Origin of the sequence: uncultured Hymenobacter sp., assembly GCF_964242765.1 — a bacterium.
Lineage (GTDB): Bacteria > Bacteroidota > Bacteroidia > Cytophagales > Hymenobacteraceae > Hymenobacter.
In genome coordinates this window covers 1-57,671 of record NZ_CAXTBM010000031.1, presented here as the reverse complement: position 1 = coordinate 57,671, position 57,671 = coordinate 1, and the positions used below count along the sequence as shown (strand labels likewise).

The window sequence follows — 57,671 nt, the reverse complement described above, 5'->3', positions numbered from 1 at the left end:
TGGCCAACCCCGACCTGCGCTGGGAAACCACGGCCCAAGCCGACCTCGGCTTTGACCTCGGCTTGTGGAACAACCGCATCACCCTAACGGCCGATTATTACAACAAAAAGACCACCGACCTGCTCTTGCAGGTGCCTCTGCCCTACATCTCGGGCTACGCGTCGGCCTTGCAAAATCTGGGTAGCATCCGCAACCGAGGCATCGAAATGGGCCTTAATACCAACAACCTGACGGGCAAATTCACTTGGTCGACCTCGTTCAACATCGCCGCCAACCGCAACGAAGTGCTCGACCTGGGCGGCCAGCAGGAATTCGCGTCGGGAGAGGCTAGCGGCCACCTGCAACTTCCTAATTCCGGGTTGGTACGGGTAGGCGAGCAAATCGGGACGTTCTTCGGCTACCAGACCAACGGCATTTTCCAGACCCCGGACGAGGTGGCCGCTTCTGCCCAGCCCACAGCCCGGCCCGGCGACCGCCGCTACGTGGACCAGGATGGCAACAACGTTATCAACGCCAGCGACCGGGTGATTTTGGGCTACGCCCAACCTAAGCTGTTTGGGGGACTAACGAATACGTTTTCCTACAAAGGTTTTGAGCTGAGTATTTTTATGCAAGGCACGTCGGGCAACAGCATCTTCAACATCAACCGCTTTGAACTGGAGTCGCTGACGGGCGTCAGCAACCAGAGCCGCGAGGTGCTCAACCGCTGGACGCCCACCAACCCGACCAACACCATCCCGCGCGCCAATGCCGTGGGCAACGCCTACGTCATCTCCGACCGCCAGATCGAGGACGGCTCTTATCTGCGGGTCCGCAACATCAATCTGGGGTACACGCTGCCCAAGGAGCTAACCAAAAAAGCGCGGATGACCAACGTGCGCGTCTACGTGAGCCTTCAGAACTGGATAACCTTCACCAACTACAGCGGCTACGATCCGGAAGTAAACCGGTTTGGGCAGAGCGCCCTGAGTCAGGGCACCGACTACGGCAGCTACCCCAGCAACAAAACCATGCTGGTAGGCCTCAACATCGGTCTGTAGTTCCACCCATTAAACGCTTCGTGCATCCCAACCATGAAACTAACCCACACGCTGCTGCTTTTCGCCCTGACCCTGGGCGGTGGGGCCTGCTCCTTAGAGGAAGTACCCCCTTCGTCGCTGGCTCCCCAGAACTTTTACACCAACAGCGGTGATGCCGTCGCCGCCGTCAATGCCGTCTACGACGTTGCCAACCAGATCGGCGACCAAAGCCGCAACCTGATTATTATGGGCGACATCCCGTCCGACGACATGGATCTGCTGGCTAACAATGCCGACCGGATTCAGATCTGGAGCTTTCAAACCATCCCGACCAATGGCGTCGTCGCCCAGACCTGGCAGATTCTCTACCAAGGTGTCAACCGGGCCAATGCGGCCATTGAACGCATTCCGGCCATTTCGATGGACGAGGCCCTCAAGACTCGGCTGGTGGGCGAGGCCCGGTTTATGCGGGCCTTCTACTATTTCTACCTGGTACGCTGGTACGGGGGCGTACCGCTGATCGTAACCGAAACCAAGTCGCTGGCCGATGGCCGCAACGCCGCGCGGGCCACGGCCGACGAGGTGTACGCCCAAATCATCGCCGACTTTACGGCGGCCGAAACTGCGCTGCCGGATAGGTTCACGGGCGCCGACGCGGGCCGGGCCACGGCGGGCGCCGCCAAGGCGTTTCTGGCCAAAGTACACCTGACGCGCAAGGAATACGCCCCGGCCCGCGACAAGGCCAAGGAGCTCATCGACAATGCCAGCCGCTACGGCTACGGCCTGTTTGACCGGTACGCCGACGTGTTTGCTGTGGCCAACAAAAACGGCCGCGAATCCGTGTTCGAATTGCAGTTCGTGGGTGGGGGTGTTGGACAGGGCAGTGGCATGATTACGTATTTCGCGCCGGAAAACTCGCTTGTTACCGGCCGGGGCTTCGGGTCGTTTTATCCCACCCCGGAGTTCTACAACAGCTTTCAGAGCGCGGATAAGCGCAAAGAGCTGTTCATTAATTCTTTTGTCAACGCGGCCGGGCAGGTGGTTCCAACCTTTCAGCACTTCAACAAGTACCAAGACCCAGCGGCTCGCGCTTTTGGCGAGGCCAACAACAACTTCCCCATTATCCGGTACGCCGACGTGCTGCTGATGTTCGCGGAGGCCGAAAACGAGCTGAGCGGCCCTACGGTGGCCGTGCTCAGCGCCGCCAACCCCATCCGGCGCCGGGCCTATGGCAATCCGCTGACAGCCGCCTCGCCAGTTGACTTCACGGCCGCGCTCGGGAAAGACGGGTTTCGCCAGCGGCTGTGGGACGAGCGGCGCTGGGAGCTGCACGCCGAAGGGCACCGCTGGTTTGACCTCGTGCGGACCAACCGGCTGGTGAGTGTGCTGCGGCCTAAAGGCAAAACGAACGTGGATGAAAACGATACCCTGTTTCCTATTCCCCAGCGGGAGATAGATCTAAACCCCAGCCTGGTGCAAAACCCTGGGTATTAACCCTTCCGGCTCAAGTTCAACCGGGCTTTACGACACGCGCTTCCCCTCTGTAACTGCTTTATTGTTGCCCTCCTAGTACGTTGTCAAAGCTTCGCAGGCAATATCAAACTGCTAACCTATGAACTGCATGGCTCAGCCAGCCGGTGGTAGTTTCCACCTGGCTGAGCACCAGCAGCACGTCCAGGGGGAGGCACACAAAGAGCAGGGAGGGCGGAAACTTGGTCACGTTGCCAGAGGAAAGCGCCGTGGGGAACAGGTCTTGCGGCTACGCGCCAGGGCGCCGGTCGCCGTACCAGGCGGTGGCCCGACGCACCCCAAACAATAGCAGTAGTCCGACCCCGGCCCAACGTAAGCGCCGGTTTCGCTGCGGCAGCGGCAACTCAAACCACGGCCCTAGCAGGTAGCCAGCCAGCAGCATCCCCAGTCACGGCCCTAGCGAATACGCCACTAGCGCCGGCTGTTCGAGTACCGGCAGCATAAACGGCCCGTTGTGCAGCAGCGCCCGTAACGGCGGCCCCGCCAGCAACCAGCGGGGCCGCCAGAGCAGCCCGGTCCGCAGCCCCAGGCCGGCCCCGATAACTTAAACAACCAACAGCAACGTTAGGTCATGACTCCACATGAGCACGAAGGTGAAGAGCGCCACTTCCGGCAGGATGAGCCACAGCCCGCGAACGAACAGGAAATGACTAACGGCCGCCCGATGTAACGACTTTTGCGCCTACAAGTAGACGCTGCGGCCCGACAAGAACACGAACCTGGGCGCGCAGAAGTGCATGACCCAGCGCGTAAGAAAGAGCAGGGTTGAGACTGGGCGACGTGTTCGGGCCGTACGGGCGTGGGGCTGCAAAATCGCGGCTGTGGTGCAGGGCCACGAGTGCCATCACAAAGCCCCGCACCACGCCCAGGGCCGGCACCCGAGGCGTCACGGGGTGGAACATAGGGAGGCGCAACGAGAAGAAGGGGAGGCATCAGCGGGTTGGAGGTAAGGTACTGGCAAGCGGCAGCGGTGGGCGAGCAGGCGAGCGGTAGGCCAAGAGGGTGAGAGGGTGCGTAATGCCGCCGGAATAGGTGCCGGCCCGCCCCATTCCTGTAGCAGTCGTGCGCAATGCCCCACCCATGCCCGAGAGGAATGCGCGCCAGTGCCCGGACGACAGTCGCTCTGGCATCCGAGAGATTAGAAGGAGGAAAATAGGGAAAGCCTCGGTGACTAGGAAAACGCTGATTCAACTAAACCGGCCCGAGACGAGCGGCTAGCGGTGACCTTCGGCACTATTCCGATATTGGCTGGTACAAACCTGGCTGGCAGTGCGTAGTTTTACTGAAACCGCCTGGCAACGTTTTTCAGCAATAACTAGCCATTGGGCTCCGTTCCTTAAGGGCGGCGAGTGGCACTTTTTCCGAGTACCCGCCTACCTGTTCGCCCACTTACCTGCCCCACTATGCCTGCAGAGCTACCGTATCCTGCCCTGTCCACCACCCGAAATCCCTCCCTGCCTATTTCCGAGCCCGGCCGGCCGGCTAGCGTTAGCAGCTCGTACCCAGTCAGGCGGGCACGACTAACAGCGGGCTGGCTGTTCCTGCTCCTGGCTTTGCTGCTGAGTGGCGCGGCCTCAACAGCCCTTGCGCAAGGGACCCCGCCCCCGGAGTGCAGCCAGGATGAGAAGTTCATCAACACCTGGTATTTCGGCCAGCGGGCGGGGCTAAACTTCAACGTAGCGACAGACTCCATTCCGCCCGCGGTGCTGACCAACAGCCAAATGGTGGCGCCAGCTGGCTCGGGGGTGATGTCGGATGGCACGGGCAACTTGCTTTTCTACACCAACGGTGACACCATCTGGGACCGCAACCACACTATTATGGCCAACGGCACGGGCCTGGGCGGCAACCCCCTCGCCACGGATGGCCCTCTGGCCATTAAAAAGCCGGGCATAGTAATGGCTGGAATGCCGACGCGCTACCTCGTTTTCACGCAGGGCGCGCAAGGTGGTCCTGGCGTAGGCTACTCGGAAATCGAAATTCCCGCCGGTGGGGGATCGGGCACGGTAATCACCAAGAACACGCCTCTCGCTCGCGGCACGGCCGAGAAGATGACGGGCGTGTTTCACAAGAATGGCTGCGATATCTGGATCATCGTCCACGGCTGGGGCAGTGCAACTTCCGGCACCGACAACCGCGGCGACTCTTTCCTGGCGTACCGCGTGACGCCGACGGGCGTGCAGCCCGCGCCGGTGATTTCCACCGTTGGGTCCCTGCACGCCCCGACCGTTGCAACCCAGGGCTACCGCGGCCAAATGAAAGTGTCACCCGACGGCGAACAGTTGGCCGTGGCCCGCTTCAATGATACCCCCGCGGCCGACAGCAGTAGCAGCAGCGTCGAGCTGTTTGCCTTCGATGCCACTACGGGCGTGGTCAGCAACCCCCGAATCATCGACCGCGGGGCGGGCCGTTACTATGGCGTCGAGTTTTCGCCGGGCCGCAGCCGGCTCTATGCTACCGTGCTGAGCCTGCCTCAACTGTTGCAGTTTGATTTGAGCGCCGCCAACGTGCCGGCCAGCAGGCAAGTTATTCCGCTCAATCAAACTACCCCGGTCAACTTGGGCTCTATGCAGGCCGCCCCAGACGGCAAGATTTACGTGGCCCGCGAAAACCAGCCCGCGTTAGGCTTCATTACCTACCCCGACTCGCTGGGGGCGAGCGTGGCTTACGCCGACGATAGCCTACAACTGGGCGGCCGCCGCAGCGGCCTGGGTCTGCCTAACTTCAACCAGAGTTCTTTACTCCGAGTCGGCATTGGCGCGGATATTACGGCGTGCCGGGAAATAACCTTTCAAGCCAGCTTCGCCGTTGAAGCCTCCAACTTGGTGTATGCCTGGACCTTCGGCGACGGCACTACCTCATCAGTGGAGAACCCCGTCCACACCTACGCGACACCCGGCAACTACACCGTTACGCTGCGCATCACCAATGACTGCTTTTGCCGCGAAACCCAGGGCGTTATTCAGGTGCCGGGCCTGCCCGAGCCGGGTAGTATTGCCGGCCCCCCGCCGCTGTGCGCGGGAACAGCGCCGGCTGCTCTTACCAGCACTGTCAATGCCTCGGGCGATGCCGGCCTGCCCCTCGCTTATCAGTGGGAAGTGTCATCGGATAACGTCACTTTCACCGCCATCAACGGGGCAACCGGTGCCAGCTACCAGCCAACTGCGCTGCCGATTGGCACGACCTATTTTCGGCGGCGCGCTCAACTGCTTCTGCCCGACCAATCAGGTCGTCCTTACTGTACTCCCAGCTTCACGGCCTCGGTAGCCATCACCGTCGTCCCGGATTTAGTGGCCGGCAGCATTGCGGCCGATCAAACTCCGTGCGTCGGCGGCCCGGTCGCGCCGCTGACGAGCACTGCCCTAGCTACGGGTGGTACGGGCACGTTTGCGTATCAGTGGGAATCATCGCCGGATAACGTAATCTGGACGCCTGTTGCCGGCGCCAACGGCCCTGACTACGCGCCCGGTCCTCTTACAGTCACTACCTACTACCGGCGCCGGGTGACGTCGGGGCCTTGCGGACCCAAGTACTCGGCCCCCGTCCTCCTGAGGGTGCTTTCCAACCTTGTTGCGGGCGATATTGCGACCAACCAGCCCATTTGCGCGGGTGCCACCCCGAATCCGCTCACCAGCGTCAATGAGGCCAGCGGCACCAGCACGTTTGCCTACCAGTGGGAGGCATCCACGGATAATGGCACCACCTGGACTGCCATACCAGGCGCTACTAGCGCAACTTATGCGCCCGGTGCGCTTACGGCCACGACTTTATTTCGCCGCCAGGCGAGTTCGAGCAGTGCTTGCGCCCCGGTCTTCTCGAATGTCGTTACCATCACTGTAACACCAGCCCTGTCGGCCAGCAGCATTGGTTCCAATCAACCTGTATGCGCCGGCAGTGCCGCCGCGCCACTGACCAGCACTACCCCGGATGCAGGGGGCACCGGCACGTTTACCTATCAGTGGGAATCCTCGACGGATAACGTAATCTGGACCGCCATACCGGGCGCCACCGGACCTACGCTTGCGCCCGGTGCGCTCACGACGACCACTTTATTCCGCCGCCAGGTGAGCTCCGGTGCCTGCTCCACGCTATCCAACGTGGTAACACTAACTGTGGTGCCTGCCCTGGTGGCTGGAAGGATTGCGGACAACCAATCCTTTTGTGCTGGTGGTACTCCTAATGCCCTCACCAGTGAAATCCCGGCCACGGGTGGCACGGGTACCATCGTCTACCAGTGGGAAACATCGACGGATAATGGCATCACCTGGACGCCTGTTGGCGGAGCCACCGGCCCGACTTATGTGCCCGGTGTGCTTACGACGACCACTTTATTCCGCCGCCAAGCGAGTTCAGGCAGTGCTTGTGCCCCGGCTGTCTCCAATGTCGTCACCATTACTGTGATACCAGCCCTGTTGGCCGGCAGCATCGGCTCCAACCAGCCGTTGCTATGCCTGGGGGCAATTCCCGCCCCTCTTACCAGCACGGCTGGCGCCAGCGGCGGCACCAGCAGCTACAGCTACCAGTGGGAATTTTCGCCGAATAATGCCGCTTGGACGCCTGTTGCCGGCGCCACCGGCCCTGATTACGCGCCCGGTCCCCTTACGACCACCACCTACTACCGGCGCCGGGTCACGTCGGGGTCTTGCGGCCCGGAGTATACTGCCTCCGTCCTTCTGACCGTACTGCCGGCCCTGAACGCGGGTAGGATTGCAAATGATCAGCCCATCTGCGCGGGCGCCGCCCCGAATCCGCTCACCAGCACCAGCGAAGCCAACGGCGCCACGGGCACGTTTGCCTACCAGTGGGAGTCATCGGCAGATAACGTAAACTGGGCCGCTGTACCGGGTGCCACCAGCTCCACTTTCGCGCCCGGTCCGCTCACGGCCGATACCTATTACCGCCGGCGGGTGACGTCGGGCACTGGCACTTGCTCCACGGACGTTTCCAACGTCGTGACGATACGGGTGCAGCCCGTCGTGACCACCGGGGTGAGCTTGGCGGCCCCACCCGTGCAGTGCCCCGGCACTGCCCTGACTTTCACGGCTGTGCCTGCCAACGCGGGGGCCGCGCCTACTTTCCGCTGGCTCGTCAACAATGTGGCCGTAGCCAGTGGGGCCACGTTCACCAGCAGTACGTTGGTTTCCGGCGACCAAGTACAGGTCGAGGTGACGCCCACGGCGGGGCTGTGCAGCACGGGTCCGGCCGTGGCCACAGTGACGGTGACGCGCACGCCGACCCTGCTGCCTTCGCTTGGTATTGCCGTGCAGCCAGGCGGTCCGGTTTGCTTGGGCGCGCCGCTTACCTTCAATGTTGCCGGGGTGACAGAAGGCGGCTCAACCCCCGAATATCAGTGGCAGGTCAACGGCACCGATGTGGCCGGTGCCACCGGCCTGGCCTTTACCAGCACAACGCTGCGTGAAGGCCAGATCGTGACGGCGCGCCTGCGCACGACCAATACGTGCGGCCAGCCTGCTACAGCGGTTTCCAACGGCGTGGCCGTGCGGATTCAGTTGCCGGTTGACGTAGATGCCGGCCCGGATATGGAAATTCTGGCCGGTACCTCCGTGACGCTCAATGGCCGCGCCGATGGCACGTACCCCGTGACATGGACACCGACAACGGGACTCGTCTTTCCAACCAGCGACCGGCTACAGCCCAGAGTTTCGCCTACTGTGACGACAACCTACACGCTCTCGGGCGGGGAAGGTGGCTGCGCCGACTCCGACCAGGTGACCGTGACCGTGCGCCCGCCCATCCGCATTCCCAACGCCTTCACGCCTAACGGAGACGGTCGCGACGACACCTGGCAGATCGAGTTCATCGAGCAGTTCCCGGACAATACCGTGAGCGTGTTCAACCGCTGGGGTAACCGCATCTTCTCGGCCAATAACTACAGCCGGGCCAACGAGTGGCGCGGCGATATCAACGGCCAGCCCGCCCCAGTCGGTACCTACTATTACGTCGTCGTCACGAAGGGCCCGCTGGGCAAATCCTACAGCGGGTCGATTACGATTCTGTATTAACAAAACGGCCTGCTGCGACCAACGCAGCAGGCCCATCTTCTTCTTACTTAGATAGCCCATAGGGTCATTCCTGTTATGAAAAGAGCGTTACCTATACTGCTGCTCCCGCTGTTGCTGCTGGCCGCCGCGCCGGTCTTGGCCCAGCAGCAGGCGCAGTACAGCCAGTACATGAACAACAATTACATTCTGAACCCTGGCGCAACGGGCGTGGAGGACTACATCGACGTCAAGTTCAGTTACCGCACGCAATGGGTGGGCCTGGAAGGAGCGCCCAAAACCTACTACGCCAGCATCAGTTCTTCCCTCGGCAAGTGGCGCACCACCAGCAAGCGCACCCTGCGCGACCTGCGCAGGCCGTTTCACGCGTTGGGAGGCCTCGTCTACAACGACGTGACCGGCCCCACAAGCCGGAAAGGTGCCTACGTTTCCTACGCCTACAACTTAGTTTTAGCGCCCGACCTGCGGGCGGCACTGGGCGTGTCGGCGGGCATGCAGCAGTTTGCCGTTGATGGTCAGCAGCTGCAATTCTTCGACCCCACCACTGTCGCCGCCAGCGACGCCTCGCGGGTGTTCGATGCCTCGGTAGGGTTATGGGTGTACAGCTCCAAGTTCTACGTGGGCTTATCGGGCGCGCAGTTGTTGGGCAACAAGCTCGACTTTTCTTATGGGCCCAACCAGCTAGGCGCGGGCGCGGGCAACTACCTAAAGCGGCACTATTTCGCTACGGCCGGGGTGCGGTTGCCACTCAGCGAGGACTGGGCGCTGGTACCGTCGGTGCTGGTGAAGGCCGTGAACCCGGCCCCGCTCTCTCTCGACCTTAACGCTAAGCTTAAGTACCAAGACCTACTGTGGGCTGGCGTATCATGGCGTGCCTTCGACTCGTTCGTGGGGATGGTGGGTTTCAGCTACGAGCAGCTCACACTGGGCTATTCCTATGATGCAGGTCTCTCGGAATTGGCTGGCTACCACAGGAATAGCCATGAGGTGCTACTAGGGTTGCGCCTTAAGAAAAAAGCACAGGCGGTGTGCACCAACCGGTTCTGGTAGGGCTTGTCTTCGATATTTCCACGTCAGGTCTTAATGTGAACAAAATGCGCTAGCGGCTACCCCAGCTAGCGCATTTGTTTGCCTATCGTGCTGCGCCACTACGGAAGTAGGGCAGTTGGGCGGCCCCACCTCATTATCTACGCCGGGTTGTCCTGTGCGGTAAGCACCACGGCCTGCGGGGTCTGCTCGGCGCGCACCAGTACCTGCGCGGGCCAGACTGCGTTATCTGACAGTTATACAACCGAGCGCAGGTTGGCCGGTGAAAAGGACACCACCGCCTCGGGCGCGCCTTCGACCGTGAGGCAGGCATTGATTTCTTTACCAGGGGCACGAGGTCCTGGCGCACGTCTTCCCCTACCGGGGCCAGCGCCACTGGCTCGGCCGGCCCGGCGTGGGCCAGTTCAAGCTGGGCAATGTCAGCACGTACAATCTGAGTGATATAGCCGCTGCGGCAAGGAAGTTGTCGTCGCGGAAGTGGGCGGCAAATGTACCGTGGCGGGCAAGTGGAGACGCAGCATCTACTCATCGCGCGCTAATGCTGGCCTTTTTACGGGCAACGACCAGCCGTAGGAAGCCACTCGGTTTGCCTTTGGTAACGATGGCTACCACTACACAGCCCGGCACGGCAACCAACCAGGCCTTAACTCGGCCGCCATCAGCGAGACGGGCGGCGTGCGCGACTACCTCCTGTGCGGTTAGCGAAAGCACGCCGTATGCCCCGGGCCGGAGCCGCAACCTAGCTGACGCTTCAGTTCGGTTACAAACTTCCGCAATCAGGCTACAGACCGCTGGCAGTCGGACCGGACCTTTGTCTTGTTCACTAACACATTCTCCTGTATGACCTCTCAACCGCACCCCGCCGGGGACACCGGCACGACGCCCGCTACGAGCACTGCCCCCAAAATCTGGTTTATCACGGGCGCTTCTCGCGGCTTTGGCCGCGTCTGGACGGAAGCCGCCTTGCAACGGGGCGATAAGGTCGCCGCTACCGCCCGCCAGCTAGCCAGCCTCGCCGACTTGACGGCGAAATACGGGGCCAACGTGTTGCCGCTGGCCCTGGACGTAACCAACCCCGAGCAAGTAAAAACGGCCGTGGCGCAGGCCCACGCGCACTTCGGGCGGCTCGATATCGTACTCAACAACGCCGGTTATTCTTTAGTCGGCACCATCGAGGAAGCTAGCTTGGACGACATCCGGGCGATGTACGAAACAAATGTGTACGGGGCCGTTTCCGTCATTCAGGCCGCCTTGCCCCTGCTGCGCGCGCAGGGCAGCGGCCACATCCTGGGCACCTCGAGCAACCTGGGCCATGTTACCTTGCCGGTCATCGGCACCTACTGCTCCTCGAAGTGGGCCTTCGAGGCGATTCACGAAAGCCTAGCCGCCGAAGTGGCCCCGTTTGGCATCAAGGTCACTATCATCGAGCCCGGAGCTTATGCCACCGAGTTTGGCAGCCCGGAGTCGTTGCGGTTTGCGGCCGGCCTAGAAGTGTACACCGACTTCAAGAACCACTTTTTCGCGGGCTTACGGAGCATGGAACGAGGCGACCCGGCCGCAACGCCAGCGGCCCTCTTTGCCGTGGTTGATGCCGAGTTGCCGCCTCTGCGGCTGTTCCTGGGCCGCCACAACCTGCCCGCGGTGCGCGCGGCCTACGCCGAGCGGCTGGCAACCTGGGAAGCCTGGGAGGCCGTGGCCAATGCGGCTCAAGGCGCCAACTAAACCATCCTGGGCAGCCGGCAGTTTAGGTGACTGCCGGCTACCCGGGGTACTACGTTAGGAAAATGAAAAAGCCAGAAAACGCGCCGCTACGGTTTGCTACCTTGTCCGAGGCGCACCGAGCCCTCGGCTTACCGAGTCCCCTGCATCCGCTGATTAGCCTCCTCCACGGCGCCCACACACCGGCAGAGAGTGGCGCCCACCAGTCGCATGTGCTAAGCTTTTACAAAATATCCTACCGGCCCAAGCTGAGCAGCAGGCTCCAGTATGGGCAAGGGTATTATGACTTTGAGGAAGGCGGCTTGTTGTTTGCCGCTCCCAACCAGCTTATCGGTGGCACGGAGGAGCACGTGGAGGGAGCGTGCGCCCACTTCACCCTGCTGATTCATCCGGATTTTTTGGCGCATTACCCCCTGGCCAAAAAGATACGGCACTACGGCTTCTTCACGTACTCGGCCAACGAGGCGCTGCACGTGTCGGAACAGGAGAAAGAGCTGCTCCTAGCGCTGTTTAAAACTATGGAAGCGGAACTAGCCAGCCGCCTAGATGAATTCAGCCAGGAGGTGGTCATCGCCCAACTCGAACTGCTGCTCACGTACGCGAACCGCTTTTACAAGCGTCAGTTTCTCACGCGCAAAGCGGTGCACAGCGACTTGCTGCAACGGCTGGAAGAAACGTTGGCGGATTGCTTCCGCCGCGAGAACCTGCTCCGCCGGGGCATCCCCACGGTCCAATACTTGGCGGAGTGCCTGCATGTTTCGCCCAGCTACCTGAGCGACATGCTGCGCACGCTCACCGGCCAAAGCGCCCAGCAGCACATCCACGATAAACTTATCGAGCAAGCCAAAGAACAGCTCGCCACCACGGGCTTGTCGGTGAGCGAGGTGGCCTACACGCTGGGCTTCGAGCATTCGCAGTCCTTCAGTCGGTTTTTCAAAACTAAGACGGCCCTCTCGCCGCTGGCGTTCCGGCGGTCTTTTCACCGCAACTAAAGCGGGTAGCTTGTGCACCTGATACGCTAACGCCAGCAGCTTATAGTGCCCTAACAGAGGCCACCCCTTCTACCACCAGCGTACAAGGTCGTTTTGCTAGCGGGCAGCAATTGTGTAGCCGAAAGCCAAAGCGTTGTTCCTTAGCTTGTAACTCTTTACATCCGGTGGTGGGCGACGGCTCGGTTGGGCTCGTGGCCCCGAGAACCCGTCGTCGAGAAAACAGCACTGGTGGTGTACACTAACTACATGCACCGCTACTTCGCCCTCTTAGGAGAAGGAAGCTGGTGTTCTAGTCCTTATACTGGTAGCGATAGAACAACACCCCCGCTGCGATGACATTGCTGATAATAAGTAGTTCGGTAAAGCCGAATAGCGTGGTGAAGAGAAACACGAGGAAAAGGCCAAACACGACGCGTAGATAACCCGTCAGCCGGTGGCCGAGCCAGTAGAGCAGCGCCCGAAAAAACAAGGTAACGCTGAGCAACAAAGCGGCGCCCAGCAGCCCTTGGCGGAAGTCGCCCACCAGCAAGAACCAACTTATTTCGGGTAGCAACAGCACACTATACAAGGCCGCCTGCTGACCGTATAGCTGCCAAGAAGTGTACGGGAAGTTGCGCACGAAACGCAGATAAAACAACTCGAACTCGCTCGCCTGATAAAGCAGGACCACATGCGTGAGCGCACTGCACAAGCCGATAATCCCGAGTAGCCGAAGGTCGGAATGAGAGTCTGGAAATACGCTAAACAGGAGCGCTATGCTGGCCAGTGATGCAACTTTGGTGATGGCATAAGGAACACGTTTCTTGGCGAGGATTTCGTAGAGAAAGAGGCTGAACAAGGGCTTGGGCCAGTTGCGGAGCCAGGCTACCCCATCCGCTTGTGCCGGCTGGGCAGCCGCGGTGTTGTTGAGCAGGCGCGTATAATACACTGCACTACCGACCAGCAGGGCGAGCAGGTACACGGGGAGTAGGAGCGGGACAAGCCAGTAGCCGAAAGCAAACCCGACGAGCATCGCATACAAGCCGACGATTACCAAGGGCAGGCAGACCACGAACTGCACCAGGGTCTAGGACTGCACTTGGCGCGTCCAACGCAATGCCGTACTGCTGTAATAAAGAAACTGCACATCGACTCCTTGCAACCGGCCGGCCACATACTGCCAACTCTTCCAACTATAAAGCAAGAAAAGGCCGAACAACAGGACCACGCCCAGGGGCTCGCTCACCGAAGAGATGACGAGTTTGAGGGCCGTCTGGAGCAGTTGCTCGCGGGTCAGATGCGTTTGATTCAGAACATTGGTATAGAAGAAGTTAATGAAGACAAGGACAAACAGGGAGAGCAAGAAGCCCGTGTGCTGCCGGTAAAACCCGGTGGCCACGATCTTGATGAGTGCGCGGGTGAGGGGTCTTTTCACGCAATATGGCGTACCGTCTGCTGCTCCACGCGGATTTCCCGAACGGGCGGTAAAAGTCCCCCCTCGAATGCTTGGTGCGACGAGAGTAAAAACAGCGTCTCGTGCTGGTCGTGATGGCGAGTAATCCAGGAATACAGAATAGGCAGGGATTCCGCATCCAGGGTCGTTAAGGGCTCATCTAACAGAATGCAAGTGGGTCGCCCCATAAAGGCGAGCACCAGCGAAAGCTTTTTGAGCATGCCGCTCGAATACGTGCGCACGGGCTCGTTTACATACGAGGTCATCTGCATACTTTCCACGTAAAACTCTTCCTGCTGCTGCGGAGCGTTTTTGGCGGCCTTGAATAAGCGAATGAGTTCGACTCCCGTTAAAAACTCGGGGAACAGCGGCTCCGCTTCGGCAAAATTCACCACGCGCCGATACGCGGCTGCCTGCTTCTTGAGGTTCAACCGGTCATGGAGCATGATATCGCCCTCATAAGAAGTCACTCCCGCAATTGATTTCAGTAAGGTACTTTTCCCCGACCCATTGCTGCCTTGGAGCCAGTAAACACCTGCCGGAATTGTGAACGTCTCGAGTTGAAGAACCACTTGGTGGTGATAGGCTTTCCTGAAATTAGTGAGTTGCAGCATGGAGAGAAAAACAACAAACAAGCAGCCGATTCTTTCTGGGGGCAAGAATAGCAGGTAGTTCCCCGCCCGATCCTTGCCTAGCGGGAAAGTATGTCGGCGGGGGAGACACAGAACGGGATTGGCAGGAAATAATTGCAGTCTGGAAACGAGCCGGTGTTCCAGTGGCGACGAGCTACCGGTTACCCGGTGAAACGCCCCTGCTGGAAAGTAAAAGGTTTGCCCAGAGGCAGGGTTTGGGGCCAGTTCGCGGAATGAGTCCAGTTGCTAGCGTTACTTGAAAATTGCAATTCTGGAAGGGTAGTTTTGAGCGGAAATTTAAACAAAGTGTCCGGGCGGGCAGTAGCGGCCAAAGGAAGCGGCAGGGCTAGCGTAATTCGCTCACCAGGGTGGTAATGGAGCGCGGAGCCAGGTGCAGCACCTGGCCCGCGGGCACCGGTGGGCCGGGTTGCAGGTCGGTGGTGGCTGAGGTGGTGTAGGGCTGGCTGGCTCCTAGTCGCCGGCCGGCCAGTTCCAGTTGTAGAGCAACCGGGGTGGTCGCCTCGTTCACGACCACCGTAATCAGTTGCTGGCCGTTGGCGCTGCGGTAGGCCGATACCAGCAGGGTGCTCGTACCGGCCGCCGCAACAGCAGGCTCGACGGCCAGGCGCACGGCCCCCGGCCGCACAAACCGACTGTAGTTGCCCAGCGCCCAGAGCATCTTGCTAGGGTAGAAGGCCCCGTCGGTTTTGTTTTTGTCGACGTACACCAGGCCATCCTTGTAATTGTAGGGCGAGAGGGCCAGCCACCACTGCCAGGCGGTGGCGTTGGCCACGGTGAGGTCGTGGTGAATGACGCGGGCTAGGTACAGGGCCGGGGCCATGCCCAGCTCGCGCGGGCTGCCGTTGATTTCGCCCGCATTATCGCCCAGGATGCAGTATTCCGACTGCCAGTAGGTCAGCTGCGGCACGGTGGCCACGCGCGAGGCGAGCTGCTGGCGCGTGGCCACGGCCAGCGCGTGGGGCGATGTAGTGAAGTAGCTGTGGCCCGCAATGATACGGGCGACGCGGGGCGTGCCGCCCAGGTACGTGGGCACGGCCGCGTCAGTGAAAAAAGCCCCCAACTGGTCCCCGCGCCCCGGCTTGTCGGCCGTGGTGAAGAGATAGTCGAGCTTGCCGGCCTCGGCAACCAGGATTTGGGTGGGCAGCTTGCGAGCCACCAAGCTCGTGCTGACGGCTTTGGTGAGGCCCGCAATTTCTTCGTTGGAGAAGGGAGTTCCCTCCTGGCCGCCATCACTCCAGTCCCATTGCGGCTCGTTGACGGGGCTAATATAGTCGAAGGTAATGCCAGTGCTTTTGCGCAGTCCTTCTATGATGCGGGCACAATAGTCGCCGAGGGCCGCATAACGGTCGGGGGCCAAGTTGGGTTGTTTGGCGGTGGCATAGGCCTTGCCGTTGCGGGTAAGCGACACCGGCGGGCTATTCAAAAAGCCTAGAAACTGCCGCACGCCCCGTCGCCGGGCGGCCTCCAGAAACCAGCGCTGCCCGGCCAGCCGGGTCCAGTCATAGGTGCCGGCGGGCGTCAGAAAGGATTCGGCCCGCCGCCATTCGTCTTTGATGCCGCTGGCCTCGCCCTGCTCGACACTGCCGGCCCCGAAGTTGAAGCGCCACATCGACAGCCCAATGCCCTTGGGCTGCCCGTTGGCAGTGGCCTCCGTGCTGAAAAGCAGATCGGCAATTGCTTCCTTCTTGGCCGCGGGCCAAGTACCCACGAACTGGCAGGCCCAGGCGTCGGAAGCCGCGAAATTGGCAATGGTTTGGCGAGGCTGGGTGGCGTCGATGCGTACCGTAGTCACGATAGAGGGTACGCTCTGAGCATACCCTAGGCCGGACGCAGCCAGCAGCGCCGCAACGCACCATAACCGCAGGAATGTACTTATGTCAAGCATGTTGATTGCCCTCATTGCTCTTTAGTTATGCCCTTACTGCCTTTCATAATCCGGCTTTTCCAGCTAGTCCGGGTCGAAGTCGGCGTACAGTTCTGCTTGGTTAATGGTAAAAGACGTTCCAATGCCTTGCTGCTCGGCCAACGACTCAAACATCCACAACACGCCCCGCACGAAGCACACCAGGTCCTCGGAAATGGGCGCAAGCGTCAACCAACTTGCTTCCAGCTTATTCAGGTCGAGGAACTGGCTGATCAGGCGCCGCCGCTACGCATTGCGCTGCACCAACTTAGCGTGTTGGCGGATGCTTGGCTCTTGCGACTCGGCCAGAATGTGCTCGGCCGGCCCGAGCAGCAGAGGCCCCTTGTCAAGACCTATTGATTTCGCTTTGGCTCGTAGACTTAATTTTATCGATCCTAGTCCTTAATTCCTAGTCCGAAGAAAGCAATGGTCGTCCTCGCGTTTTGGCAGCGAACTGCCTCGGGCTATGAGGGGGCGGCACAACCCGGCCTCGGCCCGCTCTGCGTGCGAAACAGACACGTGCGGGCCGAGTTAGCCAAACAAAAAAGCGTCTCCAGCCTTAGGCCGGAAACGCGTAAGAGCTAGATAGCGCAGGCATTCGTTAGGGCTGAATGAGTAGGCGCACGGTCTCGCGCTGGCCGTTGACGCGCAACGAGCAGGTGTACAAGCCGGGCGCCAGCTTCTGACTATCCAGCGCCAGTTCGTAATGCTGGCCTTGACGCACGGGCCCCTCGTACAAGGCGGCCACTTGCTGACCCAACTGGTTGTAGACCAATACTTGCGCCGGTCCATCGTGTGCCGGGCAGAAGCGCACAATGGTCGGGCCGCTGGCCGGATTTGGATACACAGTCAGTTCCGGCCCCAATCGGATAGGGGCTGCTGTGGTCAGTGGAGCGCGGCCCGTTCCCATCAAGGTGCTGCTGGCGGCCATCAGTGGTGCACTGCCCGTGCTTTGGCGGTACTGGAGCGTGGCGAAGTCATAACCGGTGCCGGCGCCAAATGAGAAGCCAGTGACATACACATTGTTAGCTTCATCCACGGTCACGGCCGCCGCTTCGTCGTAGCTGTTGCCGGCCCCATTGTAGCGCTGCTCCCACAAGCGCCGGCCCACCCCCGTGGGCGGCCGGGCCGCATACTTGACCGTGGCGTAGTCGTTGCTGCCGTCGGCGTTGTACGATAAGCCCGTGAGATAGGCGTTGCCCGCGGCGTCAACGGCCACGGCCTTAACTTCGTCGTAGCTGGCGGCCGGACCATCGTAGCGGCTGCGCCAGACGAGCGCGCCGCTGCTGCCGGCATAGCGCACGATGCTGTAGTCGGCGCTACGGCCCCCGTAGGAGGTGCCGGCCACCACGACTTCGCCTTGGTTGGTTACTGCCACGTCGGCTACCACATCGTCCCCATTGCCTGGATCGTTGTAGCGGCTGCTCCAGGCCGGCTGGCCGCTCGCCCCCTTGTAAACGAGCGTGGCAAAATCATAGCCCGTACTGGCGCCCCCGTCCGAGGTGCCGGTCACCACGACGTTGCCCGAGGCGGCGATGAGCGTCACTTTGGCGGCCTCATCGTAACCGTTAGTCGCGCCATTGTAGAGCTGTTCCCAGAGCTGTTGACCACTGGGGCCAGCATACTTCAGGGTGGCATAGTCACTGCTGCTGCTGGAGTAGGTGGTGCCCGTCACGTACACGTTGCCGGCCGTATCCACCACAACATCCGCCGCCAAATCGAAGCTGCCCGCAGGCCCGTTGTAGCGCGCTTGCCACACTAGCTGACCGTCCGAGGCGTATTTGAGCGTCGCATAGTCGTAGCTGCCGTTGCTGCCGTTATCAGAGGAGCCGGTCACGTACACGTTGCCGGCGCGGTCCACCTCGACCTTGGCCGCGAGATCGTAGCCGCTGGCGGGCCCGTTGTAGCGCGCCACCCAGAGCTGCTGGCCCGTAGGCGAATACTTAATGGTGGCATAGTCGCTCTCGGTGGCACTGTAGCTCGTGCCCGAGACGTACACGTTGCCTGCCGTATCGACCACCACATTAGTAGGCAAGTCCTCGTTGTCAGCCGGGCCATTGTAGCGCGCTTGCCAGAGTTGCTGCCCAGTGCGAGAGTACTTCGCCGTCGCGTAGTCGTAGTTGCGCCCGTTGTAGGCATAGCCCGTTACGTACACGTTGCCCGCCGCATCACTAACTACATCTTTCCCCACTTCGGCACTGCGGCCCGCCCCCGTGAACCGCACCTGCCAACCTAGCTGCACGCTGTGCTGCTCGTATTTGACGGTGGTGAAAATAGCAACAAAAATGCCGGAGAAGAAGGTGGTGCCCGTGACGTAGACGTTGCCCAACGCATCCAGGGCCAGGTCGGCCATTTGGTCTTCCCGGTCCCGCACTATCGTGGTGGTGTAGCGCCGGTTCCACAGCGGTTGACCCGTGGCTCCCTCGTATTTGAAGGTCAGATAATCCGAGAGGCTGGTCGCCAGGTTCACTGCGTTGCCGCTCACGTACACGTTGCCCGCCGCATCCAAGACCAACCGGCGGGCCGATTCCCGGCCGACTCCCGTCTCCCGCGAGGGTGCGTGCCAGAGCACTTGGCCCCCGGAGCTAATCTTGAGGGTCAGGTAGACGCCGCCCCTACTGGTGGTGAAGGAAGTGCCGGTCACATACAGGTTCCCGGTTGCGTCGACGGCGGCATCTACCACTTCGTCCTGGCCGTTGTCGGCCCCGTCGTAGCGCGTCTCCCACAACAGTTGACCCGTCGCGGCGTCATACTTGCGGGCTGCATAATCCGTGTTGCTAGTAGTGGAACTGACCGTGCCACTCACGTACACCTGGCCGGCCGCGTCCACATCCACCGTCGTGCCGGCGGTGGGTACCTGCCAGAGCGGCTGGCCGCTAGGCGCGTATTTGGTGGTGGTACTGCCCGTCACGTACACGTTACCCGCTGCGTCCACCACCAGATCCGTGCCCCCCATCACGCGCCACAGCAACTGCCCGGTAGGAGAGTACTTGAGGGCAGCGTTGCCCATTACGTAGACGTTACTGGCCGCATCGACTACCACCTTGATTGGTTGAAGGAAAGGGTTGGCCGGCCCCTCGTAGTTGGCCACCCAGAATTGCTGCCCGCTGGGCGAGTACTTCAGGACGGTAAAGGATTCGCCCAGCGGTGAGCTGGTAACACTGCAGCCGCTCACGTAGAAATTGCCGGCCGCATCGACGGCCACGTCTGTTAGGCGATTCGTCCCTCCCCTAGCTGGGTAGCGCGCTTCCCACAGCAACTGGCCACTGGGCGCGTACTTAACCAAAACGTAGTTCGGGCCGGCCCCCGTAGCGCTCTGCTCATAGCCGCTCACGCCGACGTTGCCGGCCGCGTCTACGGCCAAGCCGGAGGCTAAATCAAGCTGATTCTGACTGGGGGGATAGGTGGCCACCCAGGCCTGAAAGACGGTATCCGTAGTTAGCGTCCGCGCGGCGGTCGAGCCTGAGGGAGCCGCAGGCCGGAGGCCAGCCGTTTTTGGGTTGGGGTCCAGGAAGCGGGCTGATTCGCCCCCGGCCCGCGCGTAACAGCCAGCGCGTGCGGCAAGGCTGGCGCGCCGGGGGAGAAATTAGCCGGGCGGCCGAAGCGGTCCGGGGCCGCTCGGCGTGGGTGGGAGCCGGAATGCCGGAAGGTTGAGCGTAGGTTTGTCCAACGGGCTGGGCACAGAGCCAGCCCGTGACCAGCAGCACCAGACAAGTAAATGTATGGTTCATAACGGGTGGGAAAGAAACGAAACGGGTTGGAAAATGAGGGGCGTAGTGGAATGCAGGACGACCAACCTGCTAGCGGCAGTGCGGCAATCCCAGGCGCGGGTTGCGTCAATTGGAAGCCCTTGCTTTGCAGTAACCTAACCTAAAACTAAATAATATAATTATATTAAATAATGTATTAGTATAATTTTCGTCTGCTATTATGCTTCTACAAGCTGGGATTACAGGTAGAGGAAAGGGCGACTGACCGGCCAGCACAGGCGTTAGCTTGCTAGGCGGAGAAAGCAAAATCAGAGTATCCACGAGGAAGGTTCTTGAGCGTAGCTCTGCCAAACAGCGTGCTTCATAAGGTCCGACACCCCTTTGTTACAAGACGCCTTGGCGTAGAGAAGACGAGACACGTGAAGAATAATCCCATCGTGCTTAACAGAGCGGCACCCAGAAGCCACTAACGCTCACCTAGGCGAGCGGCTGCGCAGCAGTTTCGGAATGCTGCGCAGCAAGAGCAAGGCCACCAGCCCGCTTACTGCCACCAGTGGCACCACTGAGGGCCGGATGGGGCGGAAGCGGCTGCGGCCTTCCTTGAGTTCAATGAAGCCTACGGGGGTGAGGATTACCCCGCCCCCGCCCCCATTGCCTGCCCCTTGCTGCGGGCTAGTGCCGCTGCCGCCCCCAAACCCGTAGAGAGCCCGCGCGACGGGCACAATGGTGACGCCCTCACCCGAAATGGGCTCGCCGTACACCACGTGGGCCGTGGCGGAGCTGCTCAGCACTTGCGCCAAGCGTTCGGCCAGTGAAGGGGCCGGGGTTGGCTGGCTGATTGGGGTATTACTTTCGGAAGAAGTTAGCGCAGTTGACATTATGGTAGCAGGAAATGAAAACAGGTAAAAAGGAGGGTAATCCGAGGTTCTTTCAACAAACGAAACGGCCCGTGCAGGATTGCTTACGCTTTCTAGTCCAGTCCAGTCTAGCCTTGCCCTACAAGCCCAGGAACTTGGCGGCATTGACGCGCTTGACGTCGTCGAGGCAGGCATAGTGCTGGATCATGGCGTCGGTCTTCTGCTTGGTCTGGTTCTTAACCGACGGGGTGGGCTACCACCAGGAAAAGGGCTAGCCCATCCGGCAACTGCGCAAGGGCGAGGTGGTGCAGGCCCAGCCCGGCGTGGAGCACCGCTGCGGGATGGGCAACTTCAGCTCAGCCGCCGCGACCTGTTCAAGGTGGTGCTGGTGCTGAAAGGCACCAACGAGCTGCACTATGCCACCCGCAGCTACGTCGTGGACCGGCCCGCGTTGGTGTTCACCAACCGCCTGATTCCCTACGCCTGGGAAGTGCACGAGGGCTTCACAGAGCAGGGGTTCCTGAGCTGCTGGTGACGGAAGCGACACCGACTGGACGGTGGGCGAAATTGCGTACAGCTTAGGCTTCGAGTACCCGACCTACTTCAACAACTTTTTCAAAAAGCACACCGGCATCCCCCCACTCACTTTCCGCCGCACGCACGTACCCACCGCCACGGCAGCTAGCGCGGACTGACGTCGCCCCACGTCGTGAGTCTAGACTTGACTATTTAATTACGTGAACGAATCCTTGTTCGCCTTATTAGCGCGGGGATAAGCAACGCGACCTTTTAAGTCAGCTCAATTATGCAGTTACCACCTGTGGCACGGTACGCTTTAGGTTGTCACTATATTATATATGAATTTTTCAAGTATTTTGCAATAATCATATATAACTTCTGATCTTCGCCCCGAGCAATCTTCCCAGGCCGGAGAAGGTATTAGAGGGGCCACGTCCAGATCTGGGCGTGGCCCCTCGTCTATTATGGGGCGGTTGAGTTTCTCCCGTAACAGGTGCAGTTCGCTAGCAGGCAGGTGCCAAGGAGCACAACTTGTAAAGCAGTAGCTAGGATTAATAATCTTTACTTATCAGCTGTAACCCGAGCTTTTGGGCTGCATCATGTTGGCGCACATTATCGAGGTGCGTGTAGCGCCGAATTATCGCGCTGTTCTTGTGCTTGGTCTGGTTCTATGGTTTTGTCCTCGTTTTCGTTCAAGAGGTTGGTTTTACTCTTCTTTGAAGACGATGAGCAAGCCTTGTCCGCAAAAGCTCACCTGTTCCAGGTGCTAGGACCGCGCCGTGCTCGGGCGTAAAACCTGCTCCTTTCGCCGCTCGCTGACTAGGCACCACGTGCGCAGTTAACTCGTCAGGGACGAGCCTAGTTGCCCGCTAGCCCCAACCTCGTAGCACCTGCTGTTTTATCACTGCCTGAAACCGTAAAAGCGAGTTGCCGCTGCCGAATACTTTCTTCCATTTCACAGGATAAAACTTGTTATTTTACAACAATCTTTACCACTTAACTACTACACATGCGACTAGTTACCCTTTCGCTCTTGGGACTGCTGGTCCTAACTAGTTGCACCTCAAGTACGCTTTCCCGAGGGAATACGGAATGGATCCAGCTCTTCAACGGCCAAGATCTTACGGATTGGGTTGTAAAAATCCAGCACCATGACGTGGGCGAGAATTTTGGGAATACATTCCGAGCCGAAGATGGGATGATCAAGGTGCGCTATGATCAGTATGGGGATTTCAACGACCAATTTGGTCATCTCTATTACAAAGTCCCCTTTTCCGCTTATCACCTCAAATTGGAGTACCGCTTTGTGGGCGCGCTTCAACAAGGGGCCCCAAGCTATACTCTGCGCAATAGTGGCGTCATGTTTCATGCGCAAGATCCGCACACGATGCCCAAAGAACAGGATTGGCCCATTTCGGTCGAGTTTCAGTTTTTAGGCGGTCTGGGGGATGGCAAACCGCGGCCCACCGGCAACATGTGTTCGCCGGGCACCCACATCGTGTACCAGGGCCAGCTCGATGAGCGACACTGCATCGAATCGACCTCGAAAACCTATGATGGGGATCAATGGGTCAAAGCCGAGCTCATTGTGGTGGGCGATTCGCGCATTACCCATATTATCAATGGCGACACCGTTATGCACTATGCGAAGCCTCAGATTGGGGGCGGGGTCGTGAATCGTTTTGATCCAGCGATGAAACAGGATGGCAAACTGTTAGCAAGCGGGTTCATTGCGCTGCAAAGCGAAGGACAGCCGGTTGATTTTAGAAACATAGAACTGAAAGAGTTGTCCAAACAGCGGTAGCGAGCAGACGTCAACCGATGGCGCGGCGCCCTTCGTCCGCACCGCAACAGCAGCAGGCATACGCTGTGCTGGCATCAGCCGACCTTGTGGGGCTTACTGCCCGGGAAGACAGCGCCACAGATAGCCGTGCCAGCGGGGCCGTAGTTGCTACGCAGTTGCCTCTACCGCGCCTCACTGGGGACACGCAACTGCCCGATGCGTCCGTCAGTGAGCGAGAAGTCGACGAGTAACGAAGCCGTACCGACGCCTTAGTTGGCAGTAGTGCAGTAGTGCAGTAGTAAGAGGCCCGTACGCCAACTCGGGTGAGTTCTCGTGGTCTTGGGAGGAGAAGAAAGGAGCCATTAGGTAACGGATTAGGACGGATACCCTCTCCCTATTAGTTGCCATCGCTAGATGACCACCCAACTTCTTCGCACAAGGCCCTCTTGCATGGTAAGTGTGTTTCCGAAGATAGTCGTTAGTCGAAACAGGAGGCGCACACCGACTGGCTCAAGCAAAGTCGGTTGCGTGGCCTGCTCATATACCCAGTGCCAAGCGTGCGGTTAGACGCGCTCCTACGCCCTAATAAGAGGATAAGAAGCGCAAGTGCCAACTTTAGGAAGCTCGTCTGATGAGCAGCCCGAAGATCATTCAAGAGCGGGGATGGAGCATTGAGGTGGTCTAGGCATGACGGACAGAAGAAGGACGTATCTTTCTTTTGTTATGGCAACCAAAACCAACGGGGCGTCGCCCGACAAACGACGCAAATACGACGAGGCGTTCAAGGCCGAGGCGTTGCGCTTGGCTGGCGAGAGCCGCAGCACGCAGGCCGCGGCGCGGCAATTGGGCATCAGCCCCAAGCTGCTTTACCGCTGGCAGCAGGCCCAGCTCGTGGCCGAGGTGGGCAGTGAAGAAGTGGCGCGCGATCCGGAGGTGCGCGCCCTGCGGGCCCGTCTGAAACGGGCCGAGCAAGAGCTCGACATTTTAAAAAAAGCCTTGGTCATCTTCGGCCAGCCGACCCGGTGAGCACTTACCAGCACATCGCCCAGCGAACTGGCCAAGTGCCCGTGCGCCAGCTCTGCCAGGTGCTGCGCGTGGCCCCGGCCGCCTACTACACTTGGTACCAGCAGCGGGACCAGACAGCGCCCGAGCCGGCCTGGCAAGTAGCCGTGCGCGAAGCATTTGTGCACCACAGCCAGCGCTACGGCACCCGTCGGCTGCGGGCGGAAGTGCAGGTCCAGGGCCACGCTGTGGGCCGCTGGCGCATCCGCCGCGTGTTGAAGGCCCACGGCCTGCGGGCGCAGAAGCCCCGTTCCTTCGTGCCCCGCACCACCGATTCCGACCCGGCCGTGCGCGCCGCGCCGAACCGCCTGCTGGGCCAGCCTGCCCCTATGGCCCCCAACCAGATCTGGGTGGGCGACATCACGTACTTACTGCGCCAAGGCGGCGGCTGGCTCTACCTGGCTGTGTGGCTGGACCGCTGTTCGCGCAAGATTGTCGGCTGGGACGTGCGTGACACCATGCCCGAAGATCTGGTCAGTGAGGCCTTGCGCCGAGCGCTCGTGGTGCGCCGGCCCCCGGTCGGGCTCGTCGTGCACTCCGACCAAGGCAGTCAGTACACGGCCACTCGCTTCCAAGATCTGGTGGCTAAACATGGCGCGCTGCAGAGCATGAGCCGGCGCGGCAACTGCTACGATAACGCGCATGTGGAATCTTTCTGGAGCCGTTTCAAGGCCGAGCTACTCGACGGCGGAAGCTTCCCTGGCTTGGCCGAAGCGCGGCTCGAAATCAGCCACCACATCGCCTATTACAACGCGGAACGGCGCCATTCCGCCCTCGGCTACCGCTCACCCAATCACTTCGAAACCCAGCTTCAAACCACGTCCCACTTGTGTCCGGCTTAGCTAGACCACCTCAACAGCCCCTATAGTTGTAGGCATCGATAACTAGCATTAGACCTAAATTCAACCTTAGATTAGTGTGAGTGACACAAAGAAAGCCGAGCTATTTCCAGTTCGGCTTTCTTTATGAAATTAGTTGTATTAAGCCGGACTATTATTTCTTAGCTAAGCTTGGGTTGTTCTACCCGCAAACGTCAGAGGGCGGGCTTCAAACTGTCTTGTCCGGAAATAAGTTGACAGTTATTCACCTGAGGTGGTCTAATGTATTCGGACATGTTAAGGACTTCTTGCAGGCCCAGTTTGTCATAGGTTTTCGGCCCTACTGTTATTGGCAGGTGATTACGCCAACTATGCTCGCCAGCGCGGTCCAACAAAACGGTTCTGAAAAAATTACTGCTTCGCTTTCCGGACCTAACTTTTTGACCCCGCTTTCAAGCAGCGTATCCTAACGGGCCTTGAGTAAAAAATGGGTTGACAAGGTAGACGGAGCAGGTCCTTCTTTTGAAAGTAGCGTCGTCCCGCAATCCCGTGTTCTCCCTTAGCCGTGTAGCCGAATTAGACACAATGTACCCAAAAAGGGGGCCTTCGCGAGTACTACCGTCCCGGTAGGAAAAATAACGGGAGCCTTGTGCAATAAAGATCTCCCGTCAACAATTTGTTCGCCTGACCAAGGTGGAAATAATCTAATAGGGTGCTACTGTTTGCAGGTTGTTGCCCCCGCTAATGGGCCGCTGGGCCGCTGAGCTAACCCGCCAGATGGTGGACGCTTGGGGAGACTGGCCAGTGTGAACGAAAAACTCCTGGACATCGAGCAAGCTGCGGCTGTAGGCGTGGTAGCGAAGGAAGGCGTAGCCATCAAGGTGCGCGTAGATCCGTCCCCTGCCATTTTCAAAGTATACCCGTAGCATCGGGGTGCTGGAACATCAGGTATTAAAATAGGCCAGTAAGTGGTGTCTTGCAATTAGAGTGGTAGCCTTCTCACAAAAAAGCCCCTCCCTCGTCGAAGGGGCTTTTTTGTGAGAAGGCTACTGCCATGGGCCACGCGCGGCGCAATGGCAGAAAGGTCACGCTCAGGCCGCTAGTTAACAGATAAGCAGTGAGGGAAACAGACATTTAAGAGCCACGGTAATCGGCTTTGGCCGGAGAACTTGCCCTGCTTCCTGTTCTCTTCCGAAGCTGCTACATACCACCTCCACTAAGCCTTGTGTTATGCCTGCTCACGTAGGAGCAAACGGCGGACGGCACTGGCATCGAACTGCTTGCCGCGCCGGGTTTGATAGTCGCCTTTTTGCAGCTCTTCAGCAATCTGTTGCAACGTCAGGCCCTGCTGCCGCAACAGCACGGCCAGGCGTGTCGCCTGCCGGTTCTCTTTGTTATCGCGCGCGTTCTGTTGGCGTACAGCCTGGCCGTGGCGAATGGCGTCCGTTGTCAGATTCGCGGGCACGCCTAGGCGCACACCGCGCGCTTTCAAGGCGGCCAGCGCTTCGCGGGTACGCTTGCTGATGAGTTCGCGCTCATGCTGGGCCAGCACGGCAAAGATACCCACGGTGAGCGTGTTAGCATCGGGCATATCGCAGCACACAAAATCAACGCCGCTGTCACGCAAGGCGAAGATGAAGCCGGCATTGCGGGAGAGCCGGTCGAGTTTGGCGATGAGCAGCGTGGCGCCCGCCTGCCGAGCTTGGGCAATGGCAGCGAGTAACTGCGGGCGCTGGTTTTGCTTGCCGCTTTCCACCTCGGTGTAGTGAGCCAACACCTGGGCCGGGGGCCGGACGTACTGGTGGACAGCATACTGTTGAGCTTCCAGACCCAAACCGGAAGTTCCCTGTTTGGTGGTACTCACCCGGTAGTAGGCCACGTATCGCTTCATAGTGGCAATTTACTTCCTGATTTGGCATTATACAAACGGGCGTTTGTAAAACGCCAAATGCTTCCCTCCTCTTCTAAATTCAGGGTACAAATCAAGGCTCCAGCCTACTGAAAGTACATTTTAGTATAAGGCTCGAGATGACACTTATACTAAAATGTACCATTTGGGGAATGGTGAGAAAGTTTCGGTTTATTCGGCACAAACCGACTGCTAATTTTATACTTTATAGTAGGCCTACTTCCAATTGTGAAAACTTTTAGTTCAAGGGCAAAACGAATTACATTTTTCGACTTCTGCGCAGGCAGTTGTACCACGAAAGATGATTCTATCGGTTTGTTTCTATGCGCAGTTCTTTTGTCTTAAACTCACCTTTTCCCTTCCCCTGCTACCAAGTTGACGGCTACTTAAGAAGAGGATAAAGGCTAGGGAATTCAGTCTTGAGCAGGTTGATAGCCACGCCGCCCAGATTGTCAAAAACCTTGTTGCCGGCCTCGAAATCTCGCAACAAAGGATGGCTTACCTTCATCAACCGGGCAATTTTGGTCTCATCATCGCCCATGAAGTTTAGCACATGCTCAATTTGGACTTTGGTCATTTTTAATTTCTGCAAGCGCGTGACAAGGCGCTGCTGTAGCGTCGGCAACTCAGCCTGCAGGGCCAGGCTCATCTGCTTCTCCGCAGGCCGAGGCCGACTCGTGGTCTTGTCGGGCGAGGTGGACAGAGGGGCGTCCTCCGGCTTGAGTCGGGCCAGCGGCTTGGGAATGGAAAAGCGGACGCCTTTAACCTTTTTGCCTTCCTTGACCGGCTCATAGGTGACTGCCCAGCCTAAAGAGTCTAATTCCCGTAATGCCGGCTCAAGCACGTAGCGCTTAAAGTCGTAGAAAAGGGTGTACGTAACATCGTTGTCGTCCCCGAGCACCTGCTTGCGAAGCGTGTCGAATTCCACTTCCCAGAGGCCAACGTCGTCCCAAGACTTAAGCAGCCAGTATAGCCGGTGAGCGTGGGCGGATTTGAGCGTGAGCAGGGTTTCTATTTCGACGTGGGTGTACTGCTCGGCTAGTTGCAGCAGAAAGGGCTTGATTTCGGGAGCAAAATTGCCAGTCAGATAGCCCGTGCCCTCGTTTAGGTCAATGTAACTGATGATGGAATAAGCCGTAAAACGCTTCTTGTTGCCAGTCTGGGACTCGATACTAACGACTTTCGACATCAGGCTTCGACACGCGTCGCGAATCGTTTCGTAGACGCTCCCCCCCTTCTTCTGGGTTATCACCCGGCTCAGGGGAATAGAGATTCCCGGTAACTCGGTTTGATCTTGGTGAATGCAGCCCAGCGCCAGGGCAAAAATACGGGCCTCCACATGGGTCAACTTCAGGGGAGCGCGCACTAGGGCATTGGCCTGATAGGCCCGCGGATAGAGCGTGGGGACGATTTTAGGCACCATAGGAAGGCGAAAGAGCCAGGGAATAGGACGAAGATAAACGGATAAGCGTGAAAACCTAACGACATTCACGCAATAGGCAGCGCAGTGCCATTTTTCACGCAGATACTGTAGTGGAAAATAGGAAAGAGATAATGCCATTTTTCACGCAATTACCGCGGTGTTCTATAGTGCCATTTTTCACGCAGAAGGTTCTCAGTTCTAATAGGGGAGTGCCATTTTTCACGTAGTGGTGCCACTCTTCACGCAGCAGAGTGCCATTCTTCACGTAGATGGTGCCATTCTTCACGCAGCAGAGTGCCACTTTTCACGTAGCAGAGTGCCATTTTTCACGTAGATATCAGTCCTTATCGCCTGAAAGACAGCACGTTGCACCGCCCTGAATATAGAATATAAAAAGAAGAGCTTAAGAAAACAGAAGAGATTCAGTTTTTTTTGAAAAATTTAAAAAAGGTTGGTACCATCAAAAAACACGTTTTAACCCTGAAAAAGGGCTTTCAACGAAATTCTGAGCGCTTTTTTTGCTCACGCTTACGCGAAACGAACTTCGTGATGCTAAGGGTATTATCTCTCCGAGCAACTGCGTGAAAAATGGCACCGCAGTTTTGGGTTATCCAGCCAGTCAAAACATCTGCGTGAAAAATGGCACCATTAGCTTAGGCTTTACTTCCTACCGTATCCCTAGCCCTGTTTACTTTCTGTCGGTAACCTGTTGCGGTAGTCCAAGACAATACTCCGGCTAGAGTCTTAAACAACTGCCATAGCAAAGGCCGAGTTGATGTATAGGCGCTTATGAAGATGCTGAGCCAGATCCGGTTGAGGCCCGTTTGTATTACAAATAGCACGAGCAGCTAGCGCCTGTGCTTGCGCACTTCAACTATGGCAAATGGTAGAGCAGACAAACCAAGAAACTAATGAAAAGTAAAAGCCCCTCCAGGGAGGGGCTTCTAGCACGAGTAGTTACAATACGAGCAAGGAAAGCTAATTACGCTTTTTATACCCTTTAATCTTGCCTTGATTCAGGACTTCGTCGAGAATATCCGGGGGCAAAGATTTGCGGGAACTTTCGAACTGATCGAGGAAGTCACAGATGGCTTGTTCGGTCGCCTTTTTGATTTTTGCTCCGGGTTCCCAATGCAGGTATTGGCGCAGGCGCAGGTAGGTTTCGGTTTTTAGCAGCGTATTGAAAGGAACCTCTTCCGGCAGTTGAGAGAGCAACTGCGCCGTATATGTGGCTCCCTCCCCTCCCCTTTCAGCAGGTGGGACAACTGTAGTGGGTGGCGCAGCGGCTACGAGTGAGCCAGCCGTTGCCGTTTCATCCTCCATCCCGAGTGCGGCGGCAACGGTCGGGCTCACGGGGGCTGCGGGGGAAGAAGCGGGCGTTCCGGTTTTAACGGTAGGCTTGCCGGCCAGACGGGCAGCAGCCAAGCTGGAATTAGACGGACTTTTCGACATTGAGCTCAGCTAATATTTCGTCAGTTAGGGCGGCATAGTCCAGGGCGCCGTTGGACTCGGGAGCAAAGTCAAATAGGGAGGCACCAGCCATTTGCGCGTTGGCGATGGAAACATTTTCCCGAATGGAAGTAGTCAGCACGGGTCCCAACTCGCCGAAGTGACTACTAATAAGCTCGACGACGTCGTGATGAAGCCGGCGGCGATAAACAGGTGAATATTTGGTGAAAAAGATACCTCCAACCCGAAGCCTAGGGTTTAACTTGGCATGCATGCGCGTCACGGCCTGCGCAATATTAGATAAGCCTTCGTAGCCGTACAACTCGGGCTGCACAGGAATAAACAGCAGGTCGCTGGCGATAAGCGCCCATACTACTAGGTTACCTAAGCTCGGCGGAGTGTCGAGAATGCAGTAATCGTAGTCTTCGGCAACTAAGTCAAGAATCTCCTTGATCCAATCGCGGGCTTCAGCGATGTGGCCGATTTGCGGCTCGTACGCGGCAAGTTTGGGATGCGAAGGCAGCAGACTGATCCGCTCTGTGACGGGATGAATCGCGGCCCGCACATCGTCCTGGGTGAACTCACCCTTAAGCATAAGTAAGTCGCCGAGATGTGTTCCTTCCAGGTTCTGTCCGAAGGACTGACTTAAGTTGCGTTGCGGATCACAATCACAAAACAGAACGCGGTATCCGCGGTGCGCCAAGGCATACCCAACATTTAGAGCCGAGGAGGTCTTCCCTACCCCGCCTTTATTATTAGCGAAACAAAGTGTTTTCATAGAGCTGAATTTATCGAGCAGCTAGTATAAGTAAATCCTGGCTTACAAATGTATACTATGCATAAATAATACTGTACGTATTGTACGTATGATACTTGTTTTAGGCACCATGCGTATTTTAAACAGGCTGTGAGTTGCTAGGGAAGAGCTTTATTGGTTTATGTGCAGATAATGTACGATACAGAGTATACATATCATACATATCATACATATTATGTATTATGTACGTACAATACGTATTATACGTATAATTTATGCCATACGTATAATACGTATTGTACGTACATAATACATAATATGTATGATGAACACCAAAAAGCTTCATACTAACTAAATGCCGTACATATATAACGTATTATACGTATAAATACTTTGGTGAGTAGGGGTCTAACAAGCGAGCAGCGGAGCGCAGAAGCATAGAACCACCGGCTAGCCACGCTGCGGCTCGGTCCCAGTTCGCAGGCCTACGAGAGGCGGGTGCAGACAGTAATATATGTATGCAGTCGCCCGCCGTGGTATGGGCTTGCTGACAAGGACTACGGCCTCAATGCCAGTATCGAGTGCGCCGAGGGCATAATTCCCAGCGGAAGCAAAAAACCGACATATGGCCGGCGAATTAACTGGGTACGCTCTCACCCGCGCAATCGAGTCGAGCACTTGTTCATTGGCGTCCAGGTTTTCGCCGTTTGGCCGCCCGCTACCAGAAAAGGCAAAGGTTTTCTTGGGCTCTTGGTAGTTCTTCGCGGCCCTCTGCTGGGGCTTCTAATTGTCTCTAGGCCCTAAGTAGGGTAGGCAGGGAAGTCATATCACCCGAAACCAACACCGTATTTCTTACTCGCGCAGCTGGGTTGCTGGAGGCAAGAAGGTTGGGCAGCAAGCTTACCTAACCTGTAGGGTCAGGGTTTGGGCTGGCTGTTCTTGCTCGGGCAGGCAGGTGTCGAGTAGACGCTGGCAGAGCGGTACCAGCGGGGCAAAGACCAATACGCCGGTCACGTTGAACAGAACGTGGGCATGCGCAATCTGGCGGGCTATGTCGGCGTGGCCGGCTACGCGCAGCACCAAGGCAGTGAAAGGTCCGATCAGCAACAACCCCAGGGTGATAGAAATTACGTTGAAACCAAGGTGAAACAAGCCGGTTTTCAACGCGGCCCGGCCCCGGCCCACCGTGGCCAGCAACGTATCCGAGCACGTTCCTAACTCGGCGCCCAGCATCACAGCAATGCCGGCGGGCAGTGTCAATAGGCCCTTAGAAGCCAGTTTAATAACCATGCCCAGCGTGGCCGACGACGACTGAATCACCAACGTCAGCAAGGCGCCCGCCCCAGCGCCACGCACTGGGTTCTCCAACTTAAGCAGCCACGCCTGCACGCCCCGATAATCTTTGAGCGGGGCCGCCGCTTCCCCAATCAGAAACAAGCTGAAAAACAGCAAGCCAAAGCAAAACAAGGCTCTTCCCGCCGTGCGGCCCTGCCGCTTTTTGCTTAACGACAACAGCAGCAAGCCCGGCAGCATTGCCACTACGGCGTATTGACCTAACTCAAAGGCGAAGAGTTGACTGGAAATTGTCGTGCCGATATTGGCCCCGAGCACCACGCCCAGCGAGTTGCGGAAAGGCAGTGCGCCCGCACTCACCAAGGCAATAGCCAGGATAATGACCACGGACGACGAATCCAGAAGCGTGGTCACGACGGTACCCGTCAGGATGGCCATGGGCACCGTTTTGGTGAAGCGGTCCAGGATGCTTTTCACCCGTTCGCCCGCCACTTGGCGCAAAGCCAGCGCTAAGCGACTTACGGCATATAGAAATAGTACCAGGCCACTGACAGCCAGCAAGATGATCGATAAAACCGAAGAAGCCGAAGAGGTCATGGGGGCCAGTGCACCGGATAAGCCGAGCACCAAGTACCGAACGTATTCGCCGAGCTAGCAGGCATCTGCCGCTCATCAACAAATTGTTACCTGCCCCTTGCTCGTATGGTTGCCTCTGGCCGCTAAAAGTGGGCAGCCACGGCAAACCCGTACAGTTTATGCTATTGTGAAGCTTGTTGCGGGGCCTCGCTTTTACCGCCCCGGAGTGCGTGCTTTGCCTAGCGTACTCTTCTGAAGCAGGAGTCGTGGAGGGGAGTCGCTCGGGGGGAGCGACTCCCCTCGGCTATTAAAGGCACCCTTGCGGCCGTAATTCCCTTTGATTCAGGGGAATACCGACCGCCCAAGCGCCAGCAAGGCTTGCTTAGCTTTTGGGCTGCTCCTTGATAGTTTGCCGTAAACTTTGTAGTTCGTCAGCACCTACTAGCAAGGCCGGATAGCGCAGTAACTCACGCCAAATCGAACGGAGATACTCTGGATTGGCGGTAGGCAGGTTCCAGAACCGGATTTTCTGCCCGTTGCGCATAGCCAACTCGTTCCACTGGCGTAGCTGCGCCGTTTCGGCGGCGGGCATAGCCCTTGGCCCTTCCGCTGAAAATACTGCTGCCAATTGCCGTTCATGGCGGGGATGCGAGCAGCCGAAGACATCAACTTTAAATCAGCCAGGGCCCCATCCAAGAATACCAGCCGCTGCACATCGGCCAGCACCTGTTCCCGGGGGTAACCCCCAGTCAAAATCACCTGCACGCCGCCCAAACGAGGCTGCTGGGGCGTCGATAGAATATCCTGGTAAGTGAGCAGAATGCGCCGCAAACGGACGTAGGTCGCTGGGCCTTCATTTTTGATATCGATGTAAAGCCAGAGCGGCGCGGGCCGGGCGTAAAGCTTTTATTGGGTGCGTAGCAACTGGCGCAAGGGCTCTAAGTACAGCGTTTGCAGCGTTCGGCTTGCTTGAAGCGACTTACGCTCGTGCCCTACCAACAGCGCGCTATCAATTAAAAAGACGTCGGCTTCCACGCTTTGAAAGCCGAGTTGTAGCGCATCGTAGAGCGGATGGGGCCGCCAGTAGTCGTTGTGCGAGTGGCCCTGGTGCAGTGGCCGGGCCAGCGGTAGTTGCGAGCGAGTACACGACCCGGACAGGGTTAGTAGCAACAGGCCAAAGAAAGTGGTTCACATGAATGATTGAAGGTTCACCAGGTTCCATTCCTACTGCTTAAGCAAATTACAAGCGAGGGCGACGTTTATTTTGCGAATTCCGCCCTAAATCGGGGCGTTTTGCGGAGTAGGATGCGCCGCGGGTGCGAAAGTTGGTTTTCCCTACTTTTTAACTTTGTACTGCACCTCAATGGCCACCGGATAATGGTCGGAGGGTGTTTTGCCGCCGCCGTACGTATCGGTAAGGATGCCGTAGCGGGTGGCCGTGAAGGCAGGATCTAAGAAAATGTGGTCGATGCGGGCATCGGTTTTGGCGTTGGTCTTGAAGCCGTTGAACGTGCCGTTGGGGGCGTACACCACCTTAGCCACTTCGTAGGCGTCTTTTAGGCGGCCCGAGGTGTTGAGAAGGACATAACTTTCGTTGCGCTGATCAACGTTGAAATCCCCAGTCAAAATAGCGGGCGTGTTGCCGGCCATTTCCTTAACCTTGGCCAGAATCAGCTTCGCGCTTTCTTTGCGCGCCTCAATTCCTACGTGGTCGAAATGGGTGTTGAACAGGTAGAACGTGAAGCCGGTACCTTGCTCCTGAAACTGCCCCCAGGTGCAAATGCGCGGCAACTGGGCATCCCAACCCTTGCTGGGCGTCGTGCTGGTCGGCGACAGCCAGAACGTGCCTTGCTTGAGCAGCTTGTACTTGTCTTTTTTGTAGAAGATAGCGGAAAACTCGCCGGCCTGCTGGCCATCGTCGCGGCCCACGCCGATGTGCGCGTAACCTGGCAGCTTGCCGGCGAGGTCCTGGAGCTGGTTGTAGAGCACTTCTTGCGTGCCAAACAAATCGAAGTCCTGAAAGCGGATCAGGTTGGCCATGTAGGGCAACCGGTCTTTCCAAGCGTTGGCCGTATCCTGGGCGTTGTCGTAGCGGATGTTGTAGGTGGCCACCTTCATGGTTTGGGCGGGCAGCTTCGCCGAAGCCGCCAACAGCAGTACAAGAAAAAAAAGCTTTCGAAACACAGGCAAGAAAGAAGGGGAGAATACAAGAAATAATTGGGGCAGCTACTCCCAACCAGGGTTTTGCCCGAGCGCAGGGGTAATTAGGCGGTCGTTTTCGGGAATGGGGTAGAGGTAAGACTTCTCGTCCCACTTGCGAGGTACGGTAGTCAGCTGATTTCGCCGGAGGTGCCGTTGGTGAGCCGCTGCGGATTCACGCCACCGCTGGTTGTAGGAGCTACGTTCACGTACGTAACGCCGGCGGGCCGGTTGGCGGGCAGCGTAGTGTAGAACGCCACATCCAGCTTGCCGTCTTCATTCAAATCGAGCGGCTGGTTGAGGGCAGGCACGTAGAAGCCATTCCACAACAAACAACGCGGCCGAGGAGCGCCACGCGCTTGCTTCAGTGCTAATCCGACTTCCTTTAACACGGGGCAGGCAGGAGTAGGTCTGGCACGCAAGGCGATTCAAAGACGCCACCGGGCCATTTGGCGAGGTATGGCTCTTTCCTGGCTCCTGCCTGCCTATCGGGGAAGTAAGGTAAGGTCGGCAATCGTGTTGCCTAGTTCGGTGCCCATGGTCACCGAAATGACCTGGGTAAACGGGTAGTGGAGGCCGGCGTAAACCCGGGAAAAAGCAGCCTCCTCCAGCATGGCCGAAATAGAAGCATACTGCCGGGGAGCGACCCCTCGCCAGGCGTACGCGTTGTCGGTTACCGGAATGTTGCCGCATTCTCGTATTAATACCTGCATCACGGGCGCGGCTATCCCGACCAATCCGGAAGGATACTCGGGGTACGGCGGGCTGGGCAGATACGTTTGCCAAGTAGGATCAATATGGCGTTGAATATACGTAACCGGGCGCAGCAGATTATACTGATACTTGGCTCTAAAGGTGTTGATAGGACCGTCCTTCATGGCAATGCCCGTTTTGGCGTACACTTGCGCCGCCTCGGCCAACTTAACCTGCTTGCGCTCTAGAATGCCAGTTATAATGGACAGCGTATGGTAAGGGGCGGGAACGCCAACGCCACTGCCACCCGCATCCGCCCACCAGTCAGCAATGGCTTTTTGCGCTGGGGTTAAGGCTTTTCCAATAGCATACACTGCGCTTGCTTCTTGATGAAATGGAGACGCTGGGTCTTCTGAATAAGGAAAAGGCAACGGGGGCGCTGTAGTTGTTAAGCTTGCGGTTAGAAAAGGCCTTGAATTTTTTAAAAAAGGCCCTTGCGGGGCGGCAAAAGCCGGTGGGGTTGGCACCCAGGCGCCAGGAAACACGGGCAGCACGTACCCTTGGCTGCCTAAGGTGAAATTATCGGTGGTTGACCAATTGTAGACCGCCGTAGCAATGGCCCGTCCATAAGCTTGCGAGCGGAGAATGACGGCATCGGAGGCCCGTAATTTAAACCGGAGATTGTAGGCGTTTTCCAACGAATCGATCCGGGCTATATCCGCCTCGGTTAGCCCAACTAAAAACTGCTTGTACATACTGGCCAGCGCCGCATTGGCACTAGCCCCCCATACATACTCTTGGTTGCGTTCTGGTGCCGGCATGGTGGGCATCTGATAGAGCTGGGTCGATAAACTCACGGCTCCTTTTCGGCCAGGACGCACCGCTTCGTACAGGCCAACGCCGATGTAGCCAAAGTTTCGGTTGTTGAGAATTATAACCGGTTGCGGGGTTGTACGCAGTTGCGTTCGTGCAATGAGCTTGTACCAGTCGAAGACGACGGTGGCACTTTCCTGTTGGGGGGAGCCCTGATGAATTAGTTGCTCTAGTAGGTCGTCGCAGCCATAAAAGAGCAAACCGGAAAAGAACAGCGCGAACAGATGAGTTACTTTCCGGCGTTTTCTCATAGAAAGGAGTTGCATAGCGAAGGGGTTGCTTGGGAAAGAATCGAGAAAAAGGGACCAGGTGCCACCCGCAGAGGAGGCTTGCTGCGGAGAAAGGCCCTGATTTAACTTGAACAGCGGGGAGAAGCCGTTCGCCGACGAGGAACGGCCCGGTTGGAGGCTTGCGAACCGAGCAGGAAAAGAGCGGAAAGCCGCGGATTGCAGAAAAACTACTCCTGGCTGAGTGAAGAGAGTACACCAGAACCGTCGCTAGGACGGGGCCACGAACCAACGAACCTCCACCGGGAAGAGCGTTACCGGATGCATTTATAGAATAAATATAGTGAATTGTATATATATTTTGAATAGCCTAGTTTGATCTTGCGACGAGTACCTATTATAGCACGCTTAGGATAGCTCGAAAACAGGCGGAGCTAGCTCAAGACAGCCCGGGAAATACACATCCAGGCGTGTCCATCGTCTTTTTGAGATGGTCTAAGTCAGCCGGATAGAAGGCAGACGGCGTGTGGCGCCGGTCTAAGGCCACGTAGCCTTTTATCTCTGCGCGTCTGCTGGCCGGCTCGGCGCGCCGGCACTAGCCGTCTGGGCTACGCCAAACTGTAGGCGCAGGTAGGCTTTATGCCCGTGCGCGTCACGGGCACGACCCGCTGGCCACCAGCTGTTGTTTTCTGGTAGAAGGCCAGCGCCGCGTATTGCGGGTCACGCATTCGAGCGGGTAAGGCAGCGGCAACCATGGAGCGAGGCGGGCGCCACCAAAAGGTGATGCCCAAAGCTAGTGAGCAGCCACACAGCCACAAAGCCCACAAATATCCGGGCGCCGGTCGAGCCCTGGCAGCGTTACGGAGTAGGACTTAGGCGATACTACAGCTTCTGCTGACAACCTTTGCGCGAGGTACTCCCGCGAATTTTACCTATAGCGCCGGGCATTTACCGGTCCATAGAGGACCGTTTTTGGACACTGATAGCACCCACGCAAAAGCCCCCGAAAACAGCGATTTTCGGGGGCTTTTGCGTGGCTTTTCAGACAGTCTTTTTGCTTTTCTACGTCTCCTGCTTGAACAGCCATCAACGGCTTTAAAGCATTCTGGCCGGCCAAGTTAGAACGGCGTGTTTTGCAGCGCCTCCAGGGCAACGGCTTCACGTATATTGAGTCCGTAAGCGGGCAGGGCACTAACTATGGGCTCGCCCCCGAACAGGGTGGGCATGCCGGTTACTTGGGGCCTCACTACAGCCACCCGCACCGGACAGGTTGCCACATTGAACTGTACTGAAGTGTGTACTAAAGCAGCTGGCAGCGCAAAAGAATTTGGAACCAAGTCCGGGTTCTTATTTATAAGTAGATTTTCTACTCTCTACTTCTCGCTAAAATACTCTTATAAGACGCTTTGTATGTCTCCTGCGATTTCCGGATAACTTCTGCCTGAAAAGAGGCATCCGTAAAAAGCCTGTTAAGGCTCGGGTGAGTTTCAACCGAAATTCCTTGCTTGGCATAGGCATCTTTCAAATTAGCAATAGCATCCGCCACAACTTCGTTGCTTAACTCTGCCGGCATATTCTTTACCAATAGTTCATACCGCGTCAGATCCTTTGATTGTGATGGAGCTGCTTTCGCGGGTTCTACAGCCCTGGAAGCTGCTGCCCGTTTCGGAGAAGAGCCTCCTTCGAGCGCAACTAGTCTTTGCTCAAGCGAAGTAAATTGACTTTCCAACCCCTTGATTTTCTTTTCCTGTTCAACTGCAAGGTTTGCCAAGTCGTTGGCATTTAGGCCTATTGCCATATTTACGCTCGCAATTCCTCCTTCCACTAACGATTCGGACCACGCTACGCCAACAATCTGCTTGTACTGCTCCGCTTTAATTTCTTTGGGTGATACTCCGACTCCAGTGCCATCATTCAATCCTGAAGGCAGAATGTAATCACCCGAGAAAACGATGCCGCGGACTTTAACCGGGATTTGACCCATAAAAGCAACCTTTTCGAAAGCGGCTTCTTGGCCTGCTGGGGGCATGTTTCCGAGCACTGCCGGTTTGGTCGAAATAACCATGAACTGCTGCGCACCGTCAGTAAACTTGGATATTTTACCGCCACTAACGGCCACAATATTGCCTGCCGCTATGTTTTCTGATGCATTGCTTCTTTCCAACCATTCTGCATAGTCAGCTGAACCGGACTGGTAGGTGACGCCCAGATTTTCCAAGGCAAACAACTCGAAGTCAGCAAGGTTTGCACTCGACAGGACAAGGTCTGCCGCCGCAGTTGCAAGACAAGGGCCACATGGCCCCGTCGAGGCCCCAAGGCCTCCAACAACGATGGGAATAGCTGCTGCTATGACATTAGCACCGTCTTTTGCCACTTCAGCAGCCAACATACCTTCGTTGAAGATATAGTCTCGGTCACTTTTAGCTTCCGCTGATGTTTCTCCTTCGATACGTCCAACCGCCTTGCCTGAGCCGTCTAAAAATGTAATAAAATTATTGGTATTATTAGGTGTTCCAGCATTCAGCTTAATGGCAATTCCCTGGTTGCTTCCCTGTACCTGAAGTGGATAGGCAGCATAACTTTCTTCGCTACCATTCATAGTCGCCGTAATAGTTACCTGACCATTAGCAGCAAGCCTATTGTTGAGTGTAGTGGTTCCAGCAACTGTTAGGCTGCTTTCCATGGTGGCAGCGCCAGTCACGCCCAAGGTGCTGCGGAGCGTGGTAGCGCCCAGCGTGTTCAGGGAATTGTTTAAGTCAGTTGCCCCGGCCACACGCAAAGTATTGCTTAAAGTAGAGGCCCCAGTTACCCCGAGCGTGCTGCCGAGCAAGGTAGCACCGTCTACGCCTAGCGTGCTGCGCAAAGTAGTGGCGCCCACGGTGTTCAAGGTGCTGCCCAAATTTGTAGCGCCGGTTACGCCCAGCGTGTTGCGCAGGGTGGTGGCACCCACCGTATTCAGCGTGCTGGCTAAGTTGGTGGCGCCGGTTACATCCAAGGTGTTGCGCAGGGTGGTGGCACCCACCGTATTCAGCGTGCTGGCTAAGTTGGTAGCGCCGGTCACGTTTAAAGTGCCCGTGAGAGCGGTAGGGCTAGTTCTGGCCACGGTCAGCGGGCCATTGTTTATAGTAGCACCACCGGTCGTGTTGAGGTTCACGTTGCGGTTCACCGTTAGGTCGTTGCCTACACCCAGGTCGTTGCGAATGGCGACATTGCCCTGGCTCGTGATGGTGAGCCGGTCCAGGTTGTTGGTGATAAGCACGAGGTCGGCCGCATCAGTGGTGCCCAGGCGGTCGGTCAGGGGGTCCACCCGGGAGTTACCAAAAAGAGACCAATTCTGCGAAGGCACCCCCGGGGTATTGCCATTGCTCTTAGCGGACTGCGAATCGGTGGTACCGTCTAGGGTGCTAGCTGAACCAGCGTGAAGGGCATAGGGAACCGAGAGTAGCTCCGAAGTACCCATCAGGCGGTAGTTGGTACCGCCCGTGGGGTCCATCTCTATCCGCAAAAAGTGATTGGAGGTGCCCCACGCAACGCGGGCAAAATCCCCTAGCGAGGCCTTTCCCCGCCCAATAGCCAGCGAAAATGACCCCTGTTCGGTGGTGGTCACGCGGTGGGTTTCGGTGTAGGCCGCCGGGGCATCGGCGCCGCCCGCCAGCACGCTGATGCGCAGGGCCACCGCTTGGCGCTGTAGGGGCTTGCCGTTCAGGTCGCGGGCAATGCCTTGGTAGTTCATGGCCTGCGGCGTGGGAGCCTGCGTTGGCGGCTTCGCGGCGGACTTGGTCTGGGCTTGAACGGCCGTCGTTCCAAGTAGCAAAATAGCCGACGCTACCAGGGGAGCTTGTAGATTTTTAAGCATGAGAATGCGGGCGATGAGTATGAAAAAGGAGGACTACGATTATTCGTTTTTGAGAATGAAGTGCGTGGTGCGCCGGTGGGTAGCTGGGTCGAACACGCTGAGCACGTAGCTGGCTACGGGCAGGTCGGCCAGGTCTAGGCGCACGTGGCCCAGTTCCGGTGTCTGGGTTAGCGTGCGCAATTGCCGGCCCTGCAAGTCGTAGATTTCCAGCTGCACGGCCGGCGTGGTGGCCGGTACGCGCACCCACACCTCTGTTTTAAACGGGTTAGGGTACACGGCTAAGTCCTCGAAAGCCGTAGCTGCCGGCGCCCATGCTCCGCGGTGAAAGCCCTCCAGTACCTGGGCAGTGCCGGCCTGCTGCCAAGCAACTACCGCTCGTTCTCCCACCGTCCAGTCCAAAACCAGGCCGTTGGCCTGGAAAGCTTGCCCAGCCGCGCCGAGCACCGCTGGTGCTGGGGTAGTCTGGCTCCAGGCGCTGAGACTTCCAAGCAGACCAGCGGCGAGTAAGCAATAGGGTCGTAGTTTTTTCATAAGCTTACAGCGCAAAAGAAGAGGGATGAGAAGTGGTGAAACCAACCAGCTGACAGGATTTTATACAAAAGACTAACGCACAGTTAGCCGTTCTGCATCCAATAAAGCAGTCTTGACAGCGTTAGCTTTATCCAATATTTTTTATTCAAATATAGAGAAATATAAACTATATATTAATTTATTATAGTATTCATATATAAACATTACAGGAAAATATACTTTCTAGGAAACGCCGGGCTTTGCAGGTGCTAAAGGCATAAGGCCAGCAGCTTAATAGCTCCGCCAACTTGACGCCAGCGGCGTAGGCACTGGTCTTAGCATTCTGGCTGCAGAACGCGCACCCACGAGGCCAATCGTCAGGCCACGGCCTTGATCCTGGCCCGCTGGGGCAGGAATGGGGGTACAATCAGATTGCCAAGGAGTTGGAAGCTTGAGCTTTCGCACCCACCGTAGATGCCGTTTTACCCGCAAACAAGTTCAGTGCTTAGGGCAAGGCGCGGCAGGGCTAGCACAACGAAGGGCCCGTCCTTCTGAATCGAAGGAAGCGGACTTACGCTTTCGTTACCTGAAAGGTATTGATCGGTTCCGCCGTTTGTTTCTCCACAAAGACGAGAAGATAGTTCAGAGAGCTTCAACCACTACAGACGCCGAGTTGGCATCATAGAAAACCGCGCTAATAGCCGTGCCAGTCGGGGCCGGCTTTGGCTGCTGCGTGTGGCCTTTTTGTAAGTAGTTTGTAATAGTACACTTCGGCCCAAGTCTCTAGCTGTACGGCCAGTTTATCCGGGCTGCGGTTTTCTAAGTGCGTGTTGGTAATCTCGGGTTTTGGGCCTGCTTCAGCTGCCGGTAGCTTGTCGGAGCAGGCCGTTTTGCGTGGCCTTTGGCAAAAGTCACAGACGCTTTTAGTCCCAGATGCCGTTGGCCGCGGTCAGGATTAGGGGGGAGCCGTCGGTGACCACCAGCGTGTGCTCGTGCTGGGCCACGAAGCTGCCATCCTTGGTGGTTAGCGTCCACCCGTCGCTGAGTTGGTGGGTCAGGCTGGCGCGGGTGGAGATGAACGTTTCCACGGCTACCACCGAGTCTTTTTTGAAGCGCTTCAGATTGTAGCGGTCGTAGTAGTTGGGAATTTCTTTGGGCTCCTCGTGCAGGCTGCGGCCGATGCCGTGGCCGACGAGGTTCTTAATAACGCGGAAGCCAGCTTTGCGGGCTTCGGCCTCAATCAGCCCGCCAATGTCGGCGATGCGCACCCCGCCCCGGATGCGACTAATGGCCGTGCGCAGAATCTGGCGGGAGGCATCGACCAAGGGCTGGTGGTGGTGCACGTCGGCGCCGAGCACAAACGAGCCGCCGTTGTCGGCCCAGTAGCCATCCAACTCAGCCGACACGTCGAGGTTGACCAGGTCGCCTTCCCGCAGCACTTTGTGCAGCGCAGGTATGCCGTGGGCCACTTCCTGGTTGACGCTAATGCACGTCCAGCCCGGAAAGCCGTAGGTAAGGCGCGGGGCCGAGCGGGCGCCCAACGAGGCCAGCAGGCGGCCGCCGTATTCGTCTAACTCCTTGGTGCTCATGCCGGGCTGGGCGTATTCGCGCATCTGCTGAAGGGTGGTGGCAACAGCGGCGCTGATTTGCTGGAGGCCGGTTAGATCGGCTTGCGAGGTGATGGACATGGCAAAGGGTTGGTTTCAGTGGATAGGTATCCACGGCGTTTATAACTACAACAAATACAAGAGCATTTCGACAGGATAACGCAGTAGGAGTGCTTGTTAGGCAAAAGTTAACGGGGCAACCTCACTTCTTGTGTTCGGCCTAACTAGACCATCTTATGCAAGTTCCCTCTCGTTTCACCCTCGCTGCTGGGTTTTACTTGTTTAGTGTATACAACTTAATATCAATATTAACTCGCTGAAAGCTGTCGATTGGGGTTGCGCCAAGGCCATACACCACCTTTTCTAATTCCTTAGCGGGGCTAATGCGCGTATCGTAATACCATTTCGGCGTACGAAGGTGCGGGCTTAGGTAATCGCCAATGTTGTTTCTTAAGCTCGGATAGCAGATAACCCAAAGCCGCTTCTTGCCCCGCAAGTCACCGAATTGCTGACGCACTTTCTCGTAATACTCTTGCTTGCTAGCTGTTGAGTGCCTTACGTCATCCTGCCCCAAAGCAGTATAGCGAAGACTATACGCCTCTTTGTAGTACTGATACGCATGATTCATCGTCCAGTAAACATAAACGGCATCTCCCTCCTTGTAGCGTTCATTGGCATATAATAAGGCTTCCCTGTTGTGTTGTCTCTTCATTAGAAAGGTCGGGATTGTAGTAAACCGGATAGCATTCCAAGTGGGCGGAAGGAGCAAGAGAAGAAACAAAAGAGTTGCTACCGGCTTTCGCTTAGTTTGGCCAAAGGCCGCCACCGTAACTTGGGCGCCGTAACTGATAAGCAAAAGGAACAGCGGCGCCAGAAATAAAATAAGCCGCTCATAGAAAGGGTACGCCTGAAAGGCGGAGGCAAGCAGCGTTAACCCTATGGGCCCAAGCAGCAAAAACAGATAATATCTATTCTTTCTTGCCAAAGCAACAATCCCTACCAGCTCTAGGAGAAGCGGTAAGAACGGCATTCTAAAAAAAGTCTGTACCGGCGAGTAATCCCTGATATTTTCGTCGAATATACGGTTGCCGAACTTTGTCAACAGGCCCAAGTTTTGTTCCAGCAACATATAGTGAGTGTGGGCAACCCACAATATATTTCTGGTTATAGAATCCGCCAGAGGCAGATAAGCATCGCATCCGACGGCAAAATAGTCTTTAAGCCAAGCCGAATCCGCATACTCGCGTAAAAAGAAAAAGTACAAAACCGCGAAGCTGCTCAGCCAGATAGTGCACGGAATAAGTTGGAGAAACAGGGCTTTCCATTCTCTTTTGAGCAGCGAATTACTGCTTATCACCAAGCCTATTCCGGCCAGAATGAAGATGGAGCTATTCGAGAACCAAACTAAAAGACCCCCGCTGACTCCCCATAGCAAGAGGGTGAATGGTTTCAGGGAAGAGTGGAATTTTACAAATAAATAGAGCGCCAGAACCGAAGCACACAATTCTGTGCTGTACTGCTTTGCTTCCGTGGCATAATAAACAAAGGGCTCCCCGATTGCTAAAAGACTTACCGCCAGGATAACTGTCCAGGGCCGGAGGAAGAAACGCGCAACCGGGATAAAGAAAAACAGCGAGCCTATCCCGGTTAGTAAGGAAAATAAACGCACGGCCCGTTCTCCTTTACCGAACAGGGTCACCGCGAGTTTTACCATCACTAAATACCCGAGCGGCGCTTTCTGTTGGTAGTCTAGGGGCTTGGTTAGCAAGTCCAGAAAGCCCATTTTTATGATATTTCCATTCAGATAAAGCTCATCTATCCACAAAGACCGATTATCAATGAAAAGGACCAGCCGTAAGAAAACGCCGACAAAGGCAACGGCTAGTGCTATTCTTGCGTGATGCTTACGTAGGTAAGCACCTAGTCTATCCCACTTGGGTACCACAACAATTTCTTTTTCGGGCGCGAACAGCATAGAGTTTTATGAGAATCCAACCAAGTGAGGCAGCATTGGGCCTTCGTCTTGGGTGGAAGTGCTTGTTGTTGGAGGGGAGGTGGGCACTCGTAGTGCAAGGTTGATTGTCGCCAAAACGACGGCCGGATTTTCTTGGGCTACAGGTCAGCAGAACGCGGGAGAAACACGGTTGCTTTGTCCAACCAGCCCGCTCCGCTACCCGGCCGCCGTTGCCGCCGTTAGCACGCGCAGGTAGCGCGCCGACACGAGGGCGGGCTGATGCGCGGCTAAGTGCGCCGTTGCTGCCTGCCGCAACTTTTTCTCCCGGGCGGGATTGTGGAGAATTTCCCAGATCGTGTCCGCCAGCGCCTCGGCATTGCCGCGAGGGAAGACCAACCCGGCGGGTCCGGCCGCATCCGGCAGGCCATCACTGTCGGAGACAATGGGCAAGCACCCGCACGCCAGCCCTTCGAGGACAACATTGCCAAAGGCTTCCCCAAAGAGCGAGGGGACCACGACATAGCGGTAGCGGTTCAATTGCCGGGCCAAGGTTCGGCCCGGCGAAAAGCCCAGGAACTGGACGTGCTGGTGTACGTCCAAAGAAACGGCCAGTGCTTCTAAAGCGGCTCGTTCCGGCCCGTCGCCGATGAGCGTGAATGTTGGCTTGGGCGAACCCGGACGCTGCTCTTGTAGCCGCTTAAGCACCCGCTGGAAAGCCACGATGGCCAGGTTCGCGCCTTTCTGAGACACCAAGCGGCCCACGAACACAAACGCCTCGGTCCGGGCTATTTCGGGCCGGTGTTTGAACTCGCTGGCGCGGTAGGGATTGCCAATCACTGCGGCGGCGGGCCAGCACTTTTGGCGGACGGCTTCGCTGACTGAAATGACTGCCGTGGCCCGCTTCAGCCAGGCGTATTTCGCCCACGCCACGCTCGCGGTTCGGTCGAGCTCCGTATTGAGGGAAATGACGGAAGGACGGCCGAAAAATACGTTGGGCCAAGCCAAGCGCAAACAAGGATTATTCTCGAACACGATATCAGCCCAGGCATGGTGCTGAAAAAGTTGCCGGTTGCTCGGCTGGCGAATGACGGCAAAGGGAAAGGATACCGGGGTGGTTGAGGTGGACCACGTCAACACCCGCACCTGATGCCCGGCAGCGGAAAAAGCCCGCGCATAGATTTCGGAATTCACCTCAATTCCCCCGATGTCGGGAAAGAAATGATGTGATAATAACAGGATTTTTAAAGGCATTGCCGAGCGCGGTCAAGGAGCAGAAAACTAGTGGTAAGCAAAGCAGGCACGGGGCGAATATGCGTATTCGGTATTAAGCTCCTATTAAAACAAAGTATAGTACTACCCTTATGTCCTCGCTAGATGGCAGCTAGCATAAACAACAAAACCTCACGAATGAGGCCCACATAAGCTTCGACCAACAACTTGCCCGTCACCGGAAGCTGTAAAGCCACCAACCCAAAGGAAAGCACGCTTTCGAGCAGGTTGCCGGTGGTTCCTCCCCACACAGTTGCCTCGTTCCCATTCCTACGACGAGTGGCAGCCGTAGAATCCCTGCCACAACCCAGACTGCTTTTGCTTGACCTATCCTGGCACCACTCTGTAGCCGTCGCCAGCCCGGTTAGTTGCGCCCAAAATGGCAGTATTCAAGGCTTGCCTACAACCAGTGGGGGAGTGGCATGAAGTAGGCCAAAGGGTATGGAGGGTTGTGTTCGAGCACTTTTTCGAGTTCCTTAACCCCGGAATCGTTGTATTTTTGCCTAAATAGGGTGTTGTCAAACAATGGCAAAGAAAATAGACCCTCCGAGTTTGTGGTCAACGAGCTTAGCTGCTCATGATAAGGTGCTAACGCATCGTAAGAGCAGCGAATAATGCTCGGATTACACGTCCTGTAAGGCAACCGGAAGGGGCAAGCGAAAACGAACGGCTCCGCTTGCCTCGATTCCTACCTCTTCTCCTTCATATTGTCTAGCAACACGTTAAGCTAAAAGCATACCCTAGATTCGGAGGTGTTGTCTTCTTTGTTCGACAACACTCCAGTAAGATGCTTTGGCACCGGCCTTGTTTCCGGGATATAATTTTTTCAATACAGTAGAACTGCCGATACCTGAATGGCCTAAAGGGTTACATCCAGACCAACAGTGAGCAACTGGGGAGTGCCCACACGGATGCCTTGCGGCCGGCGCGAGGCGATGTAGCGTTCATTTGTAAGGTTTTTGCCCGCTACGCTCAAACTTACATGGTTGCCTGGCAGGCAATAAAGTACGGTCGCGTCAAGCAGCCCATAGCCTGGTAGACGACCCGTGCGGCCATGCGGAGCCGGGGCGCGAGTGTTGAGTTCGTCGGTGTATTGCGAGCCAGCATAGGTGCCGGTCAAGCGCAAATTCAGGCGGGGCAGAGGTTCGGTGCTCAGGCCGCCCGAGAGTAGCACATTCGGCGCGTAGGGTGTTTGGTTGCCTTTGATGTTGCGAGATTCGTTGTTTGGCGTGGTCGCAAAACGATCATCGGTGTACGTGGCCTTCACGTGAGTCGCTTTCATGTCCAACTCGACGGGCCAGGCTAAAGCCAGCAGTTGGGTGAAATCCAGCGTCAGGCTACCTTCCACGCCTAGATGGCGGGTATTACCTCCGTTGAGGAAACCGGCCCCTGCATTCCCCGATGATTGCGACACCGGAATGATTTGATTCGAGAAGTCCATTACGAAGCCGGTCACTTCGGTTTCCAAGCCAGGTAATGGCTGCGCTCGTGTACCCAATTCATAATTCCAACTCAGCTCGGCGTCCAGTTGCAGGGCTACGCCTGCGCCGGAAATAGCATCCTTGATGCGAGGGGGGGCAAAGCCGCGGTGCACCCCTGCAAAAACAGTGGCCCGCTCGTTGAGCGTGTAATTCAGACCTGCTCCCGGAATAAGGACCATAACGTTGCTTGTGGCTACCACCAGCGTGTCGCGGACCTGATTCGAACGGCCGTTCACGGTAAAGAGGCCCCGTCGAATGTCGCGCTCATAAGTAAACGACTCGCCCCGCAAACCTACCGTGGCCGACCATCGATTGGTGAGTTGCAGCTTGTTTTGCGCAAAGGCACTCCAAGCTAGGCCGGTTCGAGTTTCATAGTCGCGCTGGTCGCCACCCCGGGCAGCCGCCTTCTTCCCGACCACGTATTGTTCGTCGGCTCGCTCGTGGAGCACCCGTACGCCCGTAGCTAGCTCGCCGCTGCGGCTGCCCAAGGCGTACTTCACTGCCAGGCGTGGCTCCAGGCCCGCCACTTGAAACTGACGGTTGCGGTGCCCGTTGCTGTTTTGCATGTATACCGCGCCCTCAGGCACTTCTGGGTCGCCCCATACCACGCCCGTCTGGTTGGGTGCCGTGGGCGAGAGGGAAAAATCCTGGCGCTGCCAATTCCGCTGGGTGGTGTAGCCGAAAGCAGTAGTGGTGAGCTGTACTTGGTCGGAGAAGCGGATAGTGTGGCTCGCGCTTACCGAGTAGCGCCGGATGGGTAACTGATCATCGGGAGCCAAGGACTGGTAATCTTCGCCCCCCCGTTCGTATTGGGTTTGCGTAAGCCCCAAATACGTAGCGTTGCTGAATTCGTCGTAGGCGCCCAACTTCAACCGCAAGGCTTGGCGCTCGTCGAGCTTAATGGTGAGCTTGACCGTCAGATCGTGCAGGCGAAACCGTACCGGTCCTAGATTATCGGCGCGTTTGTGCAGGTAGCTCACCAGCAAGCCGGTATTGCCGAAGGTATTGCCGTAGCTGGCGAGGCCCGAGAAGTAACCGCGCCCGCCGCCCCGCACCCGTAGGGTGGTTTGTGTTTCGGTGGGCGCCTCAGCCGTAATGTAGTTGATAACGCCACCAATGGTTTGGGGACCATACTGGATCTGGCCGCTGCCCTTGAGCACTTCCACACCCGTCATCCGATCGATGACGGGCGTGTAATAGAGTTCTGGCTCGCCGTAGGGGGCCAGCGCCACGGGTACGCCATCTTCGAGGACCAATACGGTGCGCGAACGGTCGGGGTCGAGGCCGCGAATGCCGATGTTGGCCCGCAGGCCTATGCCTTCCTCATCAACCACGTTCAAACCCGGCACCCGGCGAAATACTTCGTTGCTGCTTACGGGGGCCAGCAAACGAATTTCCTTGGCTGACACCTTGCTAACCGACCCGGGAATGGATGTGAACAACTCGTTTTGTTGACCGCCCAGGATGGTGACTTCAGGAATACGAACCAAACGGGCCGAGTCGGTGGTAGTTGGGCGCTGCGCTAGAGCGATTGGCGTAACCAGTAGGCTGGCCGCTACAGCCAAGCAGCCGGAATAAAACGACGGTTGTGAATTCATCAGGAAAGAAAATAGCCAGCTCCGCACAAAACTAAAGTGCCCAAGACTTCTTTTCCTGTGATATGGTATGCTTAATATAAATATAACTTAACCTTATTTAACTGCGCGCCACTATCAGCATTGCTCGGTATTAATGAGAGCATGACTAGTGAAATATTTCCACTTGTCTTAGGGTTCTATGCCTTCAAATGTCATTTTATCGAGTTCTATTAATTTAAAAAAATCGAATAGTAATTAACATAAAACTAAATTCGATAATAAAATATTGTGGCGGCACTTATCTACTTATTGAAGTGATTTTGGTGATGATTTCATAATGCATCGGTGCTCTTCTCTTAATAGAGCGCCAATACTTTTGCGGCTGACATAAAAAAGTCCTGCAAATGATACTAAAAATACAGAAACTGATCAGTGTCTTCTCGCTTTTACTGTTCTGCCTTACGCGTACAGTGGTGTTGGCGCAGACTTCGCAAGCCGGCATTAGTGGCACCGTCACCGACGAGAACAAAGAGCCTATTCCGGGGGCTACCATTCAGGTGCGCAACGAGGCAACCGGATTTACCACCGCTACCGGCACCAGCCCCAAGGGCGAGTACACCTTCCGGCAACTGCCGTTGGGCGGACCGTACACCATTACGGTTTCGTTTATTGGGTACGGCACCCAAACCCGCAGCGGCTACACCCTGAATCTAAGTGACATCCTGCGGCTGGACGTGCAAATGCAAACGTCAGCCAACGTACTGGATGCCGTGGTGGTCAACGGGTCGAGCATGCAAAACGACATTCCCAACCTCGGCGCCTCCACGGCGGTTAACGCCCAAAATATCAGTAAACTGCCCGTTCTCGGCCGTAATTTCACGTCTTTGATCAACCTTTCCCCGTTAAGCCGGGGCGGCAGCATTTCCGGGCAACTGGCAACTTCCACCAACTACACCATTGATGGCATGACGGCCAAAAATGCCACGTTTGGCGGCACGGCGGGCACTGGGGCCCCGTATTCCATCTCCATTGAAGCGGTGCGGGAATTCAAGGTGGTGACCAATCAGTACGATGTTACGTACGGCCGGAGCGGCGGGGGCACCATCAACACGGCTACCAAAGCGGGTACCAACACCTTCAGCGGCAGTGCTTTCTCTTTCGTGCGGGCCGACCAGTTGTCTTCGCCCTACGATATTCGGGGCAACGAGCGCAACGTACCGTTCTCCACCTACCAATACGGCTTTTCGCTAGGCGGCCCCATCATCAAAGACAAGGCGCAGTTCTTTGTGGCCTACGACCACCAGCGCGACGCCAGGCCCTTGCAGATTGCCGATATCCAGGGGGCAGCGGACGAGCAACGGTTGAACGTTACGCAAACCACGCTAGACCGGTATTTAACTATTGCCCGTACTAATTATGGAGTGGCTAGTTCTCCGCAGTTTGGCTCGTTTGATAAAAAGGAAAACACCGACGCAATTTTTGCGCGATTAGATTTTCAAATCAACGACAAGAATTTGTTAACGATCAGCAATAATTATATCTACGACAAAAACAATCAAAATATCGGAGATAATACAGCCATTAGTTTATACGAAGTATACGGTACCAGCCGCAATAAAAGCAATAGTACGTTAGCTTCATTGCGCTCCACTATAAGCCCGCGCATTACCAATGAATTAAAGCTGCAACAATTATCGGCTTCGGTGGAAAGTATATCGGGCAGCCAGTTGCCGACGGGTTTTGCTACTATTCCGCGGGCCATTGTGGACCGGGTGCAGTCATCGGTTGCGGACCGCAATGTTTTCACTTCTATTCAGCTCGGCGGGCAGCGCTACGCTCCGGAATACTTTTTCAGTGACGTATCGCAGCTTACCAACAACCTTTACTACAACACCGACAAGATCAACTGCACTTTCGGGACGGATTTGATGTATTCCCGCCTGGATTCGAGGTACGGCAGCGAGGTGAACGGCCGCTTCTTTTATACCGGCCTCGACAACTTCGAAAAGCTGGCCCCGTACCGCTATGCCCGCGAAATCCCGCTGGTGGAGGATCCCAGCGTGCAGCAGCACTTCCTCAACGCCGGCCTCTACGCCCAGATGCAAACCAGTCTTGCGCCCGGCCTCGACGTAATGGCTGGCATCCGCGCCGACTACACCACCTACCTCGACAAGCCCAACTTCAACCAAGTGGTGTTCGAGGATTTGGGCTTGAAAACCGACCATGCCCTGAACACCTTCCAGCTTCAGCCCCGGGCCCAATTCACGTGGGACGTGGGAGAGCGGAAAAAAGACATCGTGCGCCTGGGGGGCGGCATTTTCGGGTCGGACATCCTCAACTATACCATGATCAACAACATGGTGTTCGACGGCACCAAGCTGGCCTCGGTGGACATCACTAACTCTGTGGCGCGGCCCAACCTGGTGCCGGTTCCCAACTTCCCCGGCTACCGCAACGACCCGTCCACGACGCCCGGCGCCGAGCTGTTCGACATACCCGGCGTGCAGCGCCTGTCCACCATCAACCTGAACCGGGAAGATGTGCGGATACCGGTGGTGTACAAAGCCAACTTCTCGTATAACCGTTTCCTGACCGAGCGTTTGCGGGTAGGAGTTAGCGCCTACATGAGCCTGGCCCGCAACAACTACATGTACACCGACGCCAACATGGTGGACCAGCCGTATTTCCGGCTGGCCAACGAAGACAACCGCGGGGTGTACGTGCCAGCCACTACCATCAGTACCGTTAACGGGGCCGCCGACTGGACCCTGGGCCGCAAAACCCAGCGGGTAGGCCGCGTGCTAGCCTTGAACAGCGACGGTAAGGTGAACCAGTATGCCCTTGTGCTGGACGGTACGTTTCGCTACTTCAAGGACGGTGAACTGTCGTTTAGCTACACCTACAACGACACGCAGGACAACACCTCCTACAACGGTAACGTGGCCAACACCGCGACCCTGGCTTTGCCGGTCCGGGATGATCCGCGCGACCTACGCAACATCACGGCTTCCGACAACCAGTTCCGCAGCAAAGTGGTGGTGTACGGCACCTTGCCTACCTTCTACGGCGTGAGCGTGGGACTGCGCTATTCCGGCATCGGGGGCACCCGCTACTCCCTGCTGGTGGGTGGCAACGTGAACGGCGACTTTGTGGCTTCCAACGACTTGGCCTACGTGTTCGACCCCAACGACCCGAGCGTGCCAGAAGCTGTGCGCACCGGCATCCAGGGCATCCTGGACAATCCGAATGCCAGTTCTAGCTTGAAAGACTACGTGCGCCGCAGCATCGGCAAAGTGGCGGAAAGAAACGGCGGCGTCAACGACTTCTATGGTCAGTTCGACATTCGGGTGGCCAAGCGCTTCAAGACCTTCGGCAACAAGCAGTACGTGGAGTTTTCCGGGGATTTGTTTAACGCCGCCAATTTCTTGAGCAAGAAAAACGGGGTGATTGAAACGCTGGGCAGCCAAAGTATTTACTCTATTGCCAGCTTCAACCAAACCACCAACACGTATAATTACAATGTGAACCCCAACACCGGCGTAGTGGCGCCCTCCGGCAATCCGTACCAGTTCCAGCTAGGCCTGCGCTACGGGTTCTAGGCTTGAAGTTGAAACTTGTAACCTGAAGCGCTTTTATGAGTAGTACCCGCCGCGTATGTCTTGGCTTGTTGCTAGTGGCCCAGGCCTTGGCCGCTAGTGCCCAGCAGCCCACCAACAACCCCAAAGCCAGCCAGATTTTGCTGCCCAACGGCTGGTCGCTGACGCCGGCCGGCACTTCTTTGGCCCTAGGCGACTTGCCTCTGAACATGCAGCTGTCCCGCTCGGGGCAGCTGCTGGCCGTTACCAACAACGGGCAAAGCAAGCAAAGTATTCAGCTTATCGACCCCAAAGCCGGCACCTTGCTCGACGAGCAAACGATCAAGAAATCCTGGTACGGGCTGCAATTCAGCGCCGACGGCAAAAAGCTGTACGCTTCGGGTGGCAACGACAACCTTGTCGTCGCCTACTCCATCGTCAACCGGAAGCTAGCTTCCGCCGACACGCTGCGCCTGGGGCAAGCCTGGCCGAAAGAGAAAATCAGCCCCACGGGTATTGCCCTCGACGACGCCCGGCAGCTGCTCTACACCGTCACCAAGGAAGACAACTCGCTCTACATAATTGACTTAAAAACCAAAGCGACCATTAAGAAGGTGGCGCTCGGGCACGAGGCGTACAGCTGCGTGCTGGCACCCGACCGCCGGACGCTGTATATCTCGCTGTGGGGCGGCGACAAAATTGTCCTCTATGACACGCAAAGCGGGCAGCTAACCGGGGAAATAGCCACCGAGAGCCACCCCAACGAAATCATCCTGACTGGCAACGGCAAAATCTTGTTTGTGGCCAATGCCAACGACAACTCGGTATCGGTGATTGACACCAAAACCCGGAAAGTGCTGGAAGTAATGGCAACGGCCATGTACCCCACCAAGCTCACGGGCTCGACCACCAACGCGTTGGCACTTTCGCCCGACGAGAAAACCTTGTACATTGCCAACGCCGACAACAACTGCCTGGCCGTGTTCAATGTAGCGGTGCCCGGCAAAAGCTCGTCCAAGGGCTTTATTCCCACGGGCTGGTACCCAACCAACGTGAAAACGCTCGGCAAGAAAGTGCTGGTAGCCAACGGCAAAGGGTTTTCCTCGCTAGCCAACCCGGCCGGGCCGCAGCCAGTAAAGAAAACCGATAACAGCGGCTCGCACACCGGCGTGGCCGGCGCGCCGGAAGTGCAGTACATCGGTGGCCTGTTCAAGGGCATGCTCTCGTTTATCGACCAGCCAAAGGATGACCAGCTGAAAGCGTACTCGGCGCAGGTATACGCCAACTCGCCGTTCACCAAGCAGCTCGAAGAGCAGGCCAAAGGCGAGGCGGGCAACCCGGTGCCACGACGTGTCGGCGAGAAGTCGCCCATCAAGTACGTGTTCTATATTATCAAGGAAAACCGTACCTACGACCAAGTGCTAGGCGACATGAAAGAAGGCAACGGCGATACCACGCTGTGCCTTTTTCCCGAGAAAGTTACGCCCAATCACCACGCGCTGGCTCGCGAGTTTGTGTTGCTCGACAACTTCTACGTGAATGCCGAAGTCAGCGCCGACGGCCACAACTGGAGCATGGCCGCCTACGCCACCGACTACACCGAGAAAACCTGGCCCACCTCCTACGGCGGCCGCGGCGGCACCTACGACTACGAAGGCAGCCGCAAAATTGCCTACCCTCGCGACGGCTACATTTGGGACTACTGCCAGCGCGCCGGTTTAAGCTACCGCAGCTACGGCGAGTTTGCTGGCGACGGCAAAGCCACGCTCAAGTCGCTGGAAGGCCACATTGCCCTAAAGTCGCCGGGCTTCGACATGGACATTAAGGATGTGGAGCGGACGCGCATCTGGCAGCAAGACTTCGACTCGCTGCTAGCGCTAGGCGCTGTGCCGCGCTTCAACACCATTCGGCTCGGCAACGACCACACCAGTGGGCAGCGCAAAGGCAAGTTCACGCCCACCGCCGCTGTAGCCGACAACGATCTGGCGCTGGGGCAGTTCGTGGAGCACCTCACCAAAAGCAGCATCTGGAAAGAGTCGGTGATTTTTGTGCTGGAAGACGATGCCCAGAACGGGCCCGACCACGTAGACGCGCACCGCTCACCGGCCTTCGTCATTAGTCCCTACACCCGGCGCGGCGCCGTCGACCACACCATGTATTCCACCTCGGGCGTGCTACGGACTATGGAGTTGATTTTGGGCTTGCCACCCATGAGCCAGTACGATGCCGCCGCCTTGCCGCTCTACAACTGTTTCCAGGCCACGCCCAACCTGGCGCCCTACCAGGTGAAAGCCGCCCGCGTAAATCTGGAAGCCCGCAACACTGCCTGGAACAAAAGCGCCGAGCGCTCCGAGCATTTCAACTTCGCCTCCGAAGACGCCGCCCCCGATCTGGATTTAACCGAGGTAGTGTGGAAAGCCATCAAAGGCGAGAATTCCGTGGTGCCGGCGCCCCGCCGCGGCGCCTTCCTAAAGCTGGAACAAAGGCGCCGCGACGACGATGACGACTGAGCTAGAAATTGCCTAATGCAGAGCCTGCTAGCATCTGGCCTTGGATTGGGCTAGGTGACGCACCTAAGAAGGGAGGCCCCGCGGCTACTTAATGGGCTGTTCACAGCGTTTCTTGGCCCGCGGCCCGGCCCGCCACGCGCCCCGAGAAAAGGCACCCGCCCAGGAACGTGCCTTCCAGAGCCCGGTACCCGTGCATGCCGCCGCCCCCAAAGCCCGCCACCTCTCCCGCTGCGTACAGGCCCGGCACGGGTTGCCCTTCCGGGCCCAGCACCCGGCCCGAAAGGTCGGTTTCCAGTCCGCCCAGCGTTTTGCGGGTGAGTATGTGCATCCGAACCGCAATCAGGGGGCCATATATTGGGTCGAGTAGCTTGTGGGGTTTGGCCGTCCGAATCAGCTTGTCGCCTATGTAGCCGCGGGCCCCGCGAATGGCCGTTATCTGGCCGTCCTTGCTGATGGGGTTGTCGAGCTGTTGGTCGCGGGCGCGTACTTCCCGCTCTAGCGCCTCAAGGTTGATGAGGGGTTCAGCCGTTAAGGTATTCATGCCTTGCACCAACTCGGCTAGGGTGTTGCGCACCACGAAATCCGCGCCGTGCTGCTTGAACGCCTCTACCGGAGCGGTTGCTTTTTTACCAAAGGCCCGGCCCAAACTTTGGCGCCAGCTTTTGTTGGTCCAGTCCGGGTTTTGCTCGGAGCCGGAAAGGGCAAATTCGTGGCGGATAATTTTCTGCGTCAAGACAAACCAGCTGTAGTCGTAGCCGGTCTGCCGCAAGTGCTGCAAGGTGCCCAGCGAATCGAAACCGGGGTACAATGGGCCGGGCAGGCGGTTGCCACACGCATCCAGCCACAGCGAAGACGGGCCTGGCAAAACGCGAATGCCGTGCTGGGGCCAGATGGAATTCCAGTTTTCCAGGCCCTCGGGATAGTGCCACATTCGGTCTTGGTTGATGAGGTGCCCCCCCGCCGCGGCACTGATGCCCAGCATCAACCCATCGACGTGGTCGGGCACGCCCGAGAGCAGGCGCTCGGGTGGCGTGCCCATGCGGGCGGGCCAGTGTTGGCGCACCAGCGCGTGGTTGCCCCCCATGCCCCCGGCCGTTACGATGACGGCTTGGGCCCGCAGCGTGAAGTCGCCCACGGCGCGCCGGGAGCTTTTTGCGCCGCGGGGCACCGAACTGGGCTCCAGAATCTGGCCCTGGACGCCGTCCACAACGCCGTTGGTAACGGTCAGCTCCGTCACGCGGTGGCGAAACTTCAAGGTGACAAGGCCGCGCTGCACTGCTTCGCGGACGCGCTGCGCAAACGGGGCCATCACGCCGGGCCCCGTGCCCCAGGTCAGGTGGAACCGGGGCACCGAGTTGCCGGGCCCCAGGGCCCCATAGCCGCCGCGCTCGGCCCACCCCACAATGGGGAAGAACCGTAACCCCATCCGGTGCAGCCACGCGCGTTTCTCACCGGCCGCAAACGCCACGTACGCCTCGGCCCAGCGGCGGGGCCAGGCGTCTTCGGGCCGGTCGAAGGCAGCCGTGCTCAGCCAGTCCTGGAGCGCCAACTCGTAGGAATCCCGAATACCGAGGCGCTGCTGCTCGGGCGTGTCAACCAAGAACAGCCCGCCCAACGACCAGAAGGCCTGCCCACCCAAACTTTGCTCGGGTTCCTGATCCAGCAGCAGCACCCGTTTGCCGGCATCCGCCAGTTCTGCTGCCGCCACCAAGCCGGCCAGCCCCGCACCAATAATGAGAACGTCTGCTTCCGTAGGCATAGAGTTGCTTGCTAAGATGTTATGGCCATTGGCTGCCCTTTCTGGGCCTTGCTGGTGGTCACGCGGAGCAGAACCAAGAGCTGACCCCTGCTGGGTAAAAAAGTAACTATTTTACCTCGAACAGCAGGCCCACATACACCAGCCGGCCGTAGCTCGGGGAGCCATACACCTGGTAGTTAGTTGAGTTAAATAAGTTGGTGCCACCGGCCTGAAAGGTAGTATGCAGGCCGGGTATGGTGTAGCCCAACTGGGCATCCACTACCTGCGCCCGGGGCAGCGTGCCGGTGGCGAAGGTGGATTCGTAGAGGAAGCGCTCCACCCAGCGGTAGTTGAGCGTGTAGCTTAGTTTGCGCTCCAGTGCTTGGCCGCTGGCCCCGAGGTTGAATTTGTGCTTGGGGGTGTTGAAAAACGACTGCGTACCAGGCTTGAAATTAGTGGTCAGCAGCTCGTTGTAGCTGTAGTTGCCGCTCAAAATAAAGCTCGGCGAGAAGGTGTAGTTCAAGGTCAGGCCGGCGCCGTTGGTGCGCACCTGCTGGTCGACGTTGGCGGCAATCTGGATAACCCGGGTCGGGTTGGCGGGGCTCTGGAAGCGGCTGAGGGCGGCAGCGGCAATCTGCAGGGCCGTAGGCCGGCTACCGTCCACGTTGCTAATGGAATTCTGGATAGCAATAAAGTCGTTGTAGACACTGTAGAAGTAGTCCACGTCCAGAAACAGCTGCGGGGTGAGTTGGGCGCGGTAGCCCACTTCGGCGCTATTCACTTGCTCTAGCTTCAGCGGGTCGGCCTGGTACTCGTAGGTGGCGAGGTCGGCGGCCCGGGTTGGGGCCAGAATACCGGGCAACTGAGTGGCTAGCGTAGTGGTGTACCCCCGATACCCGTTCTCCACGTTGCCCAGCAGGATGGCCCGGCCCACATCGAGGCGGATGTACTGGTTGTCTTGCGCGGGCGCCCGCAGGGCGCGGCTGAAACTGGCGCGCAGGTTGTGCTGCTTGTCGGGGCCCGCCGAATACACCGCCGAAACACGAGGGGAGAAGGCCGTGCCGAAGTTCTTGAACCGGTCGACGCGGGCAGCCGCGGCCAGTTGCAGGCGCTCGTTCACCAAGCCCTTAC

At 57.4% G+C, this 57,671-nt stretch carries 46 protein-coding genes and 1 pseudogene (1 of these 47 running past the window's edge); 15 read left to right on the top strand and 32 right to left on the bottom strand.

Features of this window, described 5'->3' with window-relative positions:
- A protein-coding gene (locus ACFE7X_RS14280; protein ID WP_375436351.1) for a SusC/RagA family TonB-linked outer membrane protein crosses the window boundary here: on the top strand, positions 1 to 1,040 show its 3' portion. 2,122 nt of this gene lie to the left of the window's left edge; only the last 1,040 of its 3,162 coding nucleotides appear in the window; its start codon lies off the left edge, out of view; the stop codon is at positions 1,038 to 1,040.
- Between the two features lie 33 nt (positions 1,041 to 1,073).
- Complete coding sequence (locus tag ACFE7X_RS14275; protein WP_375436350.1) at positions 1,074 to 2,513, top strand: RagB/SusD family nutrient uptake outer membrane protein; 1,440 nt, start codon at positions 1,074 to 1,076, stop codon at positions 2,511 to 2,513.
- Between the two features lie 103 nt (positions 2,514 to 2,616).
- Here ACFE7X_RS14275 and ACFE7X_RS14270 read toward each other — a convergent pair whose 3' ends face one another.
- From ACFE7X_RS14270 to ACFE7X_RS14255, 4 genes are all read right to left on the bottom strand, one after another.
- Entirely contained in the window at positions 2,617 to 2,739 is a 123-nt protein-coding gene (locus tag ACFE7X_RS14270) for a hypothetical protein (RefSeq protein WP_375436349.1), read from the bottom strand.
- A gap of 39 nt (positions 2,740 to 2,778) precedes the next feature.
- Positions 2,779 to 2,931 (bottom strand): hypothetical protein, encoded by a 153-nt coding sequence (locus tag ACFE7X_RS14265; RefSeq protein ID WP_375436348.1) that lies wholly within the window; start codon positions 2,929 to 2,931, stop codon positions 2,779 to 2,781.
- 268 nt (positions 2,932 to 3,199) lie between these two features.
- Entirely contained in the window at positions 3,200 to 3,451 is a 252-nt protein-coding gene (locus ACFE7X_RS14260) for a hypothetical protein (protein ID WP_375436347.1), read from the bottom strand.
- Between the two features lie 30 nt (positions 3,452 to 3,481).
- Positions 3,482 to 3,679 (bottom strand): hypothetical protein, encoded by a 198-nt coding sequence (locus ACFE7X_RS14255; protein ID WP_375436346.1) that lies wholly within the window; start codon positions 3,677 to 3,679, stop codon positions 3,482 to 3,484.
- Positions 3,680 to 3,952: 273 nt separating this feature from the next.
- Between ACFE7X_RS14255 and ACFE7X_RS14250 the strand changes: the two genes are divergently transcribed.
- On the top strand, positions 3,953 to 8,572 hold the full coding sequence (locus tag ACFE7X_RS14250; protein WP_375436345.1) for a gliding motility-associated C-terminal domain-containing protein: 4,620 nt from the start codon (positions 3,953 to 3,955) through the stop codon (positions 8,570 to 8,572).
- A 75-nt stretch (positions 8,573 to 8,647) separates the two neighbouring features.
- Positions 8,648 to 9,619 (top strand): type IX secretion system membrane protein PorP/SprF, encoded by a 972-nt coding sequence (locus tag ACFE7X_RS14245; protein WP_375436344.1) that lies wholly within the window; start codon positions 8,648 to 8,650, stop codon positions 9,617 to 9,619.
- 522 nt (positions 9,620 to 10,141) lie between these two features.
- On the opposite strand, the gene ACFE7X_RS14240 is transcribed toward ACFE7X_RS14245, so the two are convergent.
- A complete protein-coding gene (locus ACFE7X_RS14240) occupies positions 10,142 to 10,327 on the bottom strand; it encodes a hypothetical protein (protein ID WP_375436343.1) in 186 nt (61 codons plus the stop codon).
- A gap of 129 nt (positions 10,328 to 10,456) precedes the next feature.
- Between ACFE7X_RS14240 and ACFE7X_RS14235 the strand changes: the two genes are divergently transcribed.
- A complete protein-coding gene (locus ACFE7X_RS14235; RefSeq protein WP_375436342.1) occupies positions 10,457 to 11,338 on the top strand; it encodes an SDR family NAD(P)-dependent oxidoreductase in 882 nt (293 codons plus the stop codon).
- A gap of 62 nt (positions 11,339 to 11,400) precedes the next feature.
- Positions 11,401 to 12,327, top strand: a complete 927-nt coding sequence (locus ACFE7X_RS14230) for a helix-turn-helix domain-containing protein (protein ID WP_375436341.1) — start codon at positions 11,401 to 11,403, stop codon at positions 12,325 to 12,327.
- Between the two features lie 289 nt (positions 12,328 to 12,616).
- Here the strand turns inward: ACFE7X_RS14230 and ACFE7X_RS14225 are convergent, their stop codons facing one another.
- The 4 genes from ACFE7X_RS14225 to ACFE7X_RS14210 form a co-directional block, all read right to left on the bottom strand.
- Complete coding sequence (locus ACFE7X_RS14225) at positions 12,617 to 13,288, bottom strand: hypothetical protein (protein WP_375436340.1); 672 nt, start codon at positions 13,286 to 13,288, stop codon at positions 12,617 to 12,619.
- 105 nt (positions 13,289 to 13,393) lie between these two features.
- Positions 13,394 to 13,741, bottom strand: a complete 348-nt coding sequence (locus tag ACFE7X_RS14220; RefSeq protein WP_375436339.1) for a hypothetical protein — start codon at positions 13,739 to 13,741, stop codon at positions 13,394 to 13,396.
- The gene (locus ACFE7X_RS14215; protein ID WP_375436338.1) at positions 13,738 to 14,373 is read right to left on the bottom strand and encodes an ATP-binding cassette domain-containing protein; all 636 of its coding nucleotides are present in this window, start codon (positions 14,371 to 14,373) and stop codon (positions 13,738 to 13,740) included. The genes ACFE7X_RS14220 and ACFE7X_RS14215 overlap by 4 nt, the downstream gene beginning before the upstream one ends.
- A 364-nt stretch (positions 14,374 to 14,737) precedes the next feature.
- Positions 14,738 to 16,204, bottom strand: a complete 1,467-nt coding sequence (locus ACFE7X_RS14210) for a glycoside hydrolase (protein ID WP_375436337.1) — start codon at positions 16,202 to 16,204, stop codon at positions 14,738 to 14,740.
- A 120-nt stretch (positions 16,205 to 16,324) separates the two neighbouring features.
- Between ACFE7X_RS14210 and ACFE7X_RS14205 the strand changes: the two genes are divergently transcribed.
- Positions 16,325 to 16,675, top strand: coding sequence for a hypothetical protein (locus ACFE7X_RS14205; RefSeq protein WP_375436336.1), 351 nt, complete (start codon positions 16,325 to 16,327; stop codon positions 16,673 to 16,675).
- 241 nt (positions 16,676 to 16,916) lie between these two features.
- Here the strand turns inward: ACFE7X_RS14205 and ACFE7X_RS14200 are convergent, their stop codons facing one another.
- The 3 genes from ACFE7X_RS14200 to ACFE7X_RS14190 form a co-directional block, all read right to left on the bottom strand.
- Positions 16,917 to 19,727, bottom strand: a complete 2,811-nt coding sequence (locus ACFE7X_RS14200) for a T9SS type A sorting domain-containing protein (RefSeq protein WP_375436335.1) — start codon at positions 19,725 to 19,727, stop codon at positions 16,917 to 16,919.
- The gene (locus ACFE7X_RS14195) at positions 19,693 to 20,046 is read right to left on the bottom strand and encodes a hypothetical protein (protein WP_375436334.1); all 354 of its coding nucleotides are present in this window, start codon (positions 20,044 to 20,046) and stop codon (positions 19,693 to 19,695) included. The genes ACFE7X_RS14200 and ACFE7X_RS14195 overlap by 35 nt, the downstream gene beginning before the upstream one ends.
- A 452-nt stretch (positions 20,047 to 20,498) precedes the next feature.
- Positions 20,499 to 20,903 carry a GerW family sporulation protein gene (locus ACFE7X_RS14190; RefSeq protein ID WP_375436333.1) on the bottom strand — a complete coding sequence of 135 codons (405 nt, stop codon included), beginning with the start codon at positions 20,901 to 20,903 and terminating at the stop codon, positions 20,499 to 20,501.
- A 79-nt stretch (positions 20,904 to 20,982) separates the two neighbouring features.
- Here ACFE7X_RS14190 and ACFE7X_RS14185 point away from each other — a divergent pair, with 79 nt between their 5' ends.
- The 6 genes and pseudogenes from ACFE7X_RS14185 to ACFE7X_RS14160 all read left to right on the top strand — a co-directional run bounded on the left by ACFE7X_RS14185 (position 20,983) and on the right by ACFE7X_RS14160 (position 25,088).
- Positions 20,983 to 21,417 (top strand): hypothetical protein, encoded by a 435-nt coding sequence (locus tag ACFE7X_RS14185; protein WP_375436332.1) that lies wholly within the window; start codon positions 20,983 to 20,985, stop codon positions 21,415 to 21,417.
- Positions 21,418 to 21,427: 10 nt separating this feature from the next.
- Positions 21,428 to 21,577: pseudogene (locus ACFE7X_RS14180) on the top strand (helix-turn-helix domain-containing protein); the annotation flags it as partial.
- Between the two features lie 833 nt (positions 21,578 to 22,410).
- Entirely contained in the window at positions 22,411 to 23,205 is a 795-nt protein-coding gene (locus ACFE7X_RS14175) for a DUF1080 domain-containing protein (RefSeq protein WP_375436331.1), read from the top strand.
- 17 nt (positions 23,206 to 23,222) lie between these two features.
- Positions 23,223 to 23,435, top strand: a complete 213-nt coding sequence (locus tag ACFE7X_RS14170; protein WP_375436330.1) for a hypothetical protein — start codon at positions 23,223 to 23,225, stop codon at positions 23,433 to 23,435.
- A 472-nt stretch (positions 23,436 to 23,907) separates the two neighbouring features.
- Entirely contained in the window at positions 23,908 to 24,210 is a 303-nt protein-coding gene (locus ACFE7X_RS14165; protein ID WP_324680471.1) for a transposase, read from the top strand.
- A complete protein-coding gene (locus ACFE7X_RS14160) occupies positions 24,207 to 25,088 on the top strand; it encodes an IS3 family transposase (RefSeq protein WP_375436329.1) in 882 nt (293 codons plus the stop codon). The genes ACFE7X_RS14165 and ACFE7X_RS14160 overlap by 4 nt, the downstream gene beginning before the upstream one ends.
- 975 nt (positions 25,089 to 26,063) lie before the next feature.
- Here the strand turns inward: ACFE7X_RS14160 and ACFE7X_RS14155 are convergent.
- The 18 genes from ACFE7X_RS14155 to ACFE7X_RS14070 all read right to left on the bottom strand — a co-directional run bounded on the left by ACFE7X_RS14155 (position 26,064) and on the right by ACFE7X_RS14070 (position 48,738).
- Positions 26,064 to 26,198: a hypothetical protein gene (locus ACFE7X_RS14155; RefSeq protein WP_375436328.1), complete on the bottom strand. Its 135-nt coding sequence runs from the start codon at positions 26,196 to 26,198 to the stop codon at positions 26,064 to 26,066.
- A gap of 94 nt (positions 26,199 to 26,292) precedes the next feature.
- Entirely contained in the window at positions 26,293 to 26,955 is a 663-nt protein-coding gene (locus ACFE7X_RS14150) for a recombinase family protein (protein ID WP_375436327.1), read from the bottom strand.
- Between the two features lie 400 nt (positions 26,956 to 27,355).
- Entirely contained in the window at positions 27,356 to 28,396 is a 1,041-nt protein-coding gene (locus tag ACFE7X_RS14145; protein ID WP_375436326.1) for a replication initiation protein, read from the bottom strand.
- A 978-nt stretch (positions 28,397 to 29,374) separates the two neighbouring features.
- Positions 29,375 to 29,821, bottom strand: a complete 447-nt coding sequence (locus ACFE7X_RS14140) for a hypothetical protein (RefSeq protein ID WP_375436325.1) — start codon at positions 29,819 to 29,821, stop codon at positions 29,375 to 29,377.
- 7 nt (positions 29,822 to 29,828) lie between these two features.
- Positions 29,829 to 30,623, bottom strand: a complete 795-nt coding sequence (locus ACFE7X_RS14135; RefSeq protein WP_375436324.1) for a ParA family protein — start codon at positions 30,621 to 30,623, stop codon at positions 29,829 to 29,831.
- Positions 30,624 to 31,502: 879 nt separating this feature from the next.
- On the bottom strand, positions 31,503 to 32,492 hold the full coding sequence (locus ACFE7X_RS14130; RefSeq protein ID WP_375436323.1) for a Na/Pi cotransporter family protein: 990 nt from the start codon (positions 32,490 to 32,492) through the stop codon (positions 31,503 to 31,505).
- A 361-nt stretch (positions 32,493 to 32,853) separates the two neighbouring features.
- Entirely contained in the window at positions 32,854 to 33,063 is a 210-nt protein-coding gene (locus tag ACFE7X_RS14125; RefSeq protein ID WP_375436322.1) for a hypothetical protein, read from the bottom strand.
- Between the two features lie 314 nt (positions 33,064 to 33,377).
- Positions 33,378 to 33,641 carry a hypothetical protein gene (locus ACFE7X_RS14120; RefSeq protein ID WP_375436321.1) on the bottom strand — a complete coding sequence of 88 codons (264 nt, stop codon included), beginning with the start codon at positions 33,639 to 33,641 and terminating at the stop codon, positions 33,378 to 33,380.
- Positions 33,642 to 33,806: 165 nt separating this feature from the next.
- The gene (locus ACFE7X_RS14115) at positions 33,807 to 34,655 is read right to left on the bottom strand and encodes an endonuclease/exonuclease/phosphatase family protein (RefSeq protein WP_375436320.1); all 849 of its coding nucleotides are present in this window, start codon (positions 34,653 to 34,655) and stop codon (positions 33,807 to 33,809) included.
- Positions 34,656 to 34,801: 146 nt separating this feature from the next.
- On the bottom strand, positions 34,802 to 35,062 hold the full coding sequence (locus ACFE7X_RS14110; RefSeq protein WP_375436319.1) for a hypothetical protein: 261 nt from the start codon (positions 35,060 to 35,062) through the stop codon (positions 34,802 to 34,804).
- Positions 35,063 to 35,155: 93 nt separating this feature from the next.
- The gene (locus tag ACFE7X_RS14105) at positions 35,156 to 36,487 is read right to left on the bottom strand and encodes a hypothetical protein (RefSeq protein ID WP_375436318.1); all 1,332 of its coding nucleotides are present in this window, start codon (positions 36,485 to 36,487) and stop codon (positions 35,156 to 35,158) included.
- Between the two features lie 1,094 nt (positions 36,488 to 37,581).
- Positions 37,582 to 37,740 carry a hypothetical protein gene (locus tag ACFE7X_RS14100; RefSeq protein ID WP_375436317.1) on the bottom strand — a complete coding sequence of 53 codons (159 nt, stop codon included), beginning with the start codon at positions 37,738 to 37,740 and terminating at the stop codon, positions 37,582 to 37,584.
- A gap of 89 nt (positions 37,741 to 37,829) precedes the next feature.
- Positions 37,830 to 40,319, bottom strand: coding sequence for a hypothetical protein (locus ACFE7X_RS14095; protein ID WP_375436316.1), 2,490 nt, complete (start codon positions 40,317 to 40,319; stop codon positions 37,830 to 37,832).
- Between the two features lie 39 nt (positions 40,320 to 40,358).
- Entirely contained in the window at positions 40,359 to 40,850 is a 492-nt protein-coding gene (locus ACFE7X_RS14090; protein WP_375436315.1) for a T9SS type A sorting domain-containing protein, read from the bottom strand.
- 902 nt (positions 40,851 to 41,752) lie between these two features.
- The gene (gene map, locus ACFE7X_RS14085) at positions 41,753 to 42,517 is read right to left on the bottom strand and encodes a type I methionyl aminopeptidase (protein ID WP_375436314.1); all 765 of its coding nucleotides are present in this window, start codon (positions 42,515 to 42,517) and stop codon (positions 41,753 to 41,755) included.
- 193 nt (positions 42,518 to 42,710) lie between these two features.
- A complete protein-coding gene (locus ACFE7X_RS14080; RefSeq protein WP_375436313.1) occupies positions 42,711 to 44,411 on the bottom strand; it encodes a glycosyltransferase family 39 protein in 1,701 nt (566 codons plus the stop codon).
- A gap of 195 nt (positions 44,412 to 44,606) precedes the next feature.
- Positions 44,607 to 45,641 (bottom strand): glycosyltransferase family 4 protein, encoded by a 1,035-nt coding sequence (locus ACFE7X_RS14075; protein ID WP_375436312.1) that lies wholly within the window; start codon positions 45,639 to 45,641, stop codon positions 44,607 to 44,609.
- An 877-nt stretch (positions 45,642 to 46,518) separates the two neighbouring features.
- Positions 46,519 to 48,738 carry a TonB-dependent receptor family protein gene (locus tag ACFE7X_RS14070; protein WP_375436311.1) on the bottom strand — a complete coding sequence of 740 codons (2,220 nt, stop codon included), beginning with the start codon at positions 48,736 to 48,738 and terminating at the stop codon, positions 46,519 to 46,521.
- 383 nt (positions 48,739 to 49,121) lie between these two features.
- On the opposite strand from ACFE7X_RS14070, the gene ACFE7X_RS14065 reads away from it, so the two are divergent.
- Together ACFE7X_RS14065 and ACFE7X_RS14060 are read left to right on the top strand one after the other, a co-directional pair.
- Positions 49,122 to 52,316 (top strand): carboxypeptidase regulatory-like domain-containing protein, encoded by a 3,195-nt coding sequence (locus ACFE7X_RS14065; protein WP_375436310.1) that lies wholly within the window; start codon positions 49,122 to 49,124, stop codon positions 52,314 to 52,316.
- Between the two features lie 35 nt (positions 52,317 to 52,351).
- Positions 52,352 to 54,802 carry a bifunctional YncE family protein/alkaline phosphatase family protein gene (locus tag ACFE7X_RS14060; protein ID WP_375436309.1) on the top strand — a complete coding sequence of 817 codons (2,451 nt, stop codon included), beginning with the start codon at positions 52,352 to 52,354 and terminating at the stop codon, positions 54,800 to 54,802.
- Between the two features lie 100 nt (positions 54,803 to 54,902).
- On the opposite strand, the gene ACFE7X_RS14055 is transcribed toward ACFE7X_RS14060, so the two are convergent.
- Both ACFE7X_RS14055 and ACFE7X_RS14050 read right to left on the bottom strand, forming a co-directional pair.
- The gene (locus ACFE7X_RS14055; protein ID WP_375436308.1) at positions 54,903 to 56,561 is read right to left on the bottom strand and encodes an FAD-binding dehydrogenase; all 1,659 of its coding nucleotides are present in this window, start codon (positions 56,559 to 56,561) and stop codon (positions 54,903 to 54,905) included.
- Positions 56,562 to 56,667: 106 nt separating this feature from the next.
- Positions 56,668 to 57,671 (bottom strand): TonB-dependent receptor domain-containing protein (locus tag ACFE7X_RS14050; protein WP_375436307.1); only part of this gene is annotated, 1,004 nt, incomplete at its 5' end.

Coding starts and splice junctions, on each gene's coding strand:
- ACFE7X_RS14275 (WP_375436350.1), top strand. CDS start 1,074: ATGAAACTAACCCACACGCTGCTGCTTTTCGCCCTGACCCTGGGCGGT.
- ACFE7X_RS14265 (WP_375436348.1), bottom strand. CDS start 2,931: ATGCTGCTGGCTGGCTACCTGCTAGGGCCGTGGTTTGAGTTGCCGCTG.
- ACFE7X_RS14260 (WP_375436347.1), bottom strand. CDS start 3,451: ATGTTCCACCCCGTGACGCCTCGGGTGCCGGCCCTGGGCGTGGTGCGG.
- ACFE7X_RS14255 (WP_375436346.1), bottom strand. CDS start 3,679: ATGCCAGAGCGACTGTCGTCCGGGCACTGGCGCGCATTCCTCTCGGGC.
- ACFE7X_RS14250 (WP_375436345.1), top strand. CDS start 3,953: ATGCCTGCAGAGCTACCGTATCCTGCCCTGTCCACCACCCGAAATCCC.
- ACFE7X_RS14245 (WP_375436344.1), top strand. CDS start 8,648: ATGAAAAGAGCGTTACCTATACTGCTGCTCCCGCTGTTGCTGCTGGCC.
- ACFE7X_RS14235 (WP_375436342.1), top strand. CDS start 10,457: ATGACCTCTCAACCGCACCCCGCCGGGGACACCGGCACGACGCCCGCT.
- ACFE7X_RS14230 (WP_375436341.1), top strand. CDS start 11,401: ATGAAAAAGCCAGAAAACGCGCCGCTACGGTTTGCTACCTTGTCCGAG.
- ACFE7X_RS14215 (WP_375436338.1), bottom strand. CDS start 14,373: ATGCTGCAACTCACTAATTTCAGGAAAGCCTATCACCACCAAGTGGTT.
- ACFE7X_RS14205 (WP_375436336.1), top strand. CDS start 16,325: ATGCCCTTACTGCCTTTCATAATCCGGCTTTTCCAGCTAGTCCGGGTC.
- ACFE7X_RS14195 (WP_375436334.1), bottom strand. CDS start 20,046: ATGAACCATACATTTACTTGTCTGGTGCTGCTGGTCACGGGCTGGCTC.
- ACFE7X_RS14190 (WP_375436333.1), bottom strand. CDS start 20,903: ATGTCAACTGCGCTAACTTCTTCCGAAAGTAATACCCCAATCAGCCAG.
- ACFE7X_RS14175 (WP_375436331.1), top strand. CDS start 22,411: ATGCGACTAGTTACCCTTTCGCTCTTGGGACTGCTGGTCCTAACTAGT.
- ACFE7X_RS14170 (WP_375436330.1), top strand. CDS start 23,223: ATGGCGCGGCGCCCTTCGTCCGCACCGCAACAGCAGCAGGCATACGCT.
- ACFE7X_RS14165 (WP_324680471.1), top strand. CDS start 23,908: ATGGCAACCAAAACCAACGGGGCGTCGCCCGACAAACGACGCAAATAC.
- ACFE7X_RS14155 (WP_375436328.1), bottom strand. CDS start 26,198: ATGTCTGTTTCCCTCACTGCTTATCTGTTAACTAGCGGCCTGAGCGTG.
- ACFE7X_RS14150 (WP_375436327.1), bottom strand. CDS start 26,955: ATGAAGCGATACGTGGCCTACTACCGGGTGAGTACCACCAAACAGGGA.
- ACFE7X_RS14145 (WP_375436326.1), bottom strand. CDS start 28,396: ATGGTGCCTAAAATCGTCCCCACGCTCTATCCGCGGGCCTATCAGGCC.
- ACFE7X_RS14135 (WP_375436324.1), bottom strand. CDS start 30,623: ATGAAAACACTTTGTTTCGCTAATAATAAAGGCGGGGTAGGGAAGACC.
- ACFE7X_RS14130 (WP_375436323.1), bottom strand. CDS start 32,492: ATGACCTCTTCGGCTTCTTCGGTTTTATCGATCATCTTGCTGGCTGTC.
- ACFE7X_RS14125 (WP_375436322.1), bottom strand. CDS start 33,063: ATGCCCGCCGCCGAAACGGCGCAGCTACGCCAGTGGAACGAGTTGGCT.
- ACFE7X_RS14105 (WP_375436318.1), bottom strand. CDS start 36,487: ATGAGAAAACGCCGGAAAGTAACTCATCTGTTCGCGCTGTTCTTTTCC.
- ACFE7X_RS14095 (WP_375436316.1), bottom strand. CDS start 40,319: ATGCTTAAAAATCTACAAGCTCCCCTGGTAGCGTCGGCTATTTTGCTA.
- ACFE7X_RS14090 (WP_375436315.1), bottom strand. CDS start 40,850: ATGAAAAAACTACGACCCTATTGCTTACTCGCCGCTGGTCTGCTTGGA.
- map (WP_375436314.1), bottom strand. CDS start 42,517: ATGTCCATCACCTCGCAAGCCGATCTAACCGGCCTCCAGCAAATCAGC.
- ACFE7X_RS14080 (WP_375436313.1), bottom strand. CDS start 44,411: ATGCTGTTCGCGCCCGAAAAAGAAATTGTTGTGGTACCCAAGTGGGAT.
- ACFE7X_RS14075 (WP_375436312.1), bottom strand. CDS start 45,641: ATGCCTTTAAAAATCCTGTTATTATCACATCATTTCTTTCCCGACATC.
- ACFE7X_RS14070 (WP_375436311.1), bottom strand. CDS start 48,738: ATGAATTCACAACCGTCGTTTTATTCCGGCTGCTTGGCTGTAGCGGCC.
- ACFE7X_RS14065 (WP_375436310.1), top strand. CDS start 49,122: ATGATACTAAAAATACAGAAACTGATCAGTGTCTTCTCGCTTTTACTG.
- ACFE7X_RS14060 (WP_375436309.1), top strand. CDS start 52,352: ATGAGTAGTACCCGCCGCGTATGTCTTGGCTTGTTGCTAGTGGCCCAG.
- ACFE7X_RS14055 (WP_375436308.1), bottom strand. CDS start 56,561: ATGCCTACGGAAGCAGACGTTCTCATTATTGGTGCGGGGCTGGCCGGC.